This is a genomic window from Streptomyces sp. NPDC006711, assembly GCF_042869775.1.
GTDB lineage: Bacteria > Actinomycetota > Actinomycetes > Streptomycetales > Streptomycetaceae > Streptomyces.
In genome coordinates this window covers 530480-588150 of sequence record NZ_JBIAGO010000001.1, presented here as the reverse complement: position 1 = coordinate 588150, position 57671 = coordinate 530480, and the positions used below count along the sequence as shown (strand labels likewise).

Annotated in this window: 45 protein-coding genes (1 of these 45 cut by a window edge); 14 read left to right on the top strand and 31 right to left on the bottom strand. The window is 73.3% G+C overall.

Features of this window, described 5'->3' with window-relative positions; all coding sequences use genetic code 11:
* The 6 genes from ACFYM2_RS02550 to ACFYM2_RS02525 form a co-directional block, all read right to left on the bottom strand.
* Positions 1–337, bottom strand: the start of a protein-coding gene (locus ACFYM2_RS02550; RefSeq protein WP_388832727.1) for a DUF4232 domain-containing protein. Its footprint begins 506 nt before the window's first position; the window shows 337 of its 843 coding nt (coding positions 1–337); the start codon lies at positions 335–337; its stop codon lies off the left edge, out of view.
* Positions 338–399: 62 nt separating this feature from the next.
* Complete coding sequence (locus ACFYM2_RS02545; protein WP_388832724.1) at positions 400–3078, bottom strand: BTAD domain-containing putative transcriptional regulator; 2679 nt, start codon at positions 3076–3078, stop codon at positions 400–402.
* A 153-nt stretch (positions 3079–3231) separates the two neighbouring features.
* Complete coding sequence (locus ACFYM2_RS02540) at positions 3232–3453, bottom strand: DUF6458 family protein (RefSeq protein ID WP_388832721.1); 222 nt, start codon at positions 3451–3453, stop codon at positions 3232–3234.
* 93 nt (positions 3454–3546) lie between these two features.
* Positions 3547–4842: a M18 family aminopeptidase gene (locus tag ACFYM2_RS02535; protein ID WP_359006433.1), complete on the bottom strand. Its 1296-nt coding sequence runs from the start codon at positions 4840–4842 to the stop codon at positions 3547–3549.
* Between the two features lie 927 nt (positions 4843–5769).
* Positions 5770–7605: an acyl-CoA dehydrogenase gene (locus ACFYM2_RS02530; protein ID WP_359006430.1), complete on the bottom strand. Its 1836-nt coding sequence runs from the start codon at positions 7603–7605 to the stop codon at positions 5770–5772.
* Between the two features lie 114 nt (positions 7606–7719).
* Complete coding sequence (locus ACFYM2_RS02525; RefSeq protein WP_388833124.1) at positions 7720–7941, bottom strand: hypothetical protein; 222 nt, start codon at positions 7939–7941, stop codon at positions 7720–7722.
* Between the two features lie 121 nt (positions 7942–8062).
* Between ACFYM2_RS02525 and ACFYM2_RS02520 the strand changes: the two genes are divergently transcribed.
* The 3 genes from ACFYM2_RS02520 to ACFYM2_RS02510 are packed head-to-tail and all read left to right on the top strand — an operon-like array spanning position 8063 to position 9616.
* Positions 8063–8938 carry a helix-turn-helix domain-containing protein gene (locus tag ACFYM2_RS02520; RefSeq protein ID WP_388832718.1) on the top strand — a complete coding sequence of 292 codons (876 nt, stop codon included), beginning with the start codon at positions 8063–8065 and terminating at the stop codon, positions 8936–8938.
* Entirely contained in the window at positions 8895–9110 is a 216-nt protein-coding gene (locus ACFYM2_RS02515) for a DUF397 domain-containing protein (protein WP_388832715.1), read from the top strand. The genes ACFYM2_RS02520 and ACFYM2_RS02515 overlap by 44 nt, the downstream gene beginning before the upstream one ends.
* 44 nt (positions 9111–9154) lie before the next feature.
* Positions 9155–9616, top strand: coding sequence for an SseB family protein (locus ACFYM2_RS02510; RefSeq protein WP_100575483.1), 462 nt, complete (start codon positions 9155–9157; stop codon positions 9614–9616).
* Between the two features lie 265 nt (positions 9617–9881).
* Here ACFYM2_RS02510 and ACFYM2_RS02505 read toward each other — a convergent pair whose 3' ends face one another.
* Positions 9882–10268 (bottom strand): VOC family protein, encoded by a 387-nt coding sequence (locus tag ACFYM2_RS02505; protein ID WP_359007619.1) that lies wholly within the window; start codon positions 10266–10268, stop codon positions 9882–9884.
* A 237-nt stretch (positions 10269–10505) separates the two neighbouring features.
* Here ACFYM2_RS02505 and ACFYM2_RS02500 point away from each other — a divergent pair, with 237 nt between their 5' ends.
* Positions 10506–11477, top strand: coding sequence for a pirin family protein (locus ACFYM2_RS02500; RefSeq protein WP_359007622.1), 972 nt, complete (start codon positions 10506–10508; stop codon positions 11475–11477).
* Between the two features lie 200 nt (positions 11478–11677).
* Positions 11678–12766 carry an AI-2E family transporter gene (locus tag ACFYM2_RS02495; RefSeq protein ID WP_388832712.1) on the top strand — a complete coding sequence of 363 codons (1089 nt, stop codon included), beginning with the start codon at positions 11678–11680 and terminating at the stop codon, positions 12764–12766.
* On the opposite strand, the gene ACFYM2_RS02490 is transcribed toward ACFYM2_RS02495, so the two are convergent.
* On the bottom strand, positions 12712–14958 hold the full coding sequence (locus ACFYM2_RS02490; protein ID WP_359007627.1) for a SpoIIE family protein phosphatase: 2247 nt from the start codon (positions 14956–14958) through the stop codon (positions 12712–12714). The two genes, ACFYM2_RS02495 and ACFYM2_RS02490, sit on opposite strands and share 55 nt — an antisense overlap.
* Before the next feature lie 708 nt (positions 14959–15666).
* Here ACFYM2_RS02490 and aspS point away from each other — a divergent pair.
* Positions 15667–17433: an aspartate--tRNA ligase gene (aspS, locus tag ACFYM2_RS02485; RefSeq protein WP_359007630.1), complete on the top strand. Its 1767-nt coding sequence runs from the start codon at positions 15667–15669 to the stop codon at positions 17431–17433.
* A 141-nt stretch (positions 17434–17574) separates the two neighbouring features.
* Here aspS and ACFYM2_RS02480 read toward each other — a convergent pair whose 3' ends face one another.
* On the bottom strand, positions 17575–18636 hold the full coding sequence (locus tag ACFYM2_RS02480) for an aldo/keto reductase (protein WP_388832709.1): 1062 nt from the start codon (positions 18634–18636) through the stop codon (positions 17575–17577).
* Between the two features lie 135 nt (positions 18637–18771).
* Here ACFYM2_RS02480 and ACFYM2_RS02475 point away from each other — a divergent pair, with 135 nt between their 5' ends.
* Positions 18772–19605 (top strand): helix-turn-helix domain-containing protein, encoded by an 834-nt coding sequence (locus ACFYM2_RS02475; RefSeq protein ID WP_388832706.1) that lies wholly within the window; start codon positions 18772–18774, stop codon positions 19603–19605.
* Between the two features lie 137 nt (positions 19606–19742).
* Here ACFYM2_RS02475 and ACFYM2_RS02470 read toward each other — a convergent pair whose 3' ends face one another.
* From ACFYM2_RS02470 to ACFYM2_RS02455, 4 genes are all read right to left on the bottom strand, one after another.
* Positions 19743–20252, bottom strand: a complete 510-nt coding sequence (locus tag ACFYM2_RS02470) for a GNAT family N-acetyltransferase (RefSeq protein WP_359007685.1) — start codon at positions 20250–20252, stop codon at positions 19743–19745.
* A 26-nt stretch (positions 20253–20278) separates the two neighbouring features.
* Positions 20279–20989, bottom strand: coding sequence for a class I SAM-dependent methyltransferase (locus ACFYM2_RS02465; RefSeq protein WP_359007639.1), 711 nt, complete (start codon positions 20987–20989; stop codon positions 20279–20281).
* Positions 20990–21150: 161 nt separating this feature from the next.
* A complete protein-coding gene (locus ACFYM2_RS02460) occupies positions 21151–21783 on the bottom strand; it encodes a response regulator transcription factor (RefSeq protein ID WP_359007642.1) in 633 nt (210 codons plus the stop codon).
* Positions 21783–23069 carry a sensor histidine kinase gene (locus tag ACFYM2_RS02455; RefSeq protein ID WP_388832703.1) on the bottom strand — a complete coding sequence of 429 codons (1287 nt, stop codon included), beginning with the start codon at positions 23067–23069 and terminating at the stop codon, positions 21783–21785. Before ACFYM2_RS02455 ends, ACFYM2_RS02460 begins: the two co-directional genes overlap by 1 nt.
* Before the next feature lie 171 nt (positions 23070–23240).
* Here ACFYM2_RS02455 and ACFYM2_RS02450 point away from each other — a divergent pair, with 171 nt between their 5' ends.
* The gene (locus ACFYM2_RS02450) at positions 23241–23978 is read left to right on the top strand and encodes an ABC transporter ATP-binding protein (protein ID WP_388833093.1); all 738 of its coding nucleotides are present in this window, start codon (positions 23241–23243) and stop codon (positions 23976–23978) included.
* Positions 23972–26428 (top strand): ABC transporter permease, encoded by a 2457-nt coding sequence (locus ACFYM2_RS02445; RefSeq protein ID WP_388832700.1) that lies wholly within the window; start codon positions 23972–23974, stop codon positions 26426–26428. Before ACFYM2_RS02450 ends, ACFYM2_RS02445 begins: the two co-directional genes overlap by 7 nt.
* Positions 26429–26559: 131 nt before the next feature.
* Here the strand turns inward: ACFYM2_RS02445 and ACFYM2_RS02440 are convergent, their stop codons facing one another.
* Genes ACFYM2_RS02440 through ACFYM2_RS02405 form a run of 8 tightly spaced genes read right to left on the bottom strand, consistent with a single transcriptional unit; the run spans position 26560 to position 35604 of the window.
* The gene (locus ACFYM2_RS02440) at positions 26560–27873 is read right to left on the bottom strand and encodes a zinc ribbon domain-containing protein (protein ID WP_359007650.1); all 1314 of its coding nucleotides are present in this window, start codon (positions 27871–27873) and stop codon (positions 26560–26562) included.
* Between the two features lie 6 nt (positions 27874–27879).
* Positions 27880–28446 (bottom strand): phage tail protein, encoded by a 567-nt coding sequence (locus tag ACFYM2_RS02435; protein ID WP_350231360.1) that lies wholly within the window; start codon positions 28444–28446, stop codon positions 27880–27882.
* Positions 28443–30389 carry a putative baseplate assembly protein gene (locus ACFYM2_RS02430; protein WP_350231359.1) on the bottom strand — a complete coding sequence of 649 codons (1947 nt, stop codon included), beginning with the start codon at positions 30387–30389 and terminating at the stop codon, positions 28443–28445. Before ACFYM2_RS02430 ends, ACFYM2_RS02435 begins: the two co-directional genes overlap by 4 nt.
* Complete coding sequence (locus ACFYM2_RS02425; RefSeq protein ID WP_350231358.1) at positions 30389–30829, bottom strand: GPW/gp25 family protein; 441 nt, start codon at positions 30827–30829, stop codon at positions 30389–30391. The genes ACFYM2_RS02430 and ACFYM2_RS02425 overlap by 1 nt, the downstream gene beginning before the upstream one ends.
* Before the next feature lie 10 nt (positions 30830–30839).
* On the bottom strand, positions 30840–32774 hold the full coding sequence (locus tag ACFYM2_RS02420; protein ID WP_359007654.1) for a VgrG-related protein: 1935 nt from the start codon (positions 32772–32774) through the stop codon (positions 30840–30842).
* On the bottom strand, positions 32771–33496 hold the full coding sequence (locus ACFYM2_RS02415) for a LysM peptidoglycan-binding domain-containing protein (RefSeq protein WP_350231356.1): 726 nt from the start codon (positions 33494–33496) through the stop codon (positions 32771–32773). The genes ACFYM2_RS02420 and ACFYM2_RS02415 overlap by 4 nt, the downstream gene beginning before the upstream one ends.
* Before the next feature lie 2 nt (positions 33497–33498).
* Positions 33499–33936, bottom strand: a complete 438-nt coding sequence (locus ACFYM2_RS02410; RefSeq protein WP_267058993.1) for a phage tail protein — start codon at positions 33934–33936, stop codon at positions 33499–33501.
* Positions 33937–33984: 48 nt separating this feature from the next.
* Positions 33985–35604, bottom strand: a complete 1620-nt coding sequence (locus tag ACFYM2_RS02405; RefSeq protein WP_388832697.1) for a hypothetical protein — start codon at positions 35602–35604, stop codon at positions 33985–33987.
* A gap of 214 nt (positions 35605–35818) precedes the next feature.
* Here ACFYM2_RS02405 and ACFYM2_RS02400 point away from each other — a divergent pair, with 214 nt between their 5' ends.
* Positions 35819–36376 carry a hypothetical protein gene (locus tag ACFYM2_RS02400; protein WP_388832694.1) on the top strand — a complete coding sequence of 186 codons (558 nt, stop codon included), beginning with the start codon at positions 35819–35821 and terminating at the stop codon, positions 36374–36376.
* A gap of 1385 nt (positions 36377–37761) precedes the next feature.
* On the opposite strand, the gene ACFYM2_RS02395 is transcribed toward ACFYM2_RS02400, so the two are convergent.
* The 5 genes from ACFYM2_RS02395 to ACFYM2_RS02375 all read right to left on the bottom strand — a co-directional run bounded on the left by ACFYM2_RS02395 (position 37762) and on the right by ACFYM2_RS02375 (position 40975).
* A complete protein-coding gene (locus ACFYM2_RS02395; protein WP_162952566.1) occupies positions 37762–37920 on the bottom strand; it encodes a DUF6760 family protein in 159 nt (52 codons plus the stop codon).
* Positions 37917–38399, bottom strand: coding sequence for a hypothetical protein (locus ACFYM2_RS02390; RefSeq protein ID WP_350231351.1), 483 nt, complete (start codon positions 38397–38399; stop codon positions 37917–37919). Before ACFYM2_RS02390 ends, ACFYM2_RS02395 begins: the two co-directional genes overlap by 4 nt.
* On the bottom strand, positions 38399–38842 hold the full coding sequence (locus tag ACFYM2_RS02385; protein ID WP_359007668.1) for a phage tail protein: 444 nt from the start codon (positions 38840–38842) through the stop codon (positions 38399–38401). The genes ACFYM2_RS02390 and ACFYM2_RS02385 overlap by 1 nt, the downstream gene beginning before the upstream one ends.
* Positions 38843–38900: 58 nt before the next feature.
* Positions 38901–40484 (bottom strand): phage tail sheath subtilisin-like domain-containing protein, encoded by a 1584-nt coding sequence (locus ACFYM2_RS02380; protein WP_359007671.1) that lies wholly within the window; start codon positions 40482–40484, stop codon positions 38901–38903.
* 329 nt (positions 40485–40813) lie between these two features.
* Complete coding sequence (locus ACFYM2_RS02375; protein WP_359007673.1) at positions 40814–40975, bottom strand: hypothetical protein; 162 nt, start codon at positions 40973–40975, stop codon at positions 40814–40816.
* Positions 40976–41442: 467 nt separating this feature from the next.
* Between ACFYM2_RS02375 and ACFYM2_RS02370 the strand changes: the two genes are divergently transcribed.
* The 3 genes from ACFYM2_RS02370 (at position 41443) to ACFYM2_RS02360 (ending at position 48156) form a co-directional block, all read left to right on the top strand.
* Positions 41443–44850, top strand: coding sequence for a BTAD domain-containing putative transcriptional regulator (locus tag ACFYM2_RS02370; RefSeq protein ID WP_388832692.1), 3408 nt, complete (start codon positions 41443–41445; stop codon positions 44848–44850).
* A gap of 50 nt (positions 44851–44900) precedes the next feature.
* Positions 44901–46496, top strand: coding sequence for a peptidoglycan-binding domain-containing protein (locus tag ACFYM2_RS02365; RefSeq protein WP_359007679.1), 1596 nt, complete (start codon positions 44901–44903; stop codon positions 46494–46496).
* A gap of 229 nt (positions 46497–46725) precedes the next feature.
* A complete protein-coding gene (locus ACFYM2_RS02360) occupies positions 46726–48156 on the top strand; it encodes a hydrolase (RefSeq protein WP_388832689.1) in 1431 nt (476 codons plus the stop codon).
* Between the two features lie 541 nt (positions 48157–48697).
* Here the strand turns inward: ACFYM2_RS02360 and ACFYM2_RS02355 are convergent.
* From ACFYM2_RS02355 to ACFYM2_RS02335, 5 genes are all read right to left on the bottom strand, one after another.
* Entirely contained in the window at positions 48698–50731 is a 2034-nt protein-coding gene (locus tag ACFYM2_RS02355; RefSeq protein ID WP_388832686.1) for an AAA family ATPase, read from the bottom strand.
* Entirely contained in the window at positions 50728–51360 is a 633-nt protein-coding gene (locus ACFYM2_RS02350; protein ID WP_350231343.1) for a DUF4255 domain-containing protein, read from the bottom strand. The genes ACFYM2_RS02355 and ACFYM2_RS02350 overlap by 4 nt, the downstream gene beginning before the upstream one ends.
* A gap of 66 nt (positions 51361–51426) precedes the next feature.
* Positions 51427–52104, bottom strand: a complete 678-nt coding sequence (locus ACFYM2_RS02345) for a response regulator transcription factor (RefSeq protein ID WP_350231342.1) — start codon at positions 52102–52104, stop codon at positions 51427–51429.
* Between the two features lie 750 nt (positions 52105–52854).
* A complete protein-coding gene (metG, locus tag ACFYM2_RS02340) occupies positions 52855–54435 on the bottom strand; it encodes a methionine--tRNA ligase (RefSeq protein ID WP_388458234.1) in 1581 nt (526 codons plus the stop codon).
* Positions 54436–54612: 177 nt separating this feature from the next.
* The gene (locus ACFYM2_RS02335; RefSeq protein WP_388832683.1) at positions 54613–55992 is read right to left on the bottom strand and encodes a VWA domain-containing protein; all 1380 of its coding nucleotides are present in this window, start codon (positions 55990–55992) and stop codon (positions 54613–54615) included.
* 376 nt (positions 55993–56368) lie between these two features.
* Here ACFYM2_RS02335 and ACFYM2_RS02330 point away from each other — a divergent pair, with 376 nt between their 5' ends.
* On the top strand, positions 56369–57562 hold the full coding sequence (locus ACFYM2_RS02330; protein ID WP_388832680.1) for a M23 family metallopeptidase: 1194 nt from the start codon (positions 56369–56371) through the stop codon (positions 57560–57562).
* Positions 57563–57671: the final 109 nt, after the last annotated feature.

The following is a 57671-nucleotide window of genomic DNA, read 5'->3' as shown; positions in this document are numbered from 1 at the left end:
CGCCGGGCGAGGGGGCGGACGTGAGGGAGGTGGCCGGGGTGGCGGGTGCGGTGTCCGGCGTCGGGCTCTGGCCCGAGGGGCCGGGAGCGGGCGCGGTGGCAAAGGGGCCGGGGCGCTCGCGCGCGGTGCTGGGCCTCGGGGCGGTGGAGCCACGCGTCGGCGTCGCCGAGAGGGGCCCGGACGCGGCGGCCGGGACGCGGTCGCCGTCCGTGCAGGCCGTCAGGGCGAGACACAGCAGAGCGCACAGCGCGGCCCCCAGCGCCACGGGCCGGCCGGCGGCCCGCCGGCCACCCCGGTACCGGCCGCTGCCCGCACCCCCGCCTCCGCCCCCGCGCATCCGTGTCTCCCGCTTTGATCGGACCTGGGTGCGCTCCGGCGCACGGTCAGACAATAGAACGCTCATCCGGGCGGCAGTGCGGCCAGGCTCGCGCGGGCGGCCGTCGCGCCCTCCTCGTACCCGTGGTCGTCGGCCTCGCGGGCCGCGTCGGTGAGTTCGCGGCGCGCCTGCTCGACCTGTCCGAGCCCGGCCAGCGCCTCCCCGTAGCTGGTGCGCAGCAGGACCCGGCGGGGGATCGCCTCGGGCGAGGGGCCGAGTTCCAGACCGCGCCGGGCGTGGTCCAGGGCGGTCCTGTGCTCGCCCGCGCTCAGGAAGTGCCGGGCCAGGTGCTGGTGGGCGAGCATTTCGGTGGAGCGGTCGCGGACCTGGCCGGCCAGGGCCAGGGCGTGGGCGAACAGTTCGCCGGCCCGATCGGCCTCGCCGTACTGGGTGAGGATGAGCGCGAGGTTCATGCGCGCGATGGCCTCGCTGGTGACGGCGCCGGCCCGGCGGGCGAGGTCGGGGGCCTTCTCCAGCTGGGCGAGGGCTTCGTCGAAGCGGCCCTCCTCGTGCAGGACCCAGCCGAGCAGGGCGCGGGTACGGGACTGCGCGTCCAGGTCGTGGACCAACTCCGCCGAGCGCAGGGCCTGTTCGAGCAGCGGCACCCAGCCGTCGCGGACCCGCCACAGGATGAGCGGCCACTGGAGCAGCACAAGGCGCCAGGCCCGCTCGGGCATCCCGGCGTCGATGGCGGCGGCGACCGCGCCGCGCAGGGTGGCCCGTTCGGCCTCGTACCAGGCGAGCGCGGCCTGACGGTCCTCGAATTCCCGGACGGCGGCGGGACGCCGGGCGCCGGGGGGCGGGGTGAAGCAGGGCTGGCTGCCGGGCTCGGCGGTGGCGGTCGCGACGAGACCGGTGTGCAGATAGTGGTCCAGGAGGCGGGTGAGGCCGTCCGGGTCGGCCTCGGCGGCGAGCGCGCGGGCGTAGAGGCGTACGAGGTCGTGGAGGGCGTACGCGCCGGGGTGTCCGGGGCCGCGCGGGCCCGACTCGGCCACCAGGTGGGCGGCGGCGAGCCGTTCGAGGGCGGCGGCGGCCTGGTCGGGGGTGCAGCCGGCGAGGGCGGCGGCGCTGTAGCGGTCGAGTTCGGAGCCGGTGTGCAGGCCGAGCGCGCGGAACATGCGGCGGGCCTGCTCGGGCAGGTGCTGGACGGTCAGGCGCAGGGCGGCGGCCACGCCGGTGTCCTCGACCCGCAGCAGGCCCAACCGCCTCTGTTCGTCGGCCAGTTCGTCGGCGAGGGCGGCCAGCGTCCACCGGGGGTGGGCGGCGAGGCGGGCTGCGGTGACGCGCAGGGCGAGGGGCAGGCAGTCGCAGAGTTCGGCGAGGCGGGCGGCGGCCTCGGGCTCGGCGGCGACGCGGTCCGCGCCCAGTATGGCGGCGAGCAGGGCCGCGCAGTCGGCGGCGGGCAGTTCGTCGAGGCGGACCGGGCGGGCCGCGTCGGTGGCCACGAGCCCGCCGAGCCGGTCGCGGCTGGTGACCAGGGTGACGCTGTGGTCGCCGCCGGGCAGCAGCGGGCGGACCTGCTCGGAGTCGCGGGCGTTGTCGAGCACGACCAGCATGCGGCGGTCGGTGGTCAGGGAGCGGTAGAGCGCTCCCATGCCGGCCTCGGTCTCGGGTATGCGCCGCACGGGCACGCCGAGCGCGAGCAGGAACTCCCGCAGGACGACGGTGACATGACGGGCCGGGGTGTCGCTGTAGCCGCACAGGTCGGCGAAGAGACGGCCGTCGGGGAAGTCGCCCCGGCGCTCGTGCGCCCAGTGCGCGGCAAGCGCCGTCTTGCCGACTCCGGCGCCGCCGGTGACCAGCGCGATGGCGCCGAAGCGGCCCGCGGTGGCCAGGTCGAGCGCGGTGAGCTCCGTGCGGCGCCCGGTGAAGCCACGCGGTCTGCGGGGCAGCAACTCCGGTACGGCGCACGGCACTTCGGGATCGTCATCGGCGCTCGGAGCGGCCGTGAGGGCGGGCACGCCGGCCCGCAGCACGGTGGCGTACGCGTCGGACAGGACGGGTCCGGGGTCCACGCCGAGTTCGTCGGAGAGCAGGCGGCGGGTGCGGTGGAACCATTCGAGGGCGTCGGACTGGCGGCCTGACCGGCTCAGGGCCAGCATCAGCGCGGCCGACAGGGGTTCGCGCAGGGGGTGGGCGACGGCCTCGGTCCGCAGGACGGCGGCGGCCCTGGCGTGCTCACCGAGCTCCCCGTAGGCGTCGGCCAGGGCTTCCACGGCCGCGATCCTGAGCTCTTCGAGGGCGTGGGAGGCGGCGCGCAGGGGCGGGCTCGCGACGGTGCCGGTGAGGGCCGGGCCCTGCCACAGGGCCAGCGCCTCGCGCAGCATGAGCACCGCGTCATCGGGTTTGCGCGGGCCGCGCGCGAGAGTGACGAGTTCTTCGAAGCGGTGCGCGTCGATGAGGGTTTCGGGCAGCCGCAGCACATAGGCGGGGCCCTGGGTCGCCAGCTCGATGCCGTACGCCTGCGCGTCGTGCTCGGCCAGCAGCGCCCGCAGCCGCGAGACATGGCCCTGGAGCACGGTGCGGGAGTGCAGGGGCGGTTCCTCGTCCCACAGCGCCTCGGTGAGCCGGTCCACGGAGACGGCGGTGTTGGGCCGCAGTAGCAGCATGGCCAGCAGGCTGCGCCGCTTGGCCGGGCCCAGCGCGAGAAAAGCGCCGTCCTCCGCCGCCACGGCCACCGTTCCCAGGACGCGGAACTCCACGGTGGCGGTACCCCCTAGCTCCCCGTTCCCGGCTGCCCGGACCTTTACCGGCCTGGTCAGGGCCTGGACAGACGAGGATACGCGGGGTCACGGGGGAGGCGTCACATGAGGCCGCCGGGGTGACGGTTCACAGCAGGCCGCCAGGGTGACGGTTCACAGCAGGCCGTCGTGGTGGCGCTCCTCCTCCACGATGGTGGCTCCCGGCACCACGCGCCGCCTGCGCAGCACGCTGGTGTAGACGGCGACGCCGATGATGCCGACGGCCATCAGGATCAGACCGACGACGTCGAGGTTCACACCGCTCGCGTGCCAGTCCGTCGCGAACGTCAGGATCGCCCCCACCGCGATGAGGATGATGCAACCGCCCAAGCCCATGGATCTCGCCTCCGTGAAAGGTGGTGGACCGTCCGGGTACCCGGGCCCCGGACGGTCAATCCCTTTGCGGGGCGCGGTGGTTCGGAGACGGGTTCAGGCCGTGAGGAACGCGGTCAGCGCGTTCGCGAGCAGGAACGGGTCGTCGGCGCCGCACAGTTCGCGCGCGCTGTGCATCGACAGGATCGCCACGCCGATGTCCACGGTCTGGATGCCGTGCCGGGCCGCGGTGATGGGCCCGATCGTCGTGCCGCAGGGCATCGCGTTGTTGGAGACGAAGGTCTGCCACGGCACCCCGGCCCGCTCGCAGGCCGCCGCGAACACGGCGCGGCCCGCGCCGTCGGTGGCGTACCGGGCGTTGACGTTGACCTTGAGGATGGGGCCGCCGTTGGCGCGCGGGTGGTGCGTCGGGTCGTGCCGCTCGGCGTAGTTGGGGTGCACGGCGTGCCCGGTGTCGGAGGACAGGCAGATCGTCCCGGCGAAGGCGCGGGCGCGGTCCTCGTACGTACCGCCGCGCGCGAAGACCGAACGCTCCATGACGTTGCCGAGCAGCGGGCCGTCGGCGCCGGTGTCGGCCTGGGAGCCGTCCTCCTCGTGGTCGAAGGCGGCGAGGACGGGGATGAAGGGGAGGTCGTCGGCGCCGGACGCGGCGGCGAGCGCGGCGACGCCGGCGTGCACGGAGAGCAGGTTGTCCATGCGGGGGCCGGCCACCAGGTCCTGGTCGCGGCCCAGGTAGGCGGGGGCCTCGACGGAGTGCAGCATCAGGTCCCAGCCGGCCACCTCGCCCTCGGCCAGGCCCGCCTCCTGCTCGACGAAGCGGATCAGGTCGCCTTCCTGTACGTCGTCGTCGAGGCCCCACACCGGCTGGAGGTGGCGCTGACGGTCGAGCTTGAGCCCGTCGGTGTTCACCGAGCGGTCCAGGTGCACGGCGAGCTGCGGTACGCGCAGCAGGGGCCGGTCCACGTTGACCAGGCGGTGGCTGCCGTCCTTGAGGGTGAGGCGGCCCGCGATGCCGAGGTCGCGGTCGAGCCAGGTGTTGAGCAGCGTCCCGCCGTAGATCTCCACGGCCACCTGCCGCCAGCCGTACGCGCCCGTGTCCGGCTCCGGCTTCACGCGCAGGTTCGGCGAGTCGGTGTGGGCGCCGACGATCCGGTACGGGGTGTGGGGCTCGGCGCCCTCGGGCACGTACCAGGCCACGATGGCGCCGCCGCGCAGCACGTACTTGCCGCCGTGCGTGCCGTCCCACGCCTCCGTCTCCTGGACCTGCCGGAACCCGGCCTTCTCCAGGCGTGCGGCCGCGTTGGCCACGGCGTGGTACTGCGACGGGCTCGCCGCGAGGAAGGTCAGCAGGTCGTCGGTGTGGCCGCGGTCGAAGCGGGGCGGTGTGCTCATGCCCGCCACCCTAACGGCGCCCCGGCCCCGTCCCCGGGCCCCGAGCGTCTTGCCCCGTTTGACCCCGAAGGCTCTGCCCTCCCGCCCCCACGAAGGGTCCCCCCAGGTTGCCCACCCGAGCCAGCACCGGTCCCGCCGGGGGGTGCGGGTCGAGCTGAGGTTGCCCATGCGGACGTGGGGCGGGCTGAGGTTGCCCATGCGGGCCAGCATCGACCCTGCCAGGGGCGCGGGGAACTGCGCGAGAAGCGACCACGGCTCGCACCCGAGCTCCCTGGGGCTCCGCCCCAGACCCCGTTCGCGCTGAACGCGCTCGTCCTCAATCGCCGGACGGGCTGAGGTTGCCCATGGAGGCCCGCACCAGATGCTCAGCGGCACGGGCTGGGGATGCCTGTGTGGGCCGGCATGAGCCCTGCCCCGGGGTTGACACCCATGCGGGCCCGCACCAGCCCCGCCAGGGGCGCGGGGAACTGCGCGCCCAGCCACGCACGGCCCGCAGCCGGGGTCCCTGGGGCTCCGCCCCAGACCCCGTTCGCGCCTAAAGGGCGCTCGTCCTCAATCTCCCCCAAGGCCTTAAGGGCCAGGGGGGACCCCCATGACGGGCTGGGGATGCCCATGGAGGCCCGCACCAGATGCTCAGCGGCACGGGCTGGGGATGCCTGTGTGTGGGCCGGCATGAGCCCTGCCCCGGGTTGACACCCATGCGGGCCCGCACCGGCCCCGCCAGGGGCGCGGGGAACTGCGCGACCAGCCCGAGACGGCCCGCAGGCAAACGCAACCAGCCCCCGGGCCGCAGGCAAACGCAACCGCCCCCAGCCCGGGGCAAACGCAACCGCCCCCAGCCCGGGGCAAACGCAACCGCCCCCAGCCCGGGGCAAACAAAATGGGGGCCCGGGGTGCGACCACCCCGAGCCCCCCGCACGCCGGAGGCTAGAACGCCGCCTCGTCCAGCTCCATCAACGAGTTGTCCACCGTCTCGGCCAACGCCCTGGCCATCCCCACCCCCGGCAGCACATTCGCCGCGAAGAACTTCGCCGCAGCGACCTTCCCGGTGTAGAAGGCGACATCCTTCGCCGAGACGGAACCCGACGCCAGCTTCTCGGCGGCCACAGCCGCACCCTTGAGAAGCAGGTAGCCCACCACCACGTCACCGGACGCCATCAGCAGCCGGGTCGTGTTCAGACCCACCTTGTAGATGTTCTTGACGTCCTCACCCGTCGCCGTGAGGTCCGTGATCATCGTCCCGACGATCGCCTCGAGATCGACCGCCGCCTTGGCGAGCGCGTCGAGCGAACCGCCCAGCGCCTCGTTCCCGTTCTGCTCCGCCAGGAACTTCTTGATCTCCTCGGAGAGCGCGTTCAGGGACGCACCCTGGTCCCGGACGATCTTCCGGAAGAAGAAGTCCTGACCCTGGATCGCCGTCGTGCCCTCGTACAGCGTGTCGATCTTCGCGTCACGGATGTACTGCTCGATCGGGTACTCCTGGAGGTACCCGGAGCCACCGAAGGTCTGAAGCGACTCGGACGACAGCTTCTCGTACGACTTCTCCGAGCCGTAGCCCTTCACGATCGGCAGCAGCAGGTCGTTCAGGCCGACCAGCGCCTTCGCGTCCTCGCCCGCCGCCTCCTTCACCTGGATCGCGTCCTGGATGGAGGCGGTGTAGAGCACGAGCGAGCGCATGCCCTCCGCGTACGCCTTCTGCGTCATCAACGAGCGCCGCACGTCCGGGTGGTGAGTGATCGTCACCTTCGGCGCGGTCTTGTCCATGAACTGCGAGAGGTCGCTGCCCTGGACGCGCTCCTTGGCGTACTCAAGGGCGTTGAGGTAACCCGTCGACAGCGTCGCGATCGCCTTCGTGCCGACCATCATGCGGGCGAACTCGATGATCATGAACATCTGGCGGATGCCGTCGTGCTTGTCCCCGATCAGCCAGCCCTTGGCGGGGTGCTGGTCGCCGAACGTCATCTCGCACGTGTTGGACGCCTTCAGGCCCATCTTGTGCTCGACGTTCGTCGCGTACACGCCGTTGCGCTCGCCCAGCTCGCCGGTCTCCCAGTCGAAGTGGAACTTCGGGACCAGGAAGAGGGAGAGACCCTTGGTGCCGGGGCCGTGGCCCTCGGGGCGCGCCAGGACGTAGTGGAGGATGTTCTCCTCCATGTCGTGCTCACCGGAGGTGATGAAGCGCTTCACGCCCTCGATGTGCCAGGAGCCGTCGTCCTGCTGGACGGCCTTGGTGCGGCCCGCGCCCACGTCCGAACCCGCGTCGGGCTCGGTCAGGACCATCGTGGAGCCCCAGCGCTTCTCGACCGCGATCTCGGCGATCTTCTTCTGCTGCTCGTTGCCCTCCTCGAAGAGGATGCCGGCGAACGCGGGGCCGGAGGAGTACATCCAGACCGCCGGGTTCGCGCCGAGCAGCAGCTCCGCGTACGCCCAGATCAGGGAGCGCGGCGAGACGGTGCCGCCGATCTCCTCGGGCAGGCCGAGCCGCCAGTACTCGGAGTCCATGAACGCCTTGTACGAGCTCTTGAAGGACTCCGGTACCGGAGCGGTGTTCGTGGCCGGGTCGAAGACCGGGGGGTTGCGGTCGGCGTCCGCGAAGGAGTCGGCCAGCTCGTTCTCGGCGAGACGGGCGATCTCCTCCAGGATCGACTTGGCGGTGTCGACGTCCATCTCCCCGAACGGGCCGGTGCCGTACAGCTTGTCGCGTCCGAGCACCTCGAAGAGGTTGAACTCGATGTCGCGGAGATTCGACTTGTAGTGCCCCATGGCGACGGCTCCGTAAGCAGGGTGTCGGTTACATCTACCAGCAAGTAGGTCAGTACTACGATGATGCTACCCACCGGTAATAACGCGCAACCTCTGGCCGAGAACTGTGACGCGTCAGGCAGGCGAACTTTCCGGGTCGCGCCGCAGCGCGGCGGTTAGGGCCCGCGCGGTGGCGGCGTTGCAGTTCCCGAGGATGACGAGTGCGGGCGTCCCGAAGTCCCGCCCGAGCGAGGGCAGCGTGATCCCGTGCCCGGTGAGGGCGGCGCGGAGCTCCATGACGACGCGGTAGGTGTCGTCGCCGGGTGCCTGCGGCGCGCGGGGGGTGGGCTTGCTCATGGGCATGGGGGTGCCTCCTGCGAGTGCGGTGTGTGACGAATCCCGCACAGAGTGCGCCCCGGTCCCGTACGTTCGGAAGGGGTTCGGGGTCCACGGCCCGGGTGGTGGAAGGGCGGCAACCATGGCTGCGCGCAAGGAGATTGACGGGTCGGCCGGTGTGCCGGAGTTCTACGGCAAGGAGTTGCGTTATCAACGCGAGCGGGCCGGGCTGACGCTGGAGGGCCTGGTGGAGGGCAGCTTCTACGGGGTGAGCTACCTGAGCGAGATCGAGCGGGGTCAGCGCAAGATGCCACGGGATCTGGCCCGCCATGTCGATCAGGTGCTGGGAACGAACGGATTCTTCGAGCGCTGCTGCGAGGACGTGCGCAAGGCGCGTCAGGGTGCTCACGCCGCGTACTTTGCTCCCGTGGCCGAGAGTGAGGCGCGGGCCCTGGTCATTGAGGAGTGGGCAAACGCTCTCGTCCCGGGACTGCTCCAGACGGAGGCGTATGCGCGAGCCGTCATTCACGCGACGCACCCTCTGGCGCCTGCTGCGGACGTCGATGCGAAGGTGCAAGCCCGGTTACGGAGGGCTGAGGTTTTTGGTGCGCCCAGGCGGCCGGAGTACTGGGTGATCCTGGGCGAGTCATTGTTGCGCAACCCGCTGCTGCCTCGTGCCGACATGGCGGAACTGCTCGACCAGATCGTCGCGTTGATCCGTCGCCGGGCCGTCGTTCTACAGGTGCTGCCGTGGAACGTGCCTCCGCAGCCCTGCACCATGCTGTCGCTCACGTTCATGGAGTTCGAGGCGGAGCCGCCGACCTTGTACACGGAGGGCCCGTACCACGGGCAGATCATCGACGATCCGGTGATCGTGAGGCACTACCACAAGGCATACGATCGGCTGAGGGCTGCCGCGCTGCCGCTCGAGGCGTCCCTCGCCCTGATCGAAGAGGCGGCTGAGGAGTACCGAAATGGCGGGCACAGCGGTCGACTTGGACATAGCCCGGTGGTGTAGAAGCAGCTACAGCAACGGCGACGGCGGCAACTGCGTAGAGGTCGCCCACAACCTCCCCGGGGTCGTCCCGGTCCGGGACTCCAAGGTGCTGGGCGGGCCGGCCATCGTCATCGCGGCCCGGGCCTGGACGTCCTTTGTCACCGGGGTGAAGGACGGCACCTTCAAGGGCTGAGATCGCGGTGTTGGGCGCGGGCCCGCGTCGGTAGGCTGACCCCCATGTACGGCTACGACCAGAACCCGGGCGCGCAGCAGCAGTACGCCCCGCCCCAGCAGCAGATGCAGGGCGGGTACGGGGAGCAGCCGCTGTACCCGGAGCCGTCGCCGCCCTCGCTCGCGGACGCGGTGCGGGCCTTCACCACCGGCTCGCTCTCCGCCGAGGACTTCCAGCAGATCTTCGCGGGGGCCCGGGTGTACTGCCCGCGCGGTGACAACCCGGGGTTTTTGGCCCTGCACAACACCCAGCAGCCGGTGATCCCGATGTTCACCTCGCTGAAGGAGCTGCGCCGGTACGCCGGCAAGGAGTCGAAGTACTTCGTGATCACCGGCGCCGAGGTGATCGACCTCCTGCCGACCGGGTACGGCTTCGTGCTCGACATGGAGGGCGACCACCGGATGGTCTTCGACGCGAAGGCCGTGGAGCAGATGGTCGACTTCGCGATGCGGCGGATGTACGGCTAGGGGGTGTCTGGTGGACCATGGCCGGGGGCGCGGCGTCTGGCACGGCACCTCGCGGCGTTGCCGAATCGCCCCGATAGCTCCGCTATCGAGACGCTCCGGCGCCTTGCGATGCACCGCACCAGACGCCGCGCCCTGACCGACCCTGATCCACCAGACACCCCCTAGCAGCCCTCTGGGGCCGGGGCAAACTGGCCGAGGATCCTGCGCGCATCGGGCGCCGGCGCCGGCGCCCGATGCGCGCAGGACACGCACGGGACGCTCGTGCTCAGGCCAGGGTGGAGATGCAGAACGGGTGGCCTGCGGGATCCAGCAGGACCCGCCACCGGTCGGGGTCCGGCTGGAATGCGGGCTTGACCGCCCCCAGGGCGAGCAGGCGAGCCTCAGCGGCGTCCAGGTCGTCGACGCCCAGTTCCATATGGGCCTGCTTCTCCTGGGAGGGGTCGGGCCAAGTGGGGCGGCGGTAGTCGGTGAGCCGGTTGAACCCCAGTCCCGCAGCTCCCTCTTGGCCGAGCAGGATGAAGTCCTCGGTGGAGTGGGCCACAGGCAGGCCGAGGGCCTTTCCGTAGAAGCGGGCCAACTCGGCGGGGTCAGGGCAGTCGAAGGTGACCGCCGAGTAGCGGAACGTGGGTTCTGACGTGTCTTCGTGGCTCATGGGCGGGACGCTATGAGGGATGTAGGACAGGCCGGGTCCTATCTGAGATGTGGTCGGCATGTTCGCGGCAGGCGCTGCCCGGCCGGGCACGCCGATTCCGTACGGCTGCGGGCCCGTACCCCTCCGGGTGCGGGCCCGCGGCGTGCCCGTGACCAGGTCGGGAATGAACCCGCCCTTGCTAGATGTTCAGCATTCAACTACTTTGAACGTAGAGCATCCCGCAAGGAGGGCCGTCCCATGCCTGCTGTGACCGTCGAAAACCCGTTGACCCTGCCGCGTGTGACCGCGCCGGAGGGCGTTTCGGCGCGGCCCGTCCTCGCCGTGACCACCGCTCCGCAGGGGTTCGAGGGGGAGGGGTTCCCGGTGCGCCGCGCGTTCGCCGGGATCAACTACAAGTACCTCGACCCGTTCATCATGATGGACCAGATGGGCGAGGTGGAGTACGCGCCGGGCGAGCCCAAGGGCACCCCCTGGCACCCCCACCGCGGCTTCGAGACCGTCACCTACATCATCGACGGGATATTCGACCACCAGGACTCCAACGGCGGTGGCGGCACCATCACCAACGGTGACACCCAGTGGATGACGGCGGGCTCCGGCCTGCTGCACATCGAGGCGCCGCCGGAGGCGCTGGTCATGTCGGGCGGGCTCTTCCACGGCCTCCAGCTGTGGGTGAATCTGCCGGCCAGGGACAAGATGATGGCCCCGCGCTACCAGGACATCCGCAGCGGCTCGGTCCAGCTGCTGACCTCGCCGGACGGCGGCGCGCTGCTGCGCGTCATCGCGGGTTCGCTGGACGGCCATGACGGCCCCGGCATCACGCACACCCCGATCACGATGGTCCACGCCACCCTCGCACCCGGCGCGCAGATCACGCTGCCGTGGCGGGAGGACTTCAACGGCCTGGCGTACGTGCTGGCCGGGCGCGGCACGGTCGGCGCCGAGCGGCGGCCCGTGCACACCGGGCAGACGGCGGTGTTCGGCGAGGGCGGCTCGCTGACCGTCCGCGCGGACGAGAAGCAGGACGCCAACACCCCCGACCTGGAGGTCGTGCTGCTCGGCGGGCAGCCGATCCGCGAGCCGATGGCGCACTACGGCCCGTTCGTCATGAACACCCGCGACGAGCTTCAGCAGGCCTTCGAGGACTTCCAGAAGGGCCGCCTGGGCACGATCCCGGCCGTCCACGGCATGACCGAGAACGGCCTGTAGGGCCAACCCGTAGCCCCATGGGCCCGTGGCCCCGTGGCGCCTCAACCCGCCTACGCGGAGAGTGACTTGCCGCGTGCCTCAATGTGTCGGGGTGCGCTGCACGGGACATTGACACCCTGTCAGGACCCGTCCTGACGGGGTGTCACTCGTCTGGGGTCGCTCGGGAGGCGGGGCGGGTGCGGCCGTGGTCGGGTGGTGGGGTGGAGTCGTTCAGGCATGTGCTGCCCGAGGCCGCCCGTCGGATCGCCGCCTGGTGTGTCGTCGTGCTGCTCGTCGCCGGGGTCGTCGGGGTGGGGGTGTGGTTGTGCGCCGTGTTCAAGACGGCCGTGACGCCCGTGCTGCTCGCCCTCCTCGGTACCGCGCTGCTCGGGCCCGTGCACCGGTGGCTGATCCGGCTCGGGCTGCGGCGCTCGCTCGCGGCCGGGCTCACCTGCGTCGCGCTGGTCGCGGTGGTCGGCGGCGCCGGGTACGTCGTGGTCAGCGCGCTCCTTGACACCGGGGACCAGATCCTCGCCTCGCTCAAGCAGGCCGGGCAGTGGGTGGTGGCCGACCACTTCGGGGTGGCGGGCGGCGACGGCGTCACCAACATCGCCGACAACGCCAAGAAGCTGCTGTCCAAGTTCGGGGCGAGCGCGGCCGGCGGGGTGCTCCAAGGGCTCAGTCTGCTCGGCACGCTCGTCGCCACCAGCGTGCTCGCGCTCCTGCTGACCTTCTTCTTCCTCAAGGACTCCGACCGGGCCGTGGGTCTGGCCCACGCGATCGCGCCGCGCGGCGCGGGCGACACCGTCGAGGCGATGGCGCGGCGCGCCTTCGAGGCGGTCGAGGGGTTCATGCGCGGGACCACGCTCATCGCGCTCATCGACGCCGTCTGCATCACGGTCGGGCTGCTCGTCCTCGGCGTGCCCGGCGCGCTCGGGCTCGGCGCGCTGGTCTTCATCGGCGCGTACATCCCCTACCTCGGCGCCTTCGTCTCCGGCGCGGTGGCGGTGCTCGTGGCGCTCGCCGACCGGGGGTTCGGCACCGCGCTGTGGACGCTCGGCATCGTCCTCGCGGTGCAGCAGCTCGAAGGGCACATCCTGCAACCCGTCATCCAGAGCCGCACCGTGCAGATGCACCCCGCGATGATCATGGTCGCCCTGACGGCGGGCGCCGATGTGGCGGGCCTGGTCGGCATGCTGCTCGCGGTCCCGGTGGCGGCGGCCGCGTTCGGGGTGCTCGGGGAGGTGCGCCGGCGTTACTCCGGGGAAGGGGGCGCCGCGTCCGGGCGGGCGCCGGGCGCGGACTCGTAGAGCTCGAACCAGATCGACTTGCCGTCGCCGCGCGGGTCCACGCCCCACGCGTCCGCCAGCATCTCCATCAGGATCAGACCCCGGCCGCTGGAGGCCAGTTCGCCGGGGCGGCGGCGGTGGGGGAGCTCGTCGCTGGCGTCGGCGACCTCCACGCGAAGGCGCCGGCTGCCGAGCGGACCCCTCGCCTCCGCCACCAGCAGCGCGTCGCCGTCGGTGTGGACGAGGACATTGGTGATCATCTCGGAGATCATCAGGACCGCCGAGTCGACCTGCTCGTCGTCCGACCAGTCGTGCAGGAGCTCGCGCAGCTGCCGGCGCGCGCCCGCGATCTGCTGCGGTTCGGCCTGGGCGACGGTCAGGGCGGTGCGGCGTACCACCTCGGGCGGCGCGGCCCCCGCGCCGGCGGACACGTCGTTGCGGCGCAGCAGGAGGAGCGCGATGTCGTCCTCGCGCCGGTCCACGAGCGGGCCCGTGGTGTGGTGCGAGGACGGTCCGTGCACGGCCTGGACCAGTTCGTCGGCCAGCTCCTCAAGGCTGTCACCCGTGTGCTTCTCCAGGACCGGGCGCAGCCGCGTCCAGCCGCTCGCCATGTCGTGGCCGCCGGTCTCGATCAGACCGTCCGTGCAGATCATGATCGTCTCGTCCGGGTCGAGGACGAGCCGGGTGGTCGGGTAGTCGGAGTCGGCCTCGATGCCGAGCGGCAGGCCGCCCGCCGTCGGACGGATCAGGGCGGTGCCGTCGGCGGTGCGGATCACCGGGTCGGGGTGGCCGGCCCGGGCGATGTCCAGGGTGCCGGTGGCGGGGTCCACCTCGATGTAGAGGCAGGTCGCGAAGCGCGGGGCGTGGTCCGCGTCGTGGGCGGCGTCCGCGTGGGTCGTATGAACCGGGTGGGCCGGGTGGGCTGTGGGGGCTGTGGGGTCCTGGTATCCGTCGCCCGACGGCTCGGGCAGCCCGTACGACTCGGTGATCCCGTACAGGAAGCGGGAGGCGCGCGAGAGGACCGCGTCGGGGCTGTGGCCCTCGCTCGCATACGCCCGCAGCGCGATCCTGAGCTGTCCCATGAGCCCCGCGGCCCGCACGTCGTGGCCCTGCACGTCGCCGATGACCAGCGCGAAGCGGCCGCCCCCGCAGTCCGTGCGGGAGCCGCCGCCGGGCAGCGGGATCATGTCGTACCAGTCGCCGCCGACCTGGAGTCCGCCACCGGTCGGCACATAGCGCGCGGCCACCGTCATGCCGGGGATCTCGGGGCCGAGCGTCGGCATCATGGAGCGCTGGAGCCCGAGCGAGAACTCGCGCTCGCTCTCCGCCTCCCCCGCCCTGGCCAGGGCCTGCGCCAGCATGCGGGCGACCGTGGTCAGGACCGAGCGCTCGTCGGGGGTGAAGGCGACCGGGTTCTTGAACGCGGCCATCCACGCGCCGATCGTGCGCCCGGCCACGATCAGGGGGACGAACGCCCATGACTGGCGCTCGAAGCGCTGTGCCATCGGCCAGGTCGCGGGGAAGCGGCGCCGGTACTCCTGCGGGCTCGGCAGATAGATGGCCCGCCCGTTGCGGACGACGTCGGCGGCCGGATAGTCCGTGTCGAGCGCCATGTCCGTGAACGGTCCGTCGTCGCCGGGGTCGTGCCCGTGGTGCCCGATGATCGTCAGCCGCTCACCCGCCACCCCGAACACCGCGAGCCCGTCCGGCGAGAAGCCCGGCATGGACAGCGACGCGGCCACCCGCAGCACCTCGGAGGTCGAGCGTGCCTCGGCGAGCGCGCGGCCCGCGTCGAGCAGGAAGGCCTCGCGTGAGCGGCGCCAGTCGCCGGTGATGGAGGGGTGGGCGGCGGTGGTGCCGGGCTGGGGCTCGGCTACCTCCTGGATGGTGCCGATGAGGAGGTAGTCCTCGCCGTTGAGCATGGGTTTGGAGCGGCTGCGTACGGTTCGCAGGACGTGGCCGTGCTCGTCCATGATCCGCAGCCGGACCTCGGCGAGGGTGCCTTCGGCGAGGGCCAGGTGGACGATGCCGTCGACTTCGTTCCAGTCGACGGGGTGGAAACGGGAGCGGGCCGCTGCCTCGGTCAGGGTCGTGTCGTGCGGGGGCAGGCCGAGGAGCCGGGCGGCCTCGGCGTCGAGGGTGACCGTCCCGGAGGCGTTGTCCCACCGCCACAGGCCAGTCGCGATCGCGGCCAGGACGTCCTCTGTGCGCATTGCCCCTATTTAAGAAGATGTACGCATCGGTCGCCACCGATGGCGGGGCCGGGGTGGCCCCGTGGGGTGTGCCGTTTGCGGGGTACGCCTTTCCCGCGCGGGCGGGCGGGGTCCGTTCGCGCAGTTCCCCGCGCCTCGCGTTTGGGGCGGGGCCCCAGGGACGTCGGGTGCGGGTCGTGGGTGGCTGGTCGCGCAGTTCCCCGCGCCCCTTGGCGGGGCTCATGCTGAGGCATACCCAGCCTGTCCGGCGTTTGAGGACGAGGCCGTTCAGGCCGAACGGGGTCTGGGGCGGAGCCCCAGAGGCCCCGGCTGCGGGCCGTGCGTGGCTGGCCGCGCAGTTCCCCGCGCCCCTAACAGGGCTCCTGCTGAGGCATCCCCAGCCCGTCCGGCGATTGAGGACGAGCGCCCTTCAGGCGCGATCGGGGTCTGGGGCGGAGCCCCAGGGACCTTCGGGTGCGGGTCGTGGTCGCTTCTCGCGCAGTTCCCCGCGCCCCCGGCGGGGCTGGTGCTGGTCCGCATGGACATCCTGAGCCCGTCCCGCGCCCCCGGCGGGGCTGGCGCTGGCCCGGATCAGCGACCGGAGCCCGGGCTGGTGGTGGCCCGGAGGGGGGTGGGGTGGGCGGTAACCTGGGCGGGTTGATTCCCGCCTGTCTCGCGAAGAATCTCGCGAAGAAGTCGCGACCACGGTCGCGAAGAATTGGATGAGTAATGCACCGGTACCGGTCCCACACCTGCGGCCAGCTCCGCGCCTCCGACGTCGGCACCGACGTCCGGCTCAGCGGCTGGCTGCACAATCGCCGAGACCTGGGCGGCATCCTCTTCATCGACCTGCGCGACCACTACGGCATCACGCAGCTGGTCGCCCGCCCCGGCACCCCCGGCGCCGAAGCCCTGGACAAGCTGTCCAAGGAGACCGTCGTCCGCGTGGACGGCAAGGTCGTCTCGCGCGGCGCCGAGAACGTCAACGGTGAGCTGGCGACCGGCGAGATCGAGATCGAGGTCGGCGAGGTCGAGGTGCTGGGCGCCGCGAACCCGCTGCCGTTCACGATCAACGCCGAGGACGGCGTCAACGAGGAGCGCCGCCTGGAGTACCGCTTCCTCGACCTGCGCCGCGAGCGCATGCACCGCAACATCATGCTGCGCAGCGCCGTGATCGCCGCCATCCGCTCCAAGATGGTCGCGCTCGGCTTCAACGAGATGGCCACGCCCATCCTGACGGCGACCTCCCCCGAGGGCGCCCGCGACTTCGTGGTCCCCTCCCGCCTGAACCCCGGCAAGTTCTACGCGCTGCCGCAGGCCCCCCAGCAGTTCAAGCAGCTGCTGATGATCTCCGGCTTCGACCGGTACTTCCAGATCGCGCCCTGCTTCCGCGACGAGGACGCCCGCGCCGACCGCTCGCCGGGCGAGTTCTACCAGCTCGACGTCGAGATGAGCTTCGTCGAGCAGGAGGACGTCTTCCAGCCGATCGAAAAGCTCATGACCGAGCTCTTCGAGGAGTTCGGCGGCGGCCGCCACGTCACCTCGCCCTTCCCGCGCATCCCGTTCCGCGAGTCGATGCTGAAGTACGGCAACGACAAGCCCGACCTGCGCGCCAAGCTCGAACTCGTCGACATCACCGACGTGTTCGAGGGCTCGGCGTTCAAGGCGTTCGCCGGCAAGCACGTGCGCGCCCTGCCGGTGCCGGACGTGGCGGGCCAGTCCCGGAAGTTCTTCGACGGGCTCGGCGAGTACGCCGTCTCGCTCGGCGCGCAGGGCCTGGCCTGGGTGCGGGTCGGCGAGGACGGGTCGCTGTCCGGTCCGATCGCGAAGTTCCTCACCGAGGAGAACGTCAAGGTCCTCACCGAGCGTCTTGGCCTGGTCCCCGGGCACGCGGTGTTCTTCGGCGCCGGCGAGTTCGACGAGGTCTCCAAGATCATGTCGGGCGTACGCGTCGAGGCCGCCAAGCGCGCCGGTCACTTCGAGGAGGGCGTCTTCCGGTTCTGCTGGATCGTCGACTTCCCGATGTACGAGAAGGACGAGGAGACCGGCAAGATCGACTTCTCGCACAACCCGTTCTCCATGCCCCAGGGCGGCCTGGAGGCTCTGGAGACCAAGGACCCGCTGGACGTCCTGGGCTGGCAGTACGACATCGTCTGCAACGGCGTCGAGCTCTCCTCGGGCGCGATCCGCAACCACGAGCCCGAGATCATGTTCAAGGCGTTCGAGGTCGCGGGGTACGACCGGGAGACCGTGGAGCGCGAGTTCGGCGGCATGCTGAAGGCCTTCCGCCTCGGCGCCCCGCCGCACGGTGGCATCGCGCCGGGCGTCGACCGCATCGTGATGCTGCTCGCGGACGAGCCGAACATCCGGGAGACCATCGCGTTCCCGCTGAACGGCAACGCGCAGGACCTGATGATGGGCGCGCCGACCGAACTGGACGAGTCCCGCCTGCGCGAGCTGAACATCGCGCTGCGCAAGCCGGTCGCCGACAAGTAGGCGGCACGGGTAAGGGAGTTGTTCCCTTGGGGTGGTTGGGGCCGGGCGGGCCCAACCGCCCCGCTCGGCCCCAACCACCCCGATCAGCCCCAACCACCCTGCTCGGCCCCGGAGTTGGACCGTCAGGCGGGGTCGGGGTCGTCAGCGGAGTTGAATCGTCAGCTCGCCCCTCGTCGCGCGCCGCATGGGATCGCCGGCCAGCAGCGCGTGCGGGATGCCGGGCTCGATGGCGCCGGCCTCCTCCAGGCGCGCCAGGTGGGCGTCGGTGAGGTCGACGTCGAGGGCGCCGAGGTTGTCCGCCAGCTGGTCGAGTGTGCGGGCGCCGATGACGGAGGCCGTCACGGCCGGGTTCCGCAACGTCCAGGCGAGGCCCACCTGGGCGGAGGTGTGACCCGTCTCAAGGGCGACCTCCCGCACGGCGTCCGTGATGCCGAGATTGCGCTCGGTCAGCATGCCCAGGGCGGCGTTGTGGTCCCTGCGGCTGCTCCCGTCCGGGGCGGGGCCCGTGCCGGTCAGGTCGGCGCGGCTGTACTTGCCGGTGAGCAGCCCGCCGCCCAGCGGCGAGTACGGGACCACCCCGAGCCCCATCTCGCGGGCCATCGGGATCAGGTCGCGCTCGCCGGTGCGCTCGATGAGGCTGTACTCGATCTGGAGCGCGACCAGGGGCGCCCAGCCGCGCAGATCGGCGATGGCCTGCATCCGCGAGACCTGCCAGGCCGGCACGTTGGACATCGCCACGTACAGCACCTTGCCCTGCCGGACCAGATCGTCCAGGCCGCGCAGGATCTCCTCGACGGGCGTCGTGAAGTCCCACACGTGCAGATGGAGCAGGTCGATGTAGTCCGTGTTCAGGCGGCGCAGGCTGGACTCCACCGACGCGAGGAGGTTCTTGCGGTGCGGGCCACCGGAGTTGGGGTCGCCGGGGCGGCGAAGGGTCGAGTACTTGGTCGCGAGCACCAGGCTCTCGCGGCGGCCGTGGGCGAAGGTGCCCAGCAGACGCTCCGAGCTGCCCTCGGTGTAGGTGGCGGCGGTGTCGATGAAGTTGCCGCCCTGCTCGGTGTAGCGGTCGAAGAGGCGGCGCGACTCCTCCTCGCCGGCGCCCCAGCCCCATTCGGTGCCGAAGGCCGCGGTGCCGAGCGCCAGGGGCGAGACCCGCAGGCCCGATCGGCCCAGCAGCCGGTAGGTGTCGAGAGTGAGCGGCATGGTGTCCTCCTGAGGTCCTGAGCGGACCGTCGTGCGTGATCCGTCGTCGAGGGCAACCCTGCGATCTTCGAAAGCCGGGCATAAGGGAGGGACGATCCTGGGAACAGCGGTCCTACCCTGGCTGTTGGGCCCGGCATGACGACCCTGGCTGTGGACGCGACGCAGGAGCTGGCCGCGTTCCTGCGGACCCGGCGCGAACGGCTCGACCCGGGCGACCTGGGGCTTCCGGCGCGCCGGGCGGGGCGGCGGACCCCGGGCCTTCGCCGCGAGGAGGTCGCCGAGCTGGCCGGGGTCAGCGTCGACTACGTCGTACGCCTGGAACAGGCGCGCGGGCTCAGGCCGTCGGCGGACGTACTGGACGCGCTGGCCCGGGCGCTGCGACTGCCACCGGTGGAGCGCGCCTATCTCTTCGACCTGGCCCAGCGGCGCCCCCGTACCGCCGAGGCTCCCGCCACCGCCGCGGCGCCCCCGCTGGCCCGGCTGGTGGACGACCTGGCGCCGTTGCCGGCCATGCTCCTGAACCACCGGTACGACATCCTGGCGTGGAACCCCGAAATGGCGGCGCTGCTCCTGGACTTCGCCGCCCTGCCCCCCGCGCGGCGCAACGCGATGTGGCTCTGCCTCGCGCACCCGGAACTCCGCGCGCGGTACGCCGACCGGGAACGGGTCGTACGGGAAGGGGTGGCCCACTTGCGCGCCGCGTGGGCGGCCCACCCCAAGGACCCGGTCCTGACCGGCCTGATCGGTGAACTGCGTGCCACGCGGCAGGAGTTCGCGGAACTATGGGCCGAGGGGGACGTCGTGGCCGGCGGCCGGGGCCACAAGGTGCTGCGCCACCCCGAGGCGGGTTCGCTGGCCCTCGCCGCCGAAGTGCTGGCGCCGCTGCACGACCCGGACCAGCGGTTGCTGCTGTTCCGCGCGGCGGACGACGCGAGCCGGGCGGGGCTGAGGCGGCTGAGCGGGAGCTGACGCGGGGCTGTGCGTAGGGGCCGGCCGGAGCCATCGCCCGGGTGCCGAGGCCGGGTCCGGGGCGGTCGCGCGGTCGCCCGGGCCGTGTGCGGGCGGACACCGCCGGGCCCTAGCCACGCGGTACGACCGGGACCCCGTCAGGGCGCCGCCGCATAGCACCGGACCGTTACCGTCTGCTCCGGGCTCCACCGCTGTTCGACGGTGGCCAGCAACTGCCAGCCGAGCCGGTCATACAAAGCCGCCGCCGCGGTGTCGGAGGCCACCACGTCGAGCACCGGATGCAAGCCGCGGTCCTGTGCCTCGGTGGCAGCCCGCGCCATCAGCAGCGCGCCGATGCCGTGGCCACGAGCCCACGGGGCGACGAACAGCCGGTTGACCACGGCGGTCGCGTCGGTACCCACCCCTGCACGAACGCTCCACAGACCAGGTGCCGCGTCCCCCGCGTCGCTCCGGGACAGGCCGATATGGCCGGCGACGCGGCCGTTCAGTTCCGCCACCCATGAAGCGATGAGCAGGGGCGGCGTGAGCCAAGCCTCGGGCAGGTCCGGCCAGTTCACCGGATAGCCGTCCTGCTCATGGACCTCGGCCAGCACCCGCACACAGTCACCGAGATCGCGATCTTTGCGCTGCCGGGCTCTCGGGGCCACGTCCGCGCCGGACACGCATCGGATCTTCACTGCTGCATGGAAGCACAGCCCGATGGCCCATGACCAGCGACTTTCGCAGCGGGCGACAGGCCCTGGCCCTCCCGGCGCGCGAACAGGACCGCGCCCGGCTGTCGTTCGTCGAGGTCGAGCAGGAACTCCGCCTCGACCGTGAACCCCGCCTCCCCCAGCCACGCCGTGACCCGGTCGGGGCGGCGCAGATGGATGTGGACGTTCATCGGGTGGCCGCCGTAGCCCTGGGTCTTCAGGCGGGTCTCGTCGCCCAGGTGGAAGCCGAGCAGCAGCGGTGCGCCCGGCGGCGTCACGCGGTGGAACTCGGCGAAAACGGTGGGGACCGCCTCGTCGGGGATGTGGATGAGGGACCAGAAGGCGAGCACGGCCGCGACGGACGCGTCCGCGAGGGGGAGCCGCGTCATCGAGCCCACCGCGAAGTGGAGCCCCGGGTGGTCGCGCCGGGCCACCTCGATCATCCTGGGCGAGAGATCGACCCCGAGCGCGTCGGCGCCCAACTCCCGCAGGTGTGCGGCCACATGGCCGGGCCCGCAGCCCACATCCGCGACGGTCCCGCCGCCCGCGTCGCGTACGAGCTCGGCGAAGAGCGCCAGAACCGCCCGCAGATACGGCTCACCCGCCAACGCCTCACGGAGCTGATCGGCATAGCTCACGGCGACCGTGTCGTAGGAGTCCCGGGTGTCCGTCAGCCATGTCTGGGCGCTCATGGGGGAGCACGCTAACGCACCCTCCGTGAGAGCCGGTCGGTGTCCAGATGCGGGAGCGGTGCTTCGGGGCGGGCCCCGAGTCTCGTCGTCACCCGTCCCGTAATAGTGACCCGTGCCGTAATAGTGCGAACCAGACGTGGCGGCGCGATGCCCTCGGCGGGTCAGGCCCGCAGGAAGGTCAGGACGGCCAGGACCCTGCGGTGGGTCAGGTCCGTCAAAGGCAGGTCCAACTTGGTGAGGATGTTGCCGATGTGTTTGCCGATCGCCGCTTCGGACACCACCAGTTCCTTGGCGATCGCGCCGTTGGACCTGCCTTCGGCGATCAATGCCAGTACTTCGCGTTCGCGCGGGGTGAGCTGCGCCAGCGGATCGCGGCGGCGGCGCAGCAGTTGGCGCACCACCTCGGGGTCGACCACCGTCCCGCCGGCCGCCACCTCGCACAGCGCCTCCATGAACTCCTCGATGTGTCCCACGCGGTCCTTGAGCAGATAGCCGACGCCCGATCCGTCTCCGGAGTCCAGGAGTTCGGCCGCGTACGTACGCTGAACGTACTGACTGAGGACCAGGACCGGGAGCGTGGGACGCCGCTCGCGCAGTCGCACCGCCGCGTGCAGCCCTTCGTCCTGGAAATCGGGCGGCATGCGGACGTCCGTCACCACGATGTCGGGGGCATGCTCCTCGACCGCCGCGACCAGTGCCCGCGCGTCCCCGACGGCCGACACCACCTCGTGGCCGCAGCGGCTGAGCAGGCCGATGAGCCCTTCCCGCAGCAGCACGCTGTCCTCGGCCAGCACTACGCGGAGCGATCGGCCGTCTCGGTCAACTCGCAAGGAAACTCCACACGTAGAAGAGTCGGCCCACCCGGCGGACTGGTCAGAGCGAGTCTGCCATCGAGGACCGACACCCGGTCCGCGAGACCGGTGAGGCCGCTGCCCGTCGAGGGATCCGCGCCGCCGCGACCGTCGTCGCGCACCTCAAGGAACAGGCGTCCGTCGCGATGACCACCGCTGACCCGCGCGCGGTTGGCCCCGCTGTGTCTGGTGACGTTGGCCAGCGCCTCGCAGACCGCGAAGTACGCGGCGGACTCCACCGGCTGGGACGGACGGCCCGGCAGTTCGAGGTCGACGTCGACGGGGACCACGCAGCGGTCGGCGGCGTCGCTGACGGCGGCCTGAAGGCCGTAGTCCGTGAGGACCTTGGGGTAGATGCCGTGAATGAGCTGGCGCAGTCCCGCGAGCGCCTTGCCCGCCTCCTCATGCGCCTTGGTGAGCTGGTCGGCGAGCGGGCCGGGCGCCGCATCCAGGCGGGCCAGGCCGAGGGCCATCGTCAGGGCCACGAGGTGCTGTTGGGCGCCGTCATGCAGATCCCGCTCGATACGGCGCCGCTCAGCCTCGAAGGCGTCCACCAACCGAGCGCGGGAGCGGGTCAGTTCGACCACCTTGACGCCGAGCTCACCCTCGGGGGAGCCGATCAGCAGCCGGGCCAGCTCCGCGCGAGCGCCCGCCGTGACGCCGAGCATGTAGGCGCCGAGGCCCATCAGAAGCAGGCCCAGTACGGCGACGCCGAAAGCGGTCGGCCATGTGGTGACCGTCCACTGCTTGAGCACCTTTGCTTCCTGGCCGTCGCCGACCGTGGCCATCAGCAGCGGGGTGGCGACCATGGACAGCGGGACGAGCAGGGCGATCGTGACGGCCAGGGCGTCGAGCGGCCACAGGATCCCGGCGAACAGCAGCGCGTATCCGAACTCCCGCCAAGTCCCCTGTTCACGCAGCCGGGTGGACAGCCAGGCCCACAGCCCCGGCGCGTTCGGCACCCGATGCCGACCGGACACCGGGTCGCGGTCGATCAGGCGCAGCCTGTGCCGCTCCACCCAGGCCAGGGGGATCCCGCTGAGGGCGACCATCATGAGCAGGGGCAGCCCCACCAGGACGAGGGCGAGCACACCGCAGACCGCTGCCGCCGCGAGCAGTGCCACCAAGGTGGCGGCGCCGGTGCACAGGTACGCGGCGGCACGCCAGGGCCAGACCGACAGCGGGTAGCCCGGACGCGACATGGCCTGCCACACATTCCGAGGTCGCATGTGGACGACCGTAAGCGACCCCGCAGACCCGCTGCCATCGGTCCAGGGTCCGTACCTGGGGTAGGTCTGGCCCTACCCCAGGTCTCGCTCAGGCCGTACTGCGTCCGGGGCGGCTTTCGCGGTTTCGTGGAGGACCGACGAGCCGAGGAGCGGATACTGGTGGGGCACCACATGAGCAACGACGCGATCCGATTGCGCTCCCTGACCCGGCGGTACAGGTCGGGCGGTGCGTCCGTCACCGCCCTCGACCAGGTGTCGCTGGCCTTCCCGACCGGGACCTTCACCGCCGTGATGGGCCCCTCCGGATCAGGCAAGTCGACCCTGTTGCAGTGCGCCGCGGGCCTGGACCGGCCCGCGTCGGGCTCGGTCACCGTGGGCGACACCGAGCTGACCGGGCTGAGCGAGACCAAGCTGACCCTGCTGCGCCGCGAGCGCATCGGCTTCGTGTTCCAGGCGTTCAACCTGCTGCCCTCCCTGACCGCCGAGCAGAACGTGGCCCTGCCCCTGCGGATGGCCGGCCGCCGCCCCAGGAAGACCCAGGTGCGCGAGGTGCTTGACCAGGTCGGACTCGGCGACCGGACGCGGCACCGCCCGACGCAGCTGTCCGGCGGCCAGCAGCAGCGGGTCGCCCTGGCGCGCGCCCTGATCACCCGTCCCGACGTGCTGTTCGGTGACGAGCCGACCGGCGCACTCGACTCGGGGACCAGTCGCGAAGTGCTGACCCTGCTGCGCGGCATGGTCGACCGGGACGCCCAGACGATCATCATGGTCACCCATGACCCCGTCGCCGCCTCCTACGCCGACCGCGTCGTCTTCCTCGTCGACGGCCGTGTCAACGACGAGCTGATCGGCGCCTGTGCCGAGGACATCGCGTCGCGCATGACCAGGCTGGAGGCGGCGCCGTGCTGAGCACCGCGCTGCGCACCCTGCGCACCCGCTGGGTCACCTTCGTCGGCAGTTTCGTCGCCCTCTGCCTGGGCGTGGCGCTGATCGCCGTGATGGGTCTTGCCCTGGCGTCCTCGCTGGACGCACCCGGCCGGGGGCCGGAGCGGTTCGCCGCCGCGCCGGTCGTGGTCAAGGGCCAGGACACCCTGGTGGTGCCCACGTCGATCGGCGAGCGCACCCGCAAGCTCGCGCAGCCGCGTGCCGTGCCCGACGACGCGGTCGCGAAGCTGCGCCACCTGGGGACCGTCGTCGAGGACCGGTCGTTCGCCGTGCGGTGCGAGGGCGGGCCCGCCGATCTGGTGGGCCATCCCTGGTCCACCGCGGCCTTCGCGCCGTACCGGCTCGACGCGGGACGCGCGCCCGAGGCCGCGGACGAGGTCGTCGTCAGCGGTGACTGGGCCCGTCCGGGGGCCCGGGTGCGGACCGACGCCGGCACCGTACGCGTCGTCGGCACCGTGGCCGCGCTCGGCTTCGAGAACGCCGTGTTCTACACCGACCCCCGCGCCGCCGAACTCTCGCCGCGCAGCCTCCAGCTCGTGGTCGACGCCGATGCGGCGGCCGTGCGCGGGGCGGTGCGCGGCAGCGAAGGCGTCCAGGTCCTCACCGGGGACGCGCGCCGGTACGCCGACGCCGACCCCGACCGGGACAGCGAGGCCCTGGCCGCGATGAACGCCATGTTCGGCACGGCCGGAGGCGTCACCGGGTTCGTGTCGGTGTTCGTGGTGGCCTCGACCTTCGCGTTCGCGGTGTCCCAGCGCCGCCGCGAGTTCGGGCTGTTGCGCACCGCCGGGGCGACCCCGGGCCAGATCCGCCGCATGGTCGTCTCCGAAGCGCTCGCGGTCGGTGTGCTCGCCTCGGCCACCGGCTGTGTACTCGGTTCCTACGGGGCTCCCCAGCTCGCCGCGTGGGCGGTCGACAAGAACCTTGCGCCCCGCTGGTTCACCATCGGCGACTACACCTGGCCCTACCACATGGCGTTCGGGGCGGGCCTGTTCGTGGCTCTGTGCGGCGTGCTGGCCGCGTCCTGGCGGGCGGGGCGCACCGGTCCCACCGAGGCCCTGCGCGAGGCGGCGGTGGACACCCGGCCGATGACATGGGGCCGTTGGCTGTTCGGCGCGGCCCTGCTGATCACCGCCGCGGTCACGCTGGCCCTGGCCCTGGCGACGGACCCGGGCGGCCTGCTTCAGCGCAAGACCTATGTGAGCCGGCCCATGCTGCTGATCACCGCGGTCGCGCTGCTCGCGCCGGTGCTGGTGCGGCCGCTGGTGAGGCTGATCGCCTGGCTGCCGGCCCAACTGCCCGGCGCAGGCGGGATGCTGGTGCGGGAGAACGCCGCCGCCGGGGTGCGCCGCACCGCCGCCGTCGCGGCGCCCGTGCTGGTCACGGTCGCGCTGGCGGGCTCACTGCTGGGCGCCGCCGCCACCCTCAACGAGGCGAAGGCCACCGAGGTGCGCGAGCGGACGGTCGCCGACTTCGTGGTCACCGCGCCGGGCGCCGCCGGCTTCGACGGGGCGACGCTGAAGCGGCTTCGGGCCGTGTCCGGAGCCGAGGTTTCCGTGAGTTCGTCGAGCGCCGTGTACGTCCTGGAGGACGGCGTGGCGCTCATCAAGTCCGATGCCAGAGCCGCCGAGCCCGAGCCGCTCGCAAGAACGGCCCGCCTCCCGCTCACGGCGGGGAAGGCGAGTGACCTGGACGACGACTCGATCATCGTCAACGAGGAGTGGCAGCAGCACACCGTGGGCGAGCGGGTGGACGTGTGGCTCGGCGACGGCACGCGGAAGTCCCTGAAGATCGCCGCGGTCATGACCACCGGCACCGGCAACAACGGCGTGTACGTCACCCCACGCAACGCCCCCGAGGCGCCTGTCGACCGGGTCGACGTACGCCTTGCGGACGGTGCCGACACGGCCACCGTGGCCGCCGGTCTGCGCCAGGCGGTGCGGGCGTCGGGCGGGGAGGTCCTTACCCCGGATGCCTGGGTGCGGGCGACGTACCCCGAGACCAACCGGACGACCCGGACGGGCTTCTTCCTGGTCCTTGGCATCGCCCTGCTCTACACCGGCATCTCCCTGGCCAACACCATGGTCATGGCGACCTCCGACCGGGTCCGCGAGCTGGCCGTGCTGCGGCTGGCCGGCGCCACCAAGTGGCAGGTGCTGCGGATGGTGGGCGCCGAGGCGCTGATGGTGGTCGTGGTCGGTGGACTGCTGGGCGCGCTGGTCGCCGGGCTCAACCTGGTGGGCATGTGGAGCGCGCTGGGTGTGCTCTCGGTGCGTACGTCCATCGAGATCCCGTGGGCGGCGCTCGCGGCGGCCCTGGGTGTCTGCGCGGTGCTCGCCGTCATCTCGGCGGTCGCTCCGGCTGGCCTCTCCTTGCGCCGCGGGGCCGTGGAGTTGGCGGGTACGCCGGAGTGACCGCTGATCGGCGCGGGCGAGATCCTGCGCCAAGTGGTGCGGCGCGGCGGGGGGTTAGGGATATGCCGGACCCCCGCCCCGGCACCTGGGTGCCGGAGACGGGGGCCGGAGTGCCCGAGCGGGGCGGTGGGTCAGTTCTTGGAGCGGCTGAAGAACTCCACCTCCGCGATCGCCACCTGCTTGTCCTTCGCCGCGCCGAACGCCGAGCGCAGGATGATGCGCGCCGATGCCGCGTTCCGTACGCGGACGTCGATGCGCTGGACGCCGCCGTCGTTGAGCGACTGGTGCGAGACGTGCTGCTTGCCGCTGGAGTCCGTGACCACCAGGTCGAACTCCTGGGGCCGGGCCTGCTCCGACTGCTGGCCCTGGCGCTTGGAGGTGCCCGGCGTGATCAGGAGCGCGAGCAGGTCCGTCGGCTGCCCGAACGTCGCCTCCAGGTAGGTGCCCTCGGCGTCGCCCGCGTACCCGGTGCCCCACCACGTGTTGGAGTAGCTGTCGCCGGCCAGTTCCGCGCCGTGCTTGGGGTCGGAGTGGGACGCCGTCCACGACACCGGGTGCGCGGCCACCCGCTTGGCGAAGTGGTCCTGCACCGCGCGGGCCGCCGGGGGACCGCCGAACACGCCGCCCACGACCAGGCCCACGACCACCAGCGCCACCAGGGCCCGCGCGATCCAGCGCTTGCGGTCGCGGTGCAGCGGCGGACGCTGGCCGGCGTACGGGCCCGAACCGGTGTCCTGGCGGCGCGGTGTCAGCGGCGTCGCGCAGCTGCGGCAGAAGTTGCGGTGCTGGTGGTTGGCGGTGGAGCAGGCGGGGCAGGGGGTGCCGTTCTCCGGTTCGGGAGTGGGCGTCGCCGTGCGGACCTTGGGACGGGCCGCCTCGGGACGGCCGGGCAGCACGGTGCCGGGCGCCTCGGGGGGCCGGGGCGCCGATGCCTCCTCCACGGGGACGAGCAGGGCGCGCGCGGCGTCCGTCGCGGAGGGCCTGCGCACCTCGGGGAGCGGGGTGGTGTCGCCGGCGGCGTCCGTGCCGGCGTCCCCGGAGGCGTTCCGAGTGGTCTCCGGCCTGGATTCCGCCCTGGATTCCGCCCTGGATTCCTCGGGGGTCCCTGCGGACGCGGCGGGGGCAGGGGGCGTCGCCGGGGCGGCCGGGGCGGTCGCGGGGCGTTCGGGCTCGGGGCGCGCGGCCGTCCGTTCCGGACGGGGCGCGGCCGGCTCGTGGCCCACCGTCGGCAGCGGGGTCGTCGTCGCCTCCGGGGTGGTCGCCGGGGACGGCTTGGCGGGAGCGTCGGGGGCGGGCGCGGGCGCGGGCGTGTCGGCCATGGGGACCGACGGGGGCGTCGGCGCCGTCCAGCGCAGGAAGGCTCCGCAGGAGTCGCAGAACGACTGGCCGGTGGCGCGGGCCGGGGTGCCGCAGTCGGGGCAGGGGACCATGGCCGGGGTGGACATGAAAGGTCAGTTCCCTTCGTGGGTAAGGGTTGTGGCGGATACCTCGGCCGTGAAAGGGAGGTGGGCGGGGCGGGCCGCCGCCACCACCGCCTGGAGGCGGTAGGGGTCGACGCTGGACGGGTCGGAGACCCGGAGGGTCACCCGGAGTGAGGCCCGGGGCTCGCCCGGGAAGGGCCCGAGCGGGCGCGCCGACCAGGACGCGCCGCCGCTCTCGGTGATCTCGGGGCGCACCCCGAAGGCCAGCTCGACGGCGCGCGCCAGGCCCTGCGCGGTGCCGCGCACCCGGTGCAGCGAGACCGCCGTCGCCACGGCGTGCCTGCGCACCTCGATGGACTCGGTGCCGTCGAGTTCCGTGCCGACCCAGGTGGTGAGCCAGTCCACGAAGTCCTCCGGCGCGAGCGCCGGGTCGAAGTAGGCCTCCAGGCAGTCGAGCACGTTGAACAGCGGGGCGAGGACCACGTCGAGGCCCGAGACGAAACGCTGGGCGAAGTCGTCGTCGGCGTACACCGCGGGCAGCTGGGTGCCCAGCGGGTGCGAGGAGCCGAGCCCTTCGATGGTGCCGCGCGCGCTCATCGGGCCTCGATCACGCGGACGCGGTGGTCGAAGGGGAACAGGAGCGCCGAGGGGGACAGCTCGATGCGGTCGGTGGCATCGCCCCTGCGGCCGGTCAGCGGGTCCGCCGGGTGCAGCAGGACCTCGTCGACCAGCTCGACACCCGGCACGCGCTGGAGCGCCGCGAAGATCTCGCCCGCGCGCAGCGGCCGCCCGAAGGGCCAGCCCGTGCCGTGGGCGCCGCCGGTCAGCGGGTCCAGGTAGGAGTAGAGCGCGTTCAGTGCCTCGTCGCGTACGTAGTCGGCCTTGGCGGCGCGGAAGGAGTGCAGGGTCGCCACCACCGTGACGCCCTGGTAGAACGGCGGGCCCACCGCGAGCCGGGTGCCGAGCGGGCGCCGCTCGTCGAGGAAGGACGTGACGCGGCCCAACAGCTCGTCGCCGGGCACCAGTTGCTCGAAGCGCAGCCGGCCGCCCCGGTCGGGCACGGCCTGGGGGACCACGAGGACCCGTACCGCGTTGTCGCCCGACTCGACGTCGTCCGCCGCCAGACAGGCGATGCGGGCCGTCTCGGGCGCGGCGCGGCGGGCCAGCTCCTCGTAGTCGCGGGCGGTCACGGCCCGCTCCTGGGCGCGCAGCGCGATCGGCGCGCGCGTCTTGGCCTCCTCGACGGTCTCGCCGTCCACACCGCCGCGCGCGGCCTCCCGGTTCTCCACGCGGGAGATGTACGGGATGGAGCTGCGCAGCACCTGGATGGCGCCCCGGGCCACGTTGCCGAAGCGGCCGCCGCCGGTGCCGTACCGCGACGCGCGGATGGCGGCGCCCTTGATCGGGACGGCGCCGAACTGCCGTACCGAGCCGTCGGGTTGGCGCACGGCGGGGCCGAAGGCTATCTCGCCCGTCGCCGCGTCCAGGGTGAAGTGCCGGTCGAAGGGGGCCGAGGAGGCGAAGTCGCCCACCATCTCCCACTCCTCCCAGCCCTCGCCCGCCGAGATCTCCAGGCGGACGCCGCCGACGACGGGCGCGTGCGCCAGCAGCAGCCGCTGCCCGGGGACGCCCTCGGAGTCGCCCAGCGACTCGTCGCGCACGGTGTCGGAGTGCGAGACGCGGGTGGTGCCGCCGATGGTGAAGGCGGAGGCGCCGCGCACGGTCGGCGAGACGCTGTAGAAGGGCTGGCCGGGGGCGGCCTCCACGACCCGGCAGCGCAGCCAGCCCGCGTCGAGGCCGCCCATCCGGGAGACGGCGTGCGCGGCCGGCATGTGCAGGATGACCTCGCCGGGGCGGTTGAGGCCACCGGTGGAGTCCTCGGCGACCTCGCACTCGGTCCAGCCGTCGGCCGTCCAGGCCTCCCACACCAGCGGGGGCTGGCGCGGGTCGACGCCGACACCGTCGACGCGGCTGTCCAGGCGCAGCGCGGCGGTGCAGTGCGGCAGCGCCGCCGACAGGCCGAAGAGCAGGACGTCGCCGGGGAGCGGGCCGGAGCTGAACACCGACACGTCGTTGCCGCCGAGCACGTCCTGCGAGCAGTCCTCCGGCTTGGACGCGGCGGGCTGGCGCAGCACGTGGGAGAGGCTGCACGGCACGATCGTCAGATCGTCCTCGGAGGCGAAGACCACCGCCTCCTCCGTCTCGGTGCGGCCGGTGGCGACCTCCGTGCCCCGGGGCAGCACGACGGGTTCGGGCTGCGGGGCCGAGAGCCAGAACGTCACCGCCGCGCGGGCCGCCGACGGCGGGAACAGGGTCACGCCCAGCAGGTCGAGGAAGGCCAGCTGGTTCTTCTCGGGCACGCGGTTGAGGCGGTAGACGACCTGGTCGGCCATGTGCGCGACGGCCTCGATCAGGGTGACACCCGGGTCGGAGACGTTGTGGTCACTCCATTCCGGGCAGCGCTGCTGGATGTAGCGCTTGGCGTCGTCGACGAACTGCTGGAAGCGGCGGTCGTCGAGGTGGGGTGCGGGCAGGGCCATCAGTGTCGTTCGCTTTCGCCGGGCGTCGGGCCTGGCTCGTCGCCGCCCTCGGAGGGAATCACATAGAAGGGGAAGACGAGGCTGCGCGGGTTGTTGGTGCCCCGCACCGAGTAGCGCACGTCGATGTGGAGCACGGTCGGCTCGTCGGGCGCCGGGGTCACCGTGACGTCCTCGACCTCGATCCGGGGCTCCCAGCGGTCGAGCGAGTTGCGCACCTCGTAGCGGATGCGTCCGGCGGTGGCGTCGTTGACCGGTGCGAACACCAAGTCGTGGACGGCGCAGCCGAATTCGGGCCGCATCGGCCGCTCGCCCGGCGCCGTCGCCAGCACCAGGCGCATCGACTCCTCGATCTCGCGGTCGCGCCGGGCCAGGGCGATGCCGCCGCCCGGCTCGGTGCGCATCGGGAAGGCCCAGCCGGCCCCGACGAAATGTTCGCTCATCTCGACTCTCCTAGAGGACCGGCATGCCGTTGGCCAGCGGGGGCCCGCCCAGGGAGTTCAGGAGCAGGCCGGCCATGCCGTTGACGATGACGGTACCGCCGTTGATCGTGGTGTTGGCGACGGCGTTGAGGACGAGCTCGCCCAGCGCGTCCACCGTCACCACGCCGCCCGCCAGGATGGCCGCCTCGCCGCCGGCCTTCGCGTTGAACTCGCCCCCCGCGTCGATGTTGACGCCCATGCCCGCGCCGATCTCGATGGCGCCGCCCGCCCTCATGTTGAGCATGCCGCCGGCCTTCAGGGACAGGTCACCGCCCGCCTCGATGTCGACGCTCCGGTTGCCCTTGATCTCGACGCTGCCGTCGCTGTCGATGGTGATCGAGGTCTTCGCCTCGTTCATCTGGATGTGCAGCCGGCCCTTGCCGGTGCGCAGCCGGATGCCGCTGGACAGCCGCGCGGCCCCGCCCTCTTCGAGGAGTTCGACGGTGTGGCCGCTGCGCCCGGTCAGGGAACGCCAGTTGATCTGCCCGCTGGTCGGGTCGACGGCCGGATAGTTGTCGGGTTCGCGGGTGTGCTTGTCGACGCCGTTGTAGAGCCCGGCGATGACGTACGGGTGTTCAAGGGAGCCGCGGTCGAAGGCACACAACACCTCGTCGTTGACCTCCGGCAGCAGCAGCCCGCCGCCGCCCTTGCCGCCGAACTGCGCGACCCTGCACCAGTCGCTCTCGTACGTCGCGGACAGCCACGGGAAGGACAGCCTGACCCGGCCCATGCGCAGCGGGTCCTTGGTGTTGGTGACCAGGGCGACCGCGACACCCGGCATGGGGGGCGCCTGGTCGGTGCCGCCCGCGGCGAGCCCGTACAGCGAACGGAACTGGCGGCCCGAGACGGTCAGCCACGTCGTGTACAGGTCGCCCGACGCGAAGACGTGGCGCACACCGGTCGCGGTGTACTTGCCCTCGAAGGGGAAGCCCGCGCCCTTCAGGGCCACGGGGGTGCCCGGCGTGAGACTGGGGTTGCCGGTGACGGCGACCTCCAGCTCGGCGAAGGAGCCCGCCACGTCGTCGGCCAGGGCCTGCGAGGCGTGCGTGACCTGCGAAAGCGTGGTGTACGGGACCTGCGTGGCGGTGAGCTCGGAGGCGCCGAAGGGCAGCGTCACCTGGCCCGGGGTCATGTCGGCGGAGATGTCCTTGCTCTGGACCGCGGGCAGGGGCGCCTGGAGCTTCTGCCGGGTGCGCATGTCCCAGCCGCGCACATTGACCTTCCTGACCTGCCCGGCCGCCGTCATCGTGGCCCGGCTGTGCAGGTTGTTCGCCCCGAAGTCCAGGACGTAGGGGCTCTGCGCGGCCGGGGTGGTGTCGGACGGGGCGCCGGACGCGGGGTCGAGCCCGGCGAAGTTGAGCTTGCCCTCGTTGTCGAAGGACAGCCGCACGTCGTTCTCGGCGGCCAGGCGCGACAGGAAGTCCCAGTCGGTGATGTTGGGCTGGGTCGCCAGGTCGTACACCGTGGACGTCGACTCGATCTTGCCGATCTTCAGGCCGTTCTGCCCGGCGATCTTGCGCACGATGTCGGATGCCGTCATGTTCGGGTAGCCCTCGACGCGGCGGTTGCGCAGCAGCCGGTGGCCGGGGTCGTAGCCGCGCACCAGCAGATGGCGGCCCACGCCGGGCTCCGAGTCCATCTCCAGGGCGGTGACCTCGCCGGTCATCATCGGCTCGCCGCGCCGGCCGTCGGTGAACGGGCTGATGACGACCTTGGCCCCGATCTTCAGCATCGGGAACTTGGTGGTGACCTTGCTGTCCTTGTCGCTGAACGTGAGCTGGAAGGCGGCCGGCACGTTGACCGAGGAGTCCACCCAGCCCTCGACGAGCCGCAGCGCGAGCTCGTTGGGAAGGACGGCGCCGCCCAGCTGGACGTGCAGGACGGTGGTGAAAGTCTTCTCGGTCACGCGGTTCCCTCCGAGGAAGCGGGCAGCAGCAGCTCGGTGCCGGGGCGCAGCCGCATCGGATCGTCGATCTCGTTGGCCTCGGCGATGACGCGCCACTGGGTGGCGTCGCCGTACTCGCGCCAGGCGAGCGAGGCCAGGGTGTCCCCGGCGACCGTGCGGTGCACCCGGCGCGCCGACAGCGCGCCCGACGTCGGGTTCTGCCGCTTGGTCTCGCTGGAGACCTCGGTCAGTGCGAGGGTGCAGGTGGCGCGCAGCGGTGTGCCGTTGGGGCTGAACAGGGTGTAGTTGGCGTTGACGCTGGTGACGTACGCGACGAACTGGACCGTCGAGAACGAACCCCAGCTGAACTCCACCCACGGCGGCGACGGCGCCTTCGCGCTGATGCTCTGCGAGGTCACCTCGCAGCACGAGAGCAGCAGCTCCACCTGGCTCTGCACGGTGTTGGAGGTGGGCGTGCCCGATGCGTCCAGGAACACCTCCAGCTGGAGCGAGGCGGGCATCGCGCCGGTGAACTTGGGCGGCGCGCCCCGGTTGTAGGAGATGGCGGGCGTGGTGATCCAGTTGGCGGAGCGGCCCATCTGCACCTGCGACGGATTGAACTGGAACTTGACCTCGCCGATCTTTCCGCCCATCGAGCCGCCCAGGTCGGTGGGCGGCTGGTGGATGGCGAGCGTGGCGCGGGACAGGCCCTTGGCGGCCTTGCCTCCGGTGGGTGCGGCCATGCTCAGGCACCTCCCGCGTCGGTGAAGCCGTGGTGGGCGATCTCCAGCGTCTCGGTGGCCACGCTCGGGCTCGCCGGGTCCAGGCTCGGACCCGTCCAGCGCACCGGAAGCACCTCCACCAGACCCCACTGCGCGACGATCGAACCGTCGGCGCGCAGCGCGGCGATCTGGGCGGTGGGCCGCGTGATGCCGGTGGCGAGCGAGGAGATCCACGACGCCACCTTGGAGGTGTCGGCGGTCAGCGGGCGCGTCAGGCGGATCGTGGAGAACGTGACGCGGGTGGGCAGCTGCCACACGAACCCGTTGTTGCCGCCCTCCTGGCGCTGCTCCACCTCGACCTCGGACGCGAGACCGTCGCAGCCGTTGAACAGGCCGAGGTTCTGGCCGTCGATGGTCAGTTTGAAGAAGACGGTGGAGCCGGGGTCAAGGGTGGTGGGCATGGGGTGGTCTTCCGTCGGTGGGAGTGGTTACGGGGCAGTCGTGGCGGGTCAGCTGTCGCGCAGCCGGCCGATCCGTTCGCGGTCGCCACGCAGCTCGGCGCGGAGCAGCCGCGACAGCGGGGCGACGAGCCGGCGCGCCAACGCGTCCATGTCGGCGGGCGGTTGGGGCTCCTCCGCGGGCACCGGTACGGCGGCCTGTGCGGTGGCCTGAGCGGTGTTCGGCCCTGGCGAGGGCTCGGCGGCGTCCCGCTGGATGAAGGCGGGCGGCGCCGGGGGCGCGGGCGCGGGGGGCGGCGGGGGCGCCGGATGCGCGCGGCGTACGGGCACGACGGGGGCCGGGGCCGGCGCGGCGGCCCGCTGCACGGACGGCTGCGCCCGGCCGCCCGAGGCGGCCGGGGTGCGCAGCGGCACGACCGGCCGGCTCTCCTCGGCGGCGGGCGCCGTCCGCTTGAGCGGTACGGTCGCGGGCGCGGCGCCGCCCACGGGGGTCGGGGCGTTCTGGTGGCGGGTGGTGAGCGGCCGGGCGGAGGCCAGCGGCGGACCGGAGACGGCCATCCGCTGCAACGGCGCGGGCGCGGGCAGCCGCACCTTGCGCAACGGGGTCGGGGGCGCGGCGGGTGCGCTGGGCGGCGCGGGCGTGGCGGGCGGCGCGGGTACGGCGGCACGTTGCACGGCGGGCTGCGCGGGGGCGGCCGGCGCGGGCGCGGGGCTCGGCGCGGTGGCGGGCGCGGCGCCCGGGGTGATGGGCGCGCCGATGAGCGGCCGGCGCCGGGTTCCGTCCGGGGCGGCGCTCTGGGTCCTGCTGACCCGCCGCACCATGGGCTTGCGCTGCACGGGGGGCGCGGGGGCCGGTGCGGGCGCGACCGGGGCGGGGGCTTGCGGCGCGGGTGCGGGCGCGGGCTCCGGCGCGGGCGCGGGTGCGGGTGCCTTGGCGGCGGGGCGCACCACGCCGACGGGGTCGAGCTGGTACGAGGGTCGCACCGGCCGGGGCGCGGAGGTGAGGGACCGCTGCGTCGCGACCCGCTGAACGGACGGTACCTGGGCGGGAGTTGACGCGGCGACCGGCGCGGGGCGCGCGTCCTCCACGGCCGCCCGCTGGACGGCGGGGCCGGACTGCGGGGACGAGGCCGCGCCGACGGGACCGCGCACGGGCAGGGCCGCGCCACTCTCGCCGAGGGTGCCGCGCTCGGCGGGCGCGGTCGTGCGGGGGCCGCCAGAGGTGTCAACAGCGCGCTGGGCAAAGGGGGTTGACGGGTCGCCGGACGGTCCACCCTCCGTCGTGCCGCCCCGCGCGACGCCGGGGGCCGGGTGGCCCGAGGGGCCGCGCGGGGGCGTCACGGCGCGCTGCACGGCCGGTGCCGGGGTGCTCGGCGGCGGGGTGGTGGGGTCGGGGTCCTGCGCTCGGCGCGGCGACGCGGCGGAGGGCGCGGGGGGCTGCCCCTGGCCCGGCGCGGGCGTGGCGGCGCGCTGGACGGAGGGAGCGGCCGGGGTGGACCCGCCGCTCGCGCCGGGCGACGGCGGGGTCGGTGACGGCGTGCTGGCGGGGCTGCCGGGCGCGGCGGCCCGCTGGATCGGGGCCCCGATCGGGCTGGTCCGCCTCGGCTCGGCCCTCCGGTCGCGTGCGGGCGTCGGGGCGGTGGCGGGGGTGTCGCCCGTGGAGGGACGCACCGGGGGCGCCGTGCGAGGGGCGTCCCCGTGCGCGGGCCGGGCGGAAGGCGCGTCGGTCCCGGCGGGCGCGGTGGGGCTCACGGGCGTACCCGGGTTGCTCACGGGGTCGATCGGACGCCCAATGGCCCGCTGTACGGGGCTGGTTGGGGCCGGGGCGGCCGGGGAGGTCGGGGCCGACGTCACGGCGGGAGGGTTCGCCGCGCGGACCGGGGGCGTGGCGGCGGACCGCTGCACGGCGGAAGGCGCGCTCGGTGCGGCGCCGGGGGTGCTGGTGGTGGCCGGACCTGAACTCGGTCTGCTGGACGCGGAGTTGGAGGGCGCGGTTCCACGCGAGGCGGAGCCCGGGTTCGCGTTCTGCGGCGTGGTGGCGCGCTGCACGGCGGGACCGTCCGACGCGGGCCGCGCGGGTCCGTCCGCCGGGGGTGCGGTGGGCGTACGGGGGTGGCCGGGGCCGGCCGGGGTGGTGTCGGAGGTGCGCGCGGGCGCGGCGGATCGCTGGACGGCCGGGGGCACGGCGGGCGCGGTGGTTGGGGCGCTGTTCCCCTGGTCCGGGCCGGGTGCGGCCGTGGGGCCGGCCGCCGGGGCGGTGCCCGGAGTGCGCGGAGGCGCGGCGGACCGCTGGACGACGGGGGGTGCGCCGGGCGTGGTCGCGGGCCTGGGCGTGGCCGACGGCGGGACGACGGGGGCAGCGGGGACGACGGGAACAGCCGGGGATGCGCCGGGCGCCGCCGGGGCGGCGCCGGGGGTGCGCGGAGGCGTGGCGGACCGCTGAACGGCCGGGGTGGTGCCGGGGTTGGTCGTGGGGCCGGTCACGGGCGTGCCCGGAGTCGCGGAAGGGTTGCCCGGTGTGGCGCCGGTCGCGGGTGTCGCGGGCCGCTGCGCGGCGGGGGCCGGGGTGGTCCCGGGCGTGGCGGACCGTTGCACGGCCGGGGCGGCGCTGGGCGTCGTGTTGCCCGGGGCGGCGCTGGGGCCGGTAGTTGGGCGGGGCGCGGGCGTGCTGGACCGCTGGACGGCCGGGGCACTGGTGTTGCCCGGGGTGGTGCCGGGGTTGGTCGTGGGGCCGGTCGCGGTGGTGCTGGACCGCTGGACGGCCGGGGTACTCCCGGGCGTGGTGTTGCCCGGGGTGGTGCCGGTCGCGGGTGTCGCGGGCTTCTGGGCTGCGGGGGCGGGTGTGGTCCCGGGTGTCGCGGACCGCTGCACGGCCGGGGGCGAAGCCGGCGAGGCGGGGGTGTGTCCCGGCCCCGACGCAGGAGTGGCCGAGCGCTGGACGGCGGGGGAAGGACCGGGCCCGGCCGGGGTGGTGCCCGAGCCGGGTGAGGGCGTGACGGACCGCCGCACGGCGGGGCCCGGGGTGTTCGCGGGACCGTTGGTGGCGGTGGCGGACCGCTGCACGGAAGGCGGTGTGCCGGGCCCGGCCGGGGTGTTCCCGGAGGCGCGCGCGGGCGTGGCGGACCGCTGTACGGCCGGGCCCTCCCCGGACGTGACGGAGTCCGCCGCAGACCCAACTGGCCGCTGTGTAAAGGGAGTTGGGCCAGCACCGACAGGGCCAGCACCGACAGGCGCGGACCCGGCAGGCGCGGACCCGCCAGGCGCGGACCCGGATGCGCCGCCGCCCGTGGCGCCCGGCGCCGTACCCGGCCCCTTCGCCGACGCGCCACCCGACGCGCCACCCGACGCGACGGACCGCTGCACCGCGCCCGGCGCTGGGGCCGGACTTGGCGCACCGGACGGCCACCCGGCGCCCGGATCCGAGTCGGCCGGGGTCTCGGCCGCCCGGCCCGCCACCGGAAGCCGCAGGAGCGGCAGCGGCAGCGAGGAGGGGCGGCCCGCGACCGGGGTCACGGCGTTGTGCAGGACGCCGTGGGGCGCCGATGGCGAGACGGCGTGGGTGAGGGGACGGACGACCGAGAGGTCCTGGTGCGCGGCGAGCGTCGAGCCGAAGCCCGCCTCGGCGGTGAGGCGGGGCGCGGCCAGCGCACGCTGGATCGCGGGCGCGGCCGCCCAGCCGCCGTCACCCTGCACGGGGGAGGGCGACGGCGACGCGACCGACGGATCCGACGGCTCTGATGTGGCCGACGCTGTCGCGGCGTCCGGGACGAATGCCCCGGCGGCCTCGGCCGGCCGGCTACGCCGGCGCTTGAACAGGCCCATCCCCCGTCACCGCTCCCCTTCGCCTTGTTCCACCAGTGCCGCCACCCGCCGTACGTACGCCCGCCGGTCCGCATGCTCCAGGTCGAGGATGGAGTCCATGTCCCAGTGGAAGTGGTAGGCGAGGTACGCGGTCTCCTCCTCGATCCGGTCGGCCGCGTACGTCACGATTCCCCCAGGCGGCTCCCGGCCAGCTCGACCTCGAAGGACTGCTCGCAGTGCGGGCAGGCCACGGCCGCCCGGGTGTGGCCCTCGGCGTTGATCTGCCGGTAGAAGTCCTGGAGGAAGGCCAGGTCGGAGGCGAACATGTTCTCCACCGTGCCGTCGTGGACATCACCCAGCGTGCCGAGCCGGGTGATGACCCGGCCGAGCAGGACCACCGAGAGGTACGCCGGGTTCTCCCGCACCCGTACGTCCCGCAACGGCAGCAGCTCGTCGCGGGCCGTGGCGAGCCGCATCGAGCCGCGCCGGTGCACGGTGCCCGACTCGTCGACGTACCCGCGCGGCAGCTCGAACTCGAACTCGGTGCGCAGGGTGTCCCGCGCACCCGCCGTCGCGGCCGCCGCGCCCGCACCGGCGACCGGGTGGGACAGGGATTCCGTCCCGACGGACGGTGCGCCGGGAACTCCAGGACCTTCGCGCCGCATTACTCGATGACCAGCTCTTCGAAGGTGATGGTGACCTGCTCGGTCATGGCGGCGGCGTCGCCCGCCTTGACCGCGCTGACCTCGACCTTGGTGCACCAGGCGTTGCGCAGGTGGTAGCGCTTCACCGGGTTGTCCTGGTAGTCCATCATGATGATCGAGGCGTTCTTGCGGGCCGAGCCCATGTCGCCGTCGATGGACTGCTTGATCCACTCGGAGAACGAGGACGACTGCGTGGCGCCGCGCGTCACCGTGCACTCGCCGGCCTTCTTGACGCCGGGCAGCTTCTTGATGATCGGCTTGCCCTCGGACGAGACCTGCTGGTACTCGATGACTTCCTGCTCCATCGAGAGGCTGCTGACCTCCTGCAAGTACTCGATCATGATGCCGTCGATCTGAAGACCGAAGTTGTGTGTGGTGAGCGCATCACCGGGCTGAAGCGACATGCTGGGTTACTCCTGTTCGTGCGAAATCGGCTGGGGGGCGGGGCGAGTGGGCGCGTTCCTACTCCTCCAGCTCGCCGCCGCCGCCCGAGAACTGGGCGAGCCGGAACACGACGAACTCGGCGGGCTTGACGGGCGCGATGCCGATCTCGCAGACCACACGGCCGAGGTCCACCGACTCCGGCGGGTTGGTCTCCTCGTCGCACTTCACGTAGAAGGCGTCCTCGGGGCGCTGGCCGAACAGGGCGCCGTTGCGCCACTCGTTGACCAGGAAGGCGGAGATGTTGCGGCGGATACGGGCCCAGAGCGCCTGGTCGTTCGGCTCGAACACCACCCACTGGGTGCCGATCAGGATCGACTCTTCCAGGTAGTTGAAGTAGCGGCGCACGTTCAGGTAGCGCCAGGCCGGGTCGGATGCGAGGGTGCGGGCGCCCCAGACGCGGATGCCGCGGCCCGGGAAGGCGCGGATGCAGTTGACGCCGATCGGGTTCAGGAGGTCCTGCTCGCCGCGCGTGATCTGGAGCTCCAGGTCGACGGCGCCGCGCACGATCTCGTTGGCCGGGGCCTTGTGGACGCCGCGCTCGGAGTCGTTGCGGGCCCAGATGCCGGCCATGTGACCCGACGGCGGGACGAGCTTGGTCTGGCCCGTGGAGGGGTCGAACGACTTGATCCAGGGGTAGTACAGGGCGGCGTAGCGCGAGTCGTAACCGGCGCCCTCCATCCGCCACTTGCGGATGTCGCGGGCGTTGAGCCCGGGCGGCGGGTCGAGGACGGCCATGCGGTCGCCCATCAGCTCGCAGTGCGCGACCAGACCGAGCTGGACGGCCTTGACCTGCTCCAGGTCGATCAGACCCTGCTGGTAGGCGGCCATCAGGTCGGGGACCGCGACCATGTTGATCTCGTCGAAGGCCTCGAGGCCGCCGAAGCCGGTGCGGTCGGCGGAGTCGCCGATGAACTGGCCGGTCTCGATGCGGGCGACCGTGCCGCCGACGGGGGCCGGGGCGGGCGCGGGGGCCGGCGGGGCCAGGGTGATGGCCTGCGCGTCCGGCTTGGCCAGCTGGGCGCCGGCCACGGTCTCCTCGACGGAGATCATCTTGGAGCGCTGCTTGACCTGGGTGACGACGAAGTTGCGGGCCGATTTCTTCGCGCTGACGTCGAAGTTCTCGACGACGGTCTCGCCGTCCTTGACGATCAGCTTGAAGCGGTCACCGGCCGCCTCGCCCTCGGCGTCCTGCACCTCCACGGTGAGCGCGCCGCCGGCCGTGCCGGGCGCGATCGCGGAGACCTTGAAGGTGCCGAGCGCCACGGCCTCACCGGCGGTGATCGCCTGCGGCGCGGGGGCGGCCGCGGCCCGCTGGGTGCTCTGCCCCGAACCGTTGTCGGAACCGCCGACGCGCACGACGTAGGCGGCGGTGCCGCCGTTGTTGAAGAAGCCGTAGACGGAGTGCGCCAGGTAGTACCCGTCCGTGAACTCCCCGAACTCGGCGACGTACTGGGACCAGTTGGTCACCAGCGTCGGCTCGTTGAGCGGCCCGACGGGCGCGAGTCCGACGAAGGCGGCCACCGAGGTGCCGACCCCTTCGATGGGGCGGGATCCGCTGGCGACTTCCTCGACGTAGACGCCGGGGGACAGGTAGTTGGGCACGGGAAGCTGCTCCTTGTTGCTGGGTTACCTGGGTTACGGAGGTGTCGGCTTGCGCCCGAAGGCGGACGGGCTGTGCGGAGCGCGGGGCGGACGGCTCATCCCGCATCCGAGCTGCACACGGTTGTTCCGCCCCCGAAAAACGCTGCTACCGGCCCATTACCGTGCCAGCCTCGCGCGCCGCGACCCGTGCGGGGAGGGGAGAAGGTGCGTGGGCGAGGGCAGCACGAGGTGCCCTTCCGGTCATCGGCGGGCGTTCTTTTGGCCGGATGGGGTACGGGGAAGGGTTGCGCGCCGGTCGGGCCGGGGCGGGTGCGCGGCGCCCGGCGGGGTCAGTTCCCGCCCGCCGTACCGGCCGCGGGTCCGGCGCCGGACTCCTCCGGCGGCACGGGACGCCCGGTGCTCAGACGGTTCGCCTCGCGGACCTTCTCCAACAGCTCTTCCCTTCGCCTGGCGTCCTCGGCCGCCTGGTCGTCCGCCGTGCTGTCACTCATGCGCGAACTCCCTGGGCTCGTGGGTGGCTCCCCGCGCCGTCCGCCGGCAGTGAGCGTGCGGTGGCTGTCCGCACTCCCAGCAGAGTGCTCCCGTGGCGGCGGTCTGGCCAGGGGCCCCGCCCGCCGAAGAGGCCATGGCGTGAACTCGCCCCGATCGCCGGGCCGCGCGCACCGGTTCTCACGCGACGGCTCGCGCCCCCGCGTCCGCCGTCTCGCGATTCTTGGTGGGCCCACGAGGGAACGCAGGAGGCGCGGGGCCCGTCTTGGGGGCAGGGAGGGTGCCCTTTTGACCGGTTACCCAGGGGATACAGGGGCAGTTCAAGCCAACTCCCTGTGCGATACATGTGCTGATGCGAGCCATCGGGCGGTCCTGGCGTAGCGTTTCGGTGACCGGACGAACAGGATCCGGGGGCCGAAAGGGCAAACGTCGGGGGACGAATCGGCCGGACGAGCGAGAGGGCGGCGGCGTGGCGGAATCCGGCGGAACGAGCGAGGGCGGCATACCCGGCGGCGTCGGCGGCATCGCTGACGGGTTGCGGTTCCGCATGCTCGGACCCGTCGAGGGCGACCTCGACGGCCGGCCCCTGCCGCTCGGCCCACCCCAGCAGCGCGCCCTGCTGGCCGTGCTGCTGCTGCGCGAGGGCCGCCCGGTCTCCATGCCCGAACTGCTCGACGCCCTGTGGGGGGAGCGGCTGCCGCCGCGCGGCGTCGGCACCCTGCGCACCTATGTCTCGCGCCTGCGCACCCTGCTGGAGCCGGGTCGTCCCTCGCGCACTCCGGCCAGGCTCCTGGTGTCGGCCGACGACGGATACGCGCTGCGGGTGCCCGCATCGGCGCTCGACACCGCCGTTTTCGAGGCACGGCTCGCCGAGGCCGCCCGGCTGCGCGGCGTGGGCGAGACGGCGGCGGCGCACCGCGAGTTGAGCGGGGCGCTCGCGCTGTGGGGCGGCAGCCCGCTGGCCGGTCTGCCCGGGCCGCACGCGGAGCGCGAGCGCGACCGGCTCACCGAACTGTGGCTCTCCGCGCGCGAGGACCACTTCCATGGCGCCCTCGCCCTCGACCGGCACGTGGCGACGATCGCGTCGCTGCGCGCGTTCGCCGCCGAGCATCCCCTGCGCGAGCGCACCCAGGCCCTGTTGATGCTGGCGCTGCACCGCGCGGGCCGCCAGGCGGACGCGTTCGCGGTGTACGAGGCGACGCGCCGCACCCTGGACGCCGAACTGGGCGTACCTCCGGGGCCCGAGCTGACCGCCCTGCACACCCGCCTCCTGACCCGCCCGGCGGACGGCACGGACCCGGCGTCACCCGGGACGACGGCCGCGCCGCGCCGTCCCGGCCCGGCAGGTGGCGCCCGCGCACCCCGCCCGGCGCCTCCGGCCCACGTCGAGCCGCGAGCCCCGCGTACGGTCCCGACACCCAGGCCCGCCCCCCAAGAGCCGCTGCCCACCTGGGAGTTCAAGCGCGACCGCGCGACCCCGCCGGCCGCCCCGACGCCCCCGGCGCCCGGCGCGACGCGTCCGGCAGCCGACCTGACGCATCCGGCAACCGACCCGGCGCGCAACCCCGCGCACCCGGCGCCCGACCCGACGCACCCGACCCCCGACCCCCGCACGCCTCCCCCGGCCACGTCCGAGCGGCGGTCGGTGCGGGCGCGGCCCTCCCAACTGCCGCCCGCCATCGCGGACTTCACCGGCCGCGTCGGGTTCCTCGGTGAGGTGTCGGATCTGTTGCGGGAGGCATCCGAGGGACGGTTCACCGGGGTGGCCGTGCTCACCGGGCTCGGCGGTGTCGGCAAGAGCGCGCTCGCCGTGCGGGCAGGACACCGCATGCGCAGGTCCTTCCCCGACGGGCAGCTCTACGTCGATCTGCGCGGCGCGGACGCCGAGCCCGCCGACAGCGCGGACGTCCTGACCCAGCTCCTGCGCTCCCTCGGGGTCGCCGAGAAAGCAGTGCCCGACGAGGCAGGCCAGCGCGGCGCCCTGTACCGGTCGCTGCTGGCCGGCCGGCGCGTCCTGATCCTGCTCGACAACGCCCACGACGCGGCGCAGGTGCGGCCCCTGCTGCCCGGCACCCCCGGCAGCGCGGTCCTGGTCACCAGCCGCACCCGGATCGTCGGCCTTCCCGGCGGCCGGCTCATCGACGTCGAGGCGATGAGCGAGCAGGACGCGCTCACCATGCTCGAAACCATCGTGGGCGCCGAGCGGGTGCGCGCCGAACCCGATGCGGCCCGCCGCCTCGTGGACTCCTGCGGCAGGCTGCCGCTGGCCGTGCGCATCGCCGCGGCCCGGCTCACCGCCCGCTCCGACTGGGCGGTGGCCGACCTGAGCGCGCGGCTGCGCGACGAGCGCCACCGCCTGGACGAGCTGGAGGCCGACGGGCTCGGCGTCGACGCGGCCTTCCGGCTCAGCTACGAAGGGCTCGCCGCGCCGGCCGCGCGCGCCTTCCGCCTGGCCTCCGCCACCTCCGTGCCGGTCTTCGGCCGCGCCGCCGCGGCCGCCCTGCTCGACGTGGACGAGTACGCCGCCGAGGACGCCCTCGAAGCCCTCGTGGACGCCGGTCTCCTGGAGGCGTGCGGGGTGGACCGCTACCGCTTCCACGACCTGGTGCGGATCTTCGCCCGGCGCGTCCTGGACGATTCGCCCGACGCGGCCGAGCGCCCGGTCGCCCAGCGCAGGCTGCTCGACCACGTCCTGGCCACCGTCCGCAACACCGTGCGCTGTCTGCGCCCGCTCAGCAAGATCCCCGACCTCCTCTACGCCCCCGACGCGCCCGGCTACCGGCCGGCCGACGCCGAGGCCGCGCGGGCCTGGTTGCAGGACGCGCACCCGCTGATCAGGGACACCGCGGAGCAGGCGCTCGGCAAGGGGCCCTGGGCGGACCTGGGGGCCGAGGCGCTGCGCCCCGCCGTCGATCTGCTTACGGGCTGGGCCCACCTGGTGCTCGGCACCGCGCGCCGCCGCGAACTACACGGCCCGGCCCGGCTCGCGCTGTCCGTCGCGCACTGCCACGGCGACTCCCGCTCGCAGGGCCGCGCGCTGCGGCTGATCGCCGCCGTGCCGCAGCAGAGCACCGACACCTACCGGCGCACCGAGCGCACCCTGCGCCAGGCGCTGCGGTGCGCGGCGCGGGCCGAGGACCCGCTGACCGAGTCGGAGGCGGCCAACCAACTGGCCATGATCCTGGCCGCGATGGGACGCCCCGCCGACGCGCTGCCCTTGTTCGAGCAGGCGTACGCGCGCCATGTGGAGCTGGGGAGCAAGGGCGAGGCGGTGCGCGTCCTTGCCCACATCGTGCGCGCCCAGATGCTGCTCGGACACAAGGAGCGCGCCGAGACCAGCGCCGGTGAAGTACTGCGCGCGGCAAGGGAGTTGGGGGACCGGGGTACGCTCGGACATGTGCTGTACCAGATCGGCTGCGCGTTGCTCGCGGGCGGCCGGCCGGTGCGGGCCGCGGCTCATCTTCGCGAATCGCGCCAGCACCACCAGTGGGTGGGCGATCTGCGCTGGGAGGCGATGGCGTGGGCGCGGCTCGCGCACTGCGCGCTGGCGCGCGAGCGGCCGGGGGAGGCGGCGGCCTGTGCCACGCAGGCCCTGTCCATCGAGGGCGACCTCGGGGACCCGTTCTGCCGGGGGCTCGCGCTCGCGGCCCGTGGCCGGGCGCTGCTCGCGCTCGGTGAGACGCCCGCGCTCTCCGCGCTGGCCTCGCTGCGGACCGCGCACCGGCTGCTCAGCGCCCGTGGCGCGGCGGAGGCCGACGAGCTGACATCGTTGTTGTGGACGGCGCCGGCGGAACCGCGCCGGCCGGGAACGGCGTCCGAACACCCGGTGGGCGGGAGCCGGGGCGGGGCCACGAGTGCAGCCAGGGCTGCCCTCTGACAGGGCCTTTTGGGCAGGGACGCGTCCGGTGCGCCCTCTAGCCTTCGTCCATGACCATGTGGACGTCTCTGGACCCGGCCGCTGTCGCCGTTGATCCCGGCGGGCGGACCACCGCACGGCTCCGGGTGCGCAATACCGGGGACACCGTCGAGGAGTACCGCCTCTCGATCGTCGGCACGCCCGCCGGCTGGGCCCGCGTGGAGCCCGACACCCTGCGCCTGTACCCGGGCAGCGAGGCCACCGCGGAGATCTCCTTCGCGCCGCCGCGCTCCCCCGACGCCCTGGCGGGCCCGGCCCCGTACGGCATCCGGGTGGAGCCCCGTGAGCACCCCGACCTGCGGGACGTGCTCGAAGGGCAGGTCACGGTCGCGCCGTTCACCGAGATACGGGCCGAACTGCTGCCGCCGACCGTGGTGGGCCGCTTCGGCGCGCGGGCCTCGGTCGCCGTCGACAACCTCGGCAACACCGCGCTCACCGCGTCCTTGGTCCTGCGTGACGAGGCCAACCGGCTCACCTACGAGATGGCGCCCAACGCGGTCCAAGTGGATCCCGGGCGGGCCGCGTTCGCGAAGCTGGCGATCCGGCCGCAGCGGGTGCGCTGGACCGGGGGCGCCGAGCAGCACCGCCTGATGGTGTCGGTGCGCCGCTCGGGCGACGACACCGGGGTGGATCTGGCGGGCGTCTTCGACCAGCGTCCGGTGCTGCCGCGCTGGCTGCTGGTGGCCGGCAGCGCGGCCGTCGCGGCGGCGGTCGCGTTCGTCGCGCTGTGGCTCGCCTTCCAGCCCAAGGTGAACACGGCGGCCGGTGAGGCGCAGGCGAGCGCCGCCGCGCAGCCGGTGCCGCAGGGCGCCGAGACACCGCTGCCGCCCGCGCCCTCCTCCGCGCCGCCGGCCGCGCCGCCCGGCGCCGTGCCACCGGCCGGTGACGGCTCGGGCGGCGGCGCGGGCGCGCCGCCCGCCGCCGGTGGTGGTGGTGGAGGCGGCGAGGAGTCCTCGCAGGTCGGGGGCGGCCCGCCGGTTCCCCCGCCCGCGCCGAAGCCGGCGCCCAAGGCGGCACCGAACGCGCCCGAGGGGCCGGTCTGGGACGTGGGGTACAAGCCGGACGCCATCGTCACGTTCGCGCAGTACCGCCTGGCCACGCTCAAGAACGAGTGTGCCCTCAAGCCCGGCTGGACCGCCGCCGTCATCGACAAGGCCACCCAGGCCTCGCTCGCCTGCTACCAGAGGCACGTCATGGCGGACCAGAAGACCAGCCGCATGCTGACGGCCACCGACAAGAAGTACGGCACCCTCGGCCGGGCCACCCTGACCTCGATGTGGGCCCAGGGGCTGCGTCCCGAGGACGTGACGAGCGGCACCAACAGCTACAAGGTCAGGATGCTCGCGGCGTCCCTGTGGTGGGCCAAGGAGTCGAAGATCTCCAACGCCGACCTCGACCGGGACCGTGCCTTCGCCCTCCAGGGCATCGCCTACTTCCAGGCCCCCGAAAAGGGCGGCGAGCCGATGAAGGCGGACGCCGGTCTCACCTCGGCGATCAAGGAGTACCAGCAGGCCGTGGGCCTCAAGCCGACCGGCGTCGCCGACAGCACCACCTTGAACTGGCTGATCGGCGGGGCCGTCGAGGAGCCCGGCAAGACCGGCCGTTAGCGCGGGCGTTAGCGGGCGTTAGGGCCCGCTGATCGCGGCCTGAGAGGCTGCTCGCACCCCAGACTCCCCGGGCGGTTGTCCCCCGCAGCCGCCCGGGGCCACACGCACCGGACCGCTCCCGCCGTCGGCCTCGCGACAAGCGGAGATGGCCGCTCGGGCAGCCAGTCCTGCCCCCGGAACTGCCCCTTCCGGCCCTGTACTTCACCCCCCGGCCCACTTGACTCACAGGGTGAGTATGTGGACTGCCCTGGAGCCCCCCGCCGCCACCGTCGCCCCCGGTGACAGCGTCGGCGTACGACTGCGGGTGCGCAACACCGGGGACACTGTCGAGGAGTACCGGCTCTCGCCGGTCGGCGACCCGGCCGGCTGGTCGAGCGTGGAGCCGGCGGTGCTGCGGCTCTATCCCGGTGCGGAGGGCACCGCCACCATCACCTTCGCGCCACCGCGCACATCGGACGCCGTGGCCGGGCCCTCCCCGTTCGGCATCCGGGTCGAGCCGCGCGAGCATCCGCAGGACGCCGATGTCGTCGAGGGCCGTCTCACCATCGGCCCCTACAGCGAGCTCCGCACCGAGCTGGTCCCGCGCACCGTCCGTGGCCGGCGCCGCGCCAAGGGCCGGGTGGCCGTCGACAACCTCGGCAACCAGCCGCTCACCGCGTCCTTCGCGACCCGCGACAACGGCGACGCCGTCACCGTGGAGACCAACCCCACCGCCGTCCAGGTCGACCCGGGCCGGGCCGGCTTCGCCGAGGTGCAGCTCACCGCGGCCAACATCAGCTGGTTCGGCGGCAGGCGCCAGCATCCCTTCACGGTCTCGGTCCTGCGCTCGGGCGAGCCCGCGCCCACCGAGCTGCGCGGCACGTATGTGCAGCCCTCGGTGTTCCCGGGGTGGTTCCTCGCGGTCGGCTCCGTGCTCGTGGCGCTCGCCGTGGCGTTCGCGGTGTTCTGGTTCCAGCACGACATCGGCGTCAAGAGCCAGGCGTCCGAGCAGGCGGCGGTCAGGGAGGAACCGCTTCCGCAGGGTTCCAAGAGCCCGCTGCCCTCCGCCCCGCCGCCCCCCTCCGAGCAGCCGAAGGCGCCCTCCGCGCCGCCCTCGCAGGCGCCCCCGCCCGCCGCCGAGAAGCCGAAGCCGAAGGATCCCCCCGCGGGTGGCAAGCCGGCGGGTGACAGCGGTCCCAAGAAGCCGCAGTACGACGCGACGAAGCTGGTGCGCATCCAGTCCGGGCTCGGGCACTACCTGACCACGGCCCAGGACCAGAAGCCCGAGGGGCGCTACGTCTACACCGCGAACGAGATCCGCAACCAGCCCAACTGGGACCAGTACTGGTACGTCCGTACGCTGCCGAACGACGAGTTCGCCTTCACGGCGTCGACCGAGGACTGGGCTGTCGCCGACAACACGCGTGAGGGCAACCAGATCCAGTTGTGGGGCGCGTCGGGTGGCAAGGCGAGCCTGACGACCGGGCAGATGACCAGCAACCAGAAGTGGGCGATCGAGCCGATCGAGGGTGCGAACGGGTTCGTGCGGATCATCAGCAAGGACGGGGGCTGGTGCATGTCCGACCTGTTCCCCAACGACCCGGTCCACCTCCAGGTCTCCGAGGTCCGCCCCTGCGGCGCCCTCCCCACCGACCAACAACGCTGGCGAATAGTCCAATAACCGGGCCCCCCGGGCCGGATGCCGCGGCCCACCCCCAGCCCCGCCAGGCTCGCGGGGAACTGCGCGCCCAGCCACGCACGGCCCGCACCCGGGGCCCCTGGGGCTCCGCCCCAGACCCCGTTCGGCCTGAACGGCCTCGTCCTCAAACGCCGGACGGGCTGAGGTTGCCGGTGTGGACCAGCACCAACCCTGTCAGGGGCGCGGGGAACTGCGCGAGGAGCGACCACGGCCCGCACGCGACCACGAGGCATTTAAGGGGCGCGGGGAACTGCGCGACCAGCCACGCGCGGCCCGCAGCCGAACTCCCTGGGGCTCCGCCCCAGACCCCGTTCGCGCTGAAGGCGCTCGTCCTCAAACGCCGGACGGGCTGAGGGTGCCGCTGCGGGCCAGCACGGACCCCGCCAGGGGCGCGGGGACAGGCTGAGGTAGCCAGCGCGGGCCAGCACAGGCCCCGCCAGGCTCGCGGGGAACTGCGCGACCAGCCACGCGCGGCCCGCACACACGCCCCCGCCAGGGCCGGCGCGCGGGCCGCGCAGGGTCGCTAGGGGCGCCAGGACGCGCCGGTGCCTGGGACCAGGCGGCCGGATTTGACGTACTCGCGCCGCGCACCGACCCGTACGTCCTCCGCCGACACCGCCACCCCCCGCCCCGCCGCCAAATACCCCGCCGTCACCGCCGCGGAGCGAATCGCCCCACCCGCCAGCTCGAACTCCTTCGCACACGCGTCGAGTTCCGCCGCGAGACCCGGCTCCTGCGGCACCCCCGCGAGGCAACTGCGCCACAGCAGCGCCCGCAGCTCCACGTCCGGGAACGGGAAGTCCACGACCAGGTCCAGCCGCCGCGTGAAGGCCTCGTCGATGTTGGCCCGCAGATTCGTCGTCAGGACCGCGATGCCGTCGAACGCCTCAAGGCGTTGCAGCAGATACGCGCTCTCCAGGTTCGCGTACCGGTCGTGCGAGCTCTTCACCTCCGACCGCTTGCCGAACACCGCGTCGGCCTCGTCGAAGAGCAGCACGGAGTCCGTCCGGTCCGCCTCGGCGAAGATCTTCTCCAGGTTCTTCTCGGTCTCGCCGACGTACTTGTCGACCACCGACGACAGGTCCACTACATACAGGTCGAGCCCGAGCTCCCCCGCGACGACCTCCGCCGCGAGGGTCTTGCCCGTGCCGGAGTCCCCCGCGAACAGCGCGACCACCCCGCGCCCGCGCCCGCCACCCGTCCGAAGGCGCCACTCGCCGAGCACCCGGTCCCGGTGCCGGGCCCGTCCGGCCAGCTCCCGCAGCATCCCGAGCGGTTCGTCCGGCAGCACCAGGTCACCGAACCCGACGGCCGGACGGACCCGGCGCGCGTGCCGGTCGAGCAGCGGCGCCGACAGCAGCCGGGCGCTGTGCTGCACATGGCCGAGGCCCACCGGGACGCCCTCGAACCCGGCGAGGGCCAGCGCGCCCCGCGCGGCCCGGCGCACCTGGCCCGCGCCCAGCCGGTAAGGCCCGACCGCCTCGGCCAAGTCCCCTTCGTAGGAGGGAAGTTCCTCGCTCCACGCGGTCAGCGCGTCCGTCTCGACGGAGGTGTCCTCAAGGGCCAGGAGCGCGGCGCCCGGCGCCCACGTGGGGTCGTAGGGCGCGGTCCCGGCGAACACCACGGTCACATCCGCCGCCGCGAGCTCACGGATCAGCGGCCCGGGCTGCTCGTCCGGCAGCTCCACGACCACCGCCGTACCGGCGCCGCGCAGCCGCGCCTCGCGCAGCAGGGCGCGCGCCGTCGCGTGGTCGGTGTGCCCGGGCCGGTGACGCAGCACGGCGCGGCCCGCGCCGCGCAGGGCGATGGTCACCGCGTCCGCGCCGCTGCCCGCCCTGCGCTCGCGCAGATGGACCGCGACGGGCCCGGGCGAGAGCGCGATCCGCGCCGCGACCCCGTCGAGGGGCGCCTGGCCGCCGGGGGCCAGGAACTCGACGTCGCCGCCGCCCAGTTGGCCGTCCAGGGTGTCGTCCCCCAGGAGGTGGGCGACCACGCGCTCCGGCACGCGCAGCGCCCGGCCCGGCAGCGGCCGCTCCTCGTCCTCGATGACCACCAGGCCCTTGGCGACCAGCGGCGCGGTGGGATGGAACCGGCCCCGCCCCTCGGGGTCGTACGGTCCGGTCCCGGCGAGTTCCAGGGCGAGGGCGACCGAGGCCCTGCGGCGCCCGACGTCGTCGTTGAGGTAGCCGTACAGCGCCTCGAAGCGGCGGTCCACGTCGGGCGCGAGCGCCGCAAGGAGCACCATCGCGTCGAGCGGCCCGAGCCCGAAGTCCCGGGCGAGCGCGGCAAGACGGTCGTCGGGCCCGGCCCCGGCTCCGAACCCGGCCCCGAACCCGGCGTCCGGGAGCGCGGGTCCGCCGTTCGGTACCAACGCCTCGCGCCCAGCGCCGAGTTCGGGTCCGGTCGCGAGACGTGCCGCCGTCTCCGCCGAGACGTACAGGCCGCGCAGGGGGTCCTGGGCCGTCGGGTCGTCGGCGGAGCGGGCTTCCACGAGCGCCGCGACCGTGGCGCGCAGGGCTTCGACGCGGGCGAGCAACGCGCGGGCGGATGCGTTCACTTGGCGCCGCCCTCTCGGTTGGTGCGCATCATGCGCGGCTTGGCGTCGCCCGGCACGCCGTCCCGGCCGCGTACGGTGATCACGCCCTCGGTGACCGGCGGTGCGACGTCGTAGACCGGGGTGACCGGGAACGGCGTCGTGATGACCACGTCGAGCGACGGCTTCAGCTCGCCGCCGAGCGCCGACCAGATGTCGGCGAGCGAACGCGACTCGGCCGGCGGCACCGCGACGGTGAGCGGAATGCTCACGGTGTACGCCTCAAGGGCCGGCGGCACGTACTCCTCGGGCAGCATCTCGTGCGGCAGCAGGCACGCCAACGCGCCCGACAGCAGGCGGTGTTCGTCCTCGGGGCGGCTGGTCCACGCCGTGAGGAGGTAGGAGAGCCGGTACCAGCGGGGCGGCTGGCGCCTGCGCAGGACGACGCCGTTGGCGTCGCGTTCCGCGTAGGAGCCGCGCTCGCGGCGGGCCACGTCCTCACGGATGTCGTACAGATAGGCGTTGAGGGTGGGCGTGTTGCGCCGGGCCGCCCAGTCGCGGGTGGGCGCCTCGAAGACGACGTCCCCCGTTCCCTCGGGCAGCGCCCCGCCGCGCAGGATGCGCCGCAGCGCCTCGTCGATTTCGTGGATCATGGAGCCAATTTCCCAAATCAGTGGGCGTCGCGGGTCGGGCGGGGGTGGCGCTGGGCCACCGGGATGCTAGATGTAGCCCTCGCGCAGCGCGTAGGCCACGGCGTGCGCGCGGTTGGTGAGCTGGAGGCGGGTCATCAGGGCGTGCAGGATGTTCTTGACGGTGCGCTCCGAGTACGCCAGCTTCTCGGAGATCTGCCGGGTGTCGAGGCCTTCGGCGACAAGCCGCAGCACGTCGACCTCGCGCGGCGCCATCCCGAACAGCGGCGCGGCCGATGAGGATCCGGCGGACGCGGACGTGGTCTCCGAGCGGCGCAGCCGCCCGACCTGGACGAGCAGCCGGCTGATCAGGTCCGGCGGCAGCTCGCCCTCGCCGCGCGCCGCGCTGTGCACGGCCTTCAACAGGCGCTGCTCGGTGGCCTGGTGACGCCACAGGATCGCCCGCACGCCGTACTCGACCACCGTCAGGAGATCGGGTTCGCGCAGTTCGCGGGCGATGAGCACCACGCGCTGCTCGCCGCCGCGCACGACCCGGCGCAGTTCCGCGCTTGCCGAGTCGTCGACCTGGTCGACGAGCATGACGGCGACCGTGGGCTCCGAGGGGCGCCCGTCGCTCTCGCGGGGGTCACGGTTCTCCCGCAGGACCTCGACCGTGGGCTGGTGCTGGAGATGGCTGATGACTCCGGCCCGGCTCAGCGGATCGGAGGCGTGAACGGTCACCGTGACGCGATTCGCGAGCAATGGCATAGTCAGTCCTTTTCCTTCCCGTGCGTACCGACCCCTACAGCATGGCGGGGCCCGATCAACAGCGAATCAACAGCCGTTGAATGGACCACGGATCCAGTCATGAAGCCACGAAAGCGTCAGAAAAGGTGGCCCGGTCGGCGCGGGCAGTCCGGGTTGCCGGGACCGCCGGGGTGGCCCGAGCCGCGTAGAGAATCGGGGCCGCGCAGGCAGTCCGGAACGCGCAGGCAGTCCGGGCGGCGCGATAGCCCGGGCGGCCGGGACCGGCGGGGTGGCTGGGACCGCGCAGGCAGTCCGGGCGGCGCGGACAGTTCGGGCAGCCGGGACCGCCGGGGCAGCCCGGGTCGCGCAGGCAGTCCGGGCGGCGTAGACAGTCCGGGCGGCCGGGGCCGCGCGCCCGGCCCGCCCCCGGTGCTCCTGGTCATGAGGGGCGCGGGGAACTGCGCGACCGGCCCCGCGCCAGCCGCTCGATCTGGTCCTCCGAGCTGGGCGTGAAGAGTTCGCGCAGAGAGCGCCGGGGCCGCCGGGGCCGCGACGCGGGCAGCCCGGGCGCTTCGGAGGGCCCGGGCCGCGCGCAAGGAGCGCCGGGGTGGCCGGGACCCCCGGGAGTGGCCGGGATCGCCGGATAGCCGGGACCGCCGGGGTAGCCCGGGTCGCCTGGGCAGTTCGGGGTGCCGGTGCAGCCCGGGCAGTCCCGGCCGCCGGGGTGCTGCGTAGGGCGCAAGCCCTGCTCGGCCTACTCGCGCTGCTCGGCTACTCCGGCTTCTCCTCAAGGCGCGGGAAGAGCACCGCCCCCTTCGTGACCTTCGCGCCCGCCGGCAACGCGCCCCAACCGCCCGCATCCTGGACCCGCTGATCGGCGAGCGCGCCCAGCGCGGGCTCGGCGCCGAGTGAGTTCCACAGCCTCCCCGAGGTCTCGGGCATCACCGGGTTCAGCAGCACCGCCACGCCGCGCAGCGCCTCCGCGGCGGTGTACAGGATGGTCGCGAGCCGCGCACGCCCCTCGGGCGACTCGTCCTTGGCGACCTTCCACGGCTCCTGCTCCGTGAGATAGCCGTTGACCTGCTTCACGAAGTCGAAGACCGCCAGGATGCCCCCCTGGAAGTCGAGTTCGTCGCCGATGCGGCGGTCCGCCTCCGCCACCGCCTTCGCCAGCCCCGCCTTGACCGCCTGCTCGGCGTCCCCGTCGGCGGCCGACGCGGGCAGCTCACCGCCGAAGTACTTGCCGACCATCGCCGCCACGCGCGACGCCAAGTTGCCGTAGTCATTGGCGAGTTCGGAGGTGTAGCGGGCGGTGAAGTCCTCCCACGAGAAGGAGCCGTCCTGGCCGAAGGCGATCGCCCGCAGGAAGTACCACCGGTAGGCGTCCACACCGAAGTGCGAGGTCAAATCCTGCGGCTTGATGCCGGTCAGATTGGACTTGGACATCTTCTCGCCGCCGACCATCAGCCAGCCGTTGGCGGCCACCCGGCCCGGCACGGGCAGCCCGTTGGCCATCAGCATCGCGGGCCAGATGATCGCGTGGAAACGCAGGATGTCCTTGCCGACGAGGTGCACGTCGGCCGGGAAGATCTCCTCGAAGCGGGCGTCGTCGGCCCCGTACCCGACGGCCGTCGCGTAGTTGAGGAGCGCGTCCACCCACACGTAGATCACGTGCTGGGGGTCCCACGGCACCGGCACGCCCCAGTCGAACGTGGACCGCGAGATCGACAGGTCCTGAAGGCCCTGCCGCACGAAGTTCAGCACCTCGTTGCGGGCCGACTCGGGCTGGATGAAGCCCGGGTTCGCCTCGTAGAACTCAAGCAGCTTCGGACCGTACGCGCTCAGCTTGAAGAAGTAGTTCTCCTCCTTCAGGAGCTCCACCGGCTTCTTGTGGATGGCGCACAGCTGGGCGCCGCCCTCGCCCTCGATCAGGTCGCCGGGGAGCTTGTACTCCTCGCAGCCCACGCAGTACGGGCCCTCGTAACCGCCCTTGTAGATCTCACCCTTGTCGTACAGGTCCTGGACGAACTCCTGCACCCGGTCGGTGTGCCGCCGCTGGGTGGTGCGGATGAAATCGTCGTGGGCGATGTTCAGGTGCTCCCACAAGGGCTGCCACGCCTCGCCGACGAGCTTGTCGCACCACTCCTGGGGGGTGACGCCGTTCGCCTCGGCCGTCCGCATGATCTTCTGACCGTGCTCGTCCGTGCCCGTCAGGAACCACACCTTCTCGCCGCGCTGGCGGTGCCAGCGGGTGAGCACGTCACCGGCGACGGTGGTGTAGGCGTGACCCAGATGAGGGGCGTCGTTGACGTAGTAAATGGGCGTCGAAACGTAGTACGTCGGCGAAGGCATGCACGGAATCCTAGCCGCCGGGCCCGCACCGGCCGCCCGGGATGTCCGGATGGCGGACCGCCCGCGGGCGGTCCGTCCCAGGCGCCGTCGCCCCCGGTGGCACGGTCACCGCCGGGCCCGGCGCCGGAGGCGGGGCGGCCGTGACCGCACCGCCATCGAAGGGCGCCGGGGCGCAGGCTAGGGGCGGTAGGAACCGAGCAGACCCCGGTAGACCTCGGCGTCGCTGAGCTCGCGCGGCGCGGGACCGGCGTGGAAGAACCCGACGTGGGCGTGCTCGTCCTCGGCCGTGCGCAGGAAGTCGAACGCCTTGGAGTCCTGCTCGCCGAACGCCACGAACTGCCAGTACAGCGGCTTGTCCGCGACATCGGCGAGCGCCTGGCGCGCGGGCAGCTTGGCGTCAGGGGCGCCGTCGGTCTGGAACACCACGAGCACCGGCCCCTCGTGCCCCGCCTTCTCGACGTGCTCGACGACCTCCTCGACCGCCCGGTGGTAACTGGTGCGGCCCAGACGCCCGAGCCCGGCGTGCGTCTCGTCGACGACACCCTCGTACGCGTCCAGGGTGACGTCCACCGAACCGTCGATGTCGGTCGAGAAGAACACGGTGTGCACGGTGGCGTCCTCGTCGAGGTGCGCCGCGAGCGCGAGCACCTGCTCGGCCAGGTTCTGCGCGCTGCCGTCCTTGTAGTACGGGCGCATCGACCCCGACCGGTCGAGCACGAGGTACACCTTGGCGCGGGCCCCGCCGAGCCCCGCCTTCTTCAGCGCGGCCCCGGCCGCCTTGTACGCCCCCGCGAGCCCGGCCGCCCGAGACTTGACCCGAGCGGCGGAAACGGCGGACTTGGCCACCTTGGCCGCGCCCGGCTCGGGTTCGGCCTCGTCGTCCTGCGCGGGCGCGGCGACGGGCTCGGCTTCGGCCTGTACGGGCTCGGTCCGCACGGGCGCAGGCTGTACGGGCTCGGGCTCGACGGCTGCGGGCTCCTCGGCCCGTACGGGCTCGGGCTCGGGCTCGGCCACCGTCTCCGGCTCGGCCACCCGCTCCCGCTCCGGTTCAGGCTCCTTCTCCTTCTCCTTCTCCGGCTCCGGCTCCGGCTGCGCCTCGGTCCTGGGCTGGGGCACCTCGGCGGCGGCGGGCTCGGACTTCGGCTCCGGCTCCGGCTCCGGCTCAGGGGCGGCGTCCGCGACCGGGGTGTCCGCGACCGGGGTGCCGGCGGACGGGGTGTCCGATGCCGGGGTGTCCGAGGCCTGGGCGGGCGGGCGCGGGCCGTCGAACGCGGCGGCCACCAGGGCCTGCGCCGGGGTCAGGTCGTCACCCCGGGCCGGGGCCGGAACCGAGGCCGTTCCGGACGTCCCGGTCTCCAGGGTGCGTTCCGCCTGCGACGGCACGGAGGCCGACGACGGCGCCTCGGCACCTTCCGCCTGCGACGGCACGGAAGCAGGCGACGCCACTCCGGCCGCCTCGGCCCGTTCCGTCTGGGGCGGTACGGAAGCCGCCGTCGCTTCGGCACGCTCCGTGCGATCGCGTCCGAACACCTTGCGCAGCAAGCTCCGAATGCCCATGGGCGAGGCCTTTCGCATGAGTTGGGTGCGATACGTACCGCACTGTGCCACGGGTCCGGGGTCTGGTCCCTGGCCAGCGCGGACACGTAAGGTTAGCGACCCCGTCGGGGGTTTCCCGGAAAGGGGCCGGGGCAAGTCCGGGTGCCCTCAGCCCGCGCCTTGATCGCGCCGGCGCGGAATCTGCTGGGCGGGATCGCCGGTGTACACCCAGGGCACCGGGGCGATCCGCTCGCCGAGCATACCGATGAGTGCGGCGCGCTTCGGTCACGGCGAGTTCATGGGACCAGTGCTGGCACAACCGCGCGGTGACTCCGTTCGTCTTCCACGTGACGGAGCGCCCCCGCCCCGCCACCCGGGACAGGAGGAGCGGCCAGCCGTGGAGTCGACGCACCAGGCGGATCACAGCGGGCCGGCCCGCGTGCTGGAACGCTTTCTTCTGGCCGCCCCCGAACAGTGGCCGGTGCTCGCGCCGCGTCTGGTGGCGGGGGTGGGGGAGGAGCGTCTGCGTGGCGTCCTGACGGCGACGCGCGAACGCGTCGGCGGCTTCACCTCGGTCACCGAGGGGCCCGAGGGGCTGGTGATAGCGGGGCCGCGCGGCCGGGTCCTCGCGTTCGCGCGGGCGGACGCCGAGGGCGAACTCGTGGGCCTCCTCATCGCCCCCGGCCTCCACCGGCCCGCGCGGCGCCGCGTCCCGCTGCCCGCGCGCGTGCGCGGCGCCGTGTTCCGTACGGTGCTGTGCGCGACGCTGGCCCTGCGCGTGGCGGCGTGCTGGCGGGCCCCCACGATGGTGGCCTGGTGCACGGCCGTGTCGGTGATCGGCATCGGCGCTCTGCTCCTGACCGGCCTCTTCGCCCCGGCCCGGCTGCCGCGCTGGGCCCGCAGGACGGCCTGGGCGGCCCTGGCCGTGACGCTCGCGTCCTTCTGGCGCCTGCCCCGGCTGCCCGTCGGCCGGCCCGACCCGTACTTCGTGGCCGGGCTCGTCCTGTTCGCGGGGTGCGCGGGATATCTGGTGTGGGCGCGCCGTTACGACTGGGGCGCGCCGGTGTCCGCGCCGTTGGAGTTCCCGCTGCGTGACGGGCAGTGGCTCATCGTCCATGGCGGCGGGCCCGGCCTCAACCACCACGCGTCCCACCCGGAACAGCGCGGGGCGCTCGACATCATCGGCGTCACGGCGCGGGGGTCGCGCCGGGGGGACGGCGCGGGGCTCGACTCGTACGCGATCTACGGTGCGACGCTGTACGCCCCCTGCGACGGGGTCGTGGTGTCCGCCGTCGACGACCTCGACGACCAGATTCCCGGCACGATCCGCTACGTGCCGCCGTACGGCAACCACGTGTCCCTCGACACGGGCCACGAGATCGTCACGATGGCGCATCTGCGGCCGGGGAGTGTGGCGGTGTCGGTGGGCGAGCGGGTGCGGGTGGGGCGGGTGGTCGGGGCGGTCGGGAACTCGGGCAACTCCACGGAGCCGCATCTGCATGTGCAGGCGGTGCGGGAGGGGGTGGGCCTGGACCTCCGCTTCCGAGGCGTCCCCGGCCCCCTGTACCGCGGCCGCACGGTCCACATGTAACCCCGGCCCCGGTTCGCGCAGTTCCCCGCGCCCCTAACTACTCGGCCCTGGTCCGGACCGGCGACTTCAGCCTGTCCGGCGTTTGAGGACGAGCGCCCTTCAGGCGCGA

Bases quoted from the DNA above. Each gene is read 5' to 3' on its own strand.
- ACFYM2_RS02520 (WP_388832718.1), top strand. From the start codon at position 8,063: ATGGCTGCGCGCAAGGAGATTGACGGGTCGGCCGGTGTGCCGGAGTTC.
- ACFYM2_RS02540 (WP_388832721.1), bottom strand. From the start codon at position 3,453: ATGGGCTTGGGCGGTTGCATCATCCTCATCGCGGTGGGGGCGATCCTG.
- ACFYM2_RS02415 (WP_350231356.1), bottom strand. From the start codon at position 33,496: ATGGCCGCACCCACCGGAGGCAAGGCCGCCAAGGGCCTGTCCCGCGCC.
- ACFYM2_RS02345 (WP_350231342.1), bottom strand. From the start codon at position 52,104: ATGCCATTGCTCGCGAATCGCGTCACGGTGACCGTTCACGCCTCCGAT.
- ACFYM2_RS02510 (WP_100575483.1), top strand. From the start codon at position 9,155: ATGTACGGCTACGACCAGAACCCGGGCGCGCAGCAGCAGTACGCCCCG.
- ACFYM2_RS02375 (WP_359007673.1), bottom strand. From the start codon at position 40,975: ATGAGTGACAGCACGGCGGACGACCAGGCGGCCGAGGACGCCAGGCGA.
- ACFYM2_RS02430 (WP_350231359.1), bottom strand. From the start codon at position 30,389: ATGGCCCTGCCCGCACCCCACCTCGACGACCGCCGCTTCCAGCAGTTC.
- ACFYM2_RS02425 (WP_350231358.1), bottom strand. From the start codon at position 30,829: ATGAGCGAACATTTCGTCGGGGCCGGCTGGGCCTTCCCGATGCGCACC.
- ACFYM2_RS02365 (WP_359007679.1), top strand. From the start codon at position 44,901: ATGACCATGTGGACGTCTCTGGACCCGGCCGCTGTCGCCGTTGATCCC.
- ACFYM2_RS02480 (WP_388832709.1), bottom strand. From the start codon at position 18,636: ATGCCGCTCACTCTCGACACCTACCGGCTGCTGGGCCGATCGGGCCTG.
- ACFYM2_RS02410 (WP_267058993.1), bottom strand. From the start codon at position 33,936: ATGCCCACCACCCTTGACCCCGGCTCCACCGTCTTCTTCAAACTGACC.
- ACFYM2_RS02450 (WP_388833093.1), top strand. From the start codon at position 23,241: ATGAGCAACGACGCGATCCGATTGCGCTCCCTGACCCGGCGGTACAGG.
- ACFYM2_RS02455 (WP_388832703.1), bottom strand. From the start codon at position 23,069: ATGCGACCTCGGAATGTGTGGCAGGCCATGTCGCGTCCGGGCTACCCG.
- aspS (WP_359007630.1), top strand. From the start codon at position 15,667: ATGCACCGGTACCGGTCCCACACCTGCGGCCAGCTCCGCGCCTCCGAC.
- ACFYM2_RS02465 (WP_359007639.1), bottom strand. From the start codon at position 20,989: ATGAGCGCCCAGACATGGCTGACGGACACCCGGGACTCCTACGACACG.
- ACFYM2_RS02385 (WP_359007668.1), bottom strand. From the start codon at position 38,842: ATGTCGCTTCAGCCCGGTGATGCGCTCACCACACACAACTTCGGTCTT.
- ACFYM2_RS02535 (WP_359006433.1), bottom strand. From the start codon at position 4,842: ATGAGCACACCGCCCCGCTTCGACCGCGGCCACACCGACGACCTGCTG.
- ACFYM2_RS02335 (WP_388832683.1), bottom strand. From the start codon at position 55,992: ATGGGCATTCGGAGCTTGCTGCGCAAGGTGTTCGGACGCGATCGCACG.
- ACFYM2_RS02490 (WP_359007627.1), bottom strand. From the start codon at position 14,958: ATGCGCACAGAGGACGTCCTGGCCGCGATCGCGACTGGCCTGTGGCGG.
- ACFYM2_RS02440 (WP_359007650.1), bottom strand. From the start codon at position 27,873: ATGTCCACCCCGGCCATGGTCCCCTGCCCCGACTGCGGCACCCCGGCC.
- ACFYM2_RS02525 (WP_388833124.1), bottom strand. From the start codon at position 7,941: ATGAGCAAGCCCACCCCCCGCGCGCCGCAGGCACCCGGCGACGACACC.
- metG (WP_388458234.1), bottom strand. From the start codon at position 54,435: ATGCCTTCGCCGACGTACTACGTTTCGACGCCCATTTACTACGTCAAC.
- ACFYM2_RS02500 (WP_359007622.1), top strand. From the start codon at position 10,506: ATGCCTGCTGTGACCGTCGAAAACCCGTTGACCCTGCCGCGTGTGACC.
- ACFYM2_RS02435 (WP_350231360.1), bottom strand. From the start codon at position 28,446: ATGAGCGCGCGCGGCACCATCGAAGGGCTCGGCTCCTCGCACCCGCTG.
- ACFYM2_RS02475 (WP_388832706.1), top strand. From the start codon at position 18,772: ATGACGACCCTGGCTGTGGACGCGACGCAGGAGCTGGCCGCGTTCCTG.
- ACFYM2_RS02505 (WP_359007619.1), bottom strand. From the start codon at position 10,268: ATGAGCCACGAAGACACGTCAGAACCCACGTTCCGCTACTCGGCGGTC.
- ACFYM2_RS02350 (WP_350231343.1), bottom strand. From the start codon at position 51,360: ATGATCCACGAAATCGACGAGGCGCTGCGGCGCATCCTGCGCGGCGGG.
- ACFYM2_RS02515 (WP_388832715.1), top strand. From the start codon at position 8,895: ATGGCGGGCACAGCGGTCGACTTGGACATAGCCCGGTGGTGTAGAAGC.
- ACFYM2_RS02530 (WP_359006430.1), bottom strand. From the start codon at position 7,605: ATGGGGCACTACAAGTCGAATCTCCGCGACATCGAGTTCAACCTCTTC.
- ACFYM2_RS02390 (WP_350231351.1), bottom strand. From the start codon at position 38,399: ATGCGGCGCGAAGGTCCTGGAGTTCCCGGCGCACCGTCCGTCGGGACG.